Origin of the sequence: Microbacterium sp. LMI13-1-1.1 (genome assembly GCF_040815625.1) — a bacterium.
GTDB classification, from domain to species: Bacteria; Actinomycetota; Actinomycetes; order Actinomycetales; family Microbacteriaceae; genus Microbacterium; species Microbacterium forte.
The window spans coordinates 1,016,711-1,070,519 of the sequence record NZ_JBFPNL010000001.1 but is presented as its reverse complement, the minus strand read 5'-3'; the positions used below and the strand labels follow the sequence as shown (position 1 = coordinate 1,070,519).

Sequence of the window (53,809 nt, the reverse complement as noted above, 5' to 3'; positions counted from 1 at the left end):
AGACACATCCGTGCGCTGATCCACGCCGGCGAAGGCGAGGCCGCGATCGCCGAGGCTGATGAAGCCCTGACTCTTCTGGGGCCGGGCAGCAGCGAGGCGTTCATCTTCGAGAGGGTGCGTCGTGACGTGTCGGCCATCGGGACTCTGCGATCGCCGGGAACAGCCGTGGAGTCCGCATGACGGTCGGTTCGCGACACGCGATCACAGCCGGCCCGTCGATTCCCAGAGCCGGATGAGCTTGAGCGCCAGGTGCAGAGTGCTGCGCTTGACACCGTCGTCGAGCGCATCCTTCACGATCGGGGGCATGCGTTCGAGCCGGTAGTAGAGCGTCGTGCGATGCACGAAGAGAATCCGGCACGCGGCGACCACGTTGGCGCCGACGTCGAGGTACGTCTCGACTGTCAGTCGCTGGGTGTCGTCCGTCTGGGAGTAGAGCACGTCGGCCGCCGGAGAGATGATCCGAAGGGCGTCGGGGTTCGCGGATGCCGAGGCGAGCAGCCGCCAGACGCCGAGATCGCTCGCGTCGACGGACGGATGGAACTGGGGGAGGGCCGCGGCGAGAGAGGCGGCGATCGCCGCCTCGTCGGCTGCGCTCCGGAGGTCTGTCGCGCCTCGCTGCGGCGAGGCGGAGCCGATGCCGAGGATCCTCATCCCGCGTCGTGCGGCCTCTTGCAGGAGGACGTCGGCGAGGTCGATGTCCGACGGCTGACCGACCAGCATGACCACTCCGCCCTCGAGCGTGATGAAGTGCGCGGGGACCGGACGCAGATGGGCGAGGTGGCGCCCGAAGGCGATGCGGTCGACGTCGGTGACGGCGGAATCGATCAGGACAGCGCGCACGACCGTGCCCGCCTCACGTTGCACCCACCTCTGCCTGAGCGCGCGCGAATAGGCGTCTCGACGCACCGAGTCATCCACGTCCAGCAGATCGCGCAGGACCGACTCGCGATCGGCTCGCGATGATCCGGGGTCACGACCAAGGGTGATCCGGACGAGCGCGGACGCCGCATCGACGGCCTCGAATTCGCTCGCCGTGAGGGGCGACCCCGCGCCCAGGTCGATCACGATGAGCGCGACGGCATCACCGTCGTCCTGCACCGGCACGGACAACAGCGTCGGGGACTGCGGGCCGACGATCCCCGATGGGCCGAACCGGCGGATGACCACCCGGCGATTCAGGGACGCTTCGAGCTGGTCCGCGATCTCGTGCAGCGCCATCGAGGTGGCGTCGGTCGTCGTATCGCTGATCGTCATGGGTTCGCTCCTAGCGGGGGATGGGCTCACCGTGTCGCTCTGCGTCGATGGGAGGGGACTCCACCTCACCGAACTCGAGTACGTCTCATGGAACCCTCTCTCTCGCGCACACACCAGGAGGAAAGCAGGCAGAAGTGCAGACGCTCGTCTTCGACTCCTGTCGCATGGTCGCCGGCCTCTCGGTTCTTAGATTCGTCTCACACGCACGTACGACCACGAGGTGGCGAGATGATGAGAACCAGCACGGTGGTGCTCGTGCACGGCGCTTTTCTGGACGCATCGGGATGGTGGCCGATCGTGCTCCGTCTGCTCGACGGCGGACATCGGGTGCTCGTCCCGCCAGTGATCGGTCGCAGCTTCCTCGGCGACTGCGACTACATCCGTACGTTCGTCGAGCGCGTCGACGGAGAGGTGCTCCTCGTCGGGCATGGATACGGAGCAGCGGTCGTCACCGTGGCCGGTGAGGCGACCAACGTCACCGGACTGCTCTTCATCTCGGGATATGCGCTGGATCTGGGGGAGAGCATCGCCGAGATGAGGGATCGCTTCGCCCCGGATGAGGCATCCGGCCACCTCGTGCCCGCCCTGTTCCCAGGCGACGCCGGGGCACGTCGGACAGAGCTCACTGTCGCGCCCGATCAGTTCGCTCGTCTGCTCGCGCAGGGATTGCCCTCGGACGAGTCGGGTGTTCTGGCGGTCTCACAGCGCCCGGTCGCCGCCTCGGTGTTCACCGAGCGGGCGCCCGGCGCCGGGTGGAGGGCGAAGCCGAGTTGGGGCGTGGTGGCGACCGAAGACCGGTTGGTCAGCCCGCAGCTTCAGCGCTTCGGGTATCGGCGGGCGGGCTGTCGGGCTGTGATGGAACTCGACGCGCCGCATCTGGTCACTCAGAGCCACGCTGCGGAGATCGTGCAGCTCATCGGAGGCATCCTCGAGGAGATCGCGGCCCATGGCTGAGGCGCAGGTGAGTGCTGCGCCGGCGCGCATCGGATGGAAGGCAGGATTCGCTCCGCTCGCCGTCCCCATCTTCCGTCTGGTGTGGCTGGCGTCCATCGTCAGCAACATCGGAAGCTGGATGCAGACGGTCGGCGCCCAGTGGCTGCTGGTCCAGGACGACGGATCCCCGCTGCTCGTGGCGCTCGTCCAGACGGCATCGGCAGCTCCCGTGCTCCTTTTCGCGATTCCGGCCGGTGTCATCGGCGAGTTCCTCAACCGTCGGCTCGTCCTTCTCTGGTCGCAGATCGTGCAACTCGCGGTCGTGCTCGGGCTGACCTACCTGACGGCGACCGGTCAGACGACCACGACGGTCCTGCTCGCGTCGACGTTCGTGCTGGGGACGGTCTCGGCCATCCAGCTCCCTGCGTTCCAGGCACTGGTGCCCGACATCGTGCCGCCGAAGCTCCTCCTCGACGCGGCGAGTCTCTCCTCCATCGGCGTGAACATCGCGCGGGCGGTGGGACCGGCGATCGCCGGTCTCGTCGTCGCGCAGTTCGGAGTCGCGGCGGTCTTCCTGCTCAACGCGCTCTCGTTCCTCGTGTTCCTCGGGGTGCTCTTCTTCTGGAAGACATACAGCCCACCCGCGATTCGCCCGGAGCCCTTCGTCGACGCGACCAGGGCCGGCATCCGCTACGTCCGCCATTCGAGGGTCGTCCGGCTCATTCTGCTCCGGCTCGCCGTCTTCCTCATCCCCGCCAACGCCCTGTGGGCGCTGCTCCCGACGATCGCGAAGAACTCCCTCGGGCTCTCCGCGAGCGGATACGGTCTTCTCCTGGCGGCTCTCGGCGCCGGTTCCATCGTCGGCGCCTTCGTGCTTCCCTGGGCGCGTCGGGTCGCAGCCGTCAACGGCGTGGTGCTCGCCTCGTCGGTGGTCTTCGGCGCGGGCCTCGTGGCGCTCGTCGCCTCGCCCACGTTGTGGGTGACATTCCCGGCGCTCGTGGCGACGGGGCTCGCGTGGATCGGTGTGATCGCCACCATCAACGGAACCATCCAGGCTTTCCTGCCTGTCTGGGTGCGCACGCGCGGCCTGTCCTTCTACCAACTCGTGCTGTTCGGATGCACCGCCGCCGGCTCTGCGGGCGCAGGGGTGCTCGCGGCCATCTGGGATCCGGGTCTCGTGGTCGTCGGAGCGGGAATCCTGTGTGGCCTGGGTGGGCTCTCCCTCCTCGTGTGGCCGATGCCCGCGACGAGCGGCATCGGCCGGAGGATCGTCGAGGTGCCGGGGGTCGACGACCGGCCGCGCGCGGGCGGCGACGACGACTCTGCCGTTCTGGTGCTGATCCGATACCGGATCACGGAGGAGCGGAGACAGGAGTTCCTCGCCCTGATGCAGCGGGTCGAGCAGACGCGTCTGCGGACCGGCGCCAGGGAATGGCAGGTGTACGTGGACGCGGACGACCCGGACTCCGTCGTGGAGGCGTACGCGGTCGGCTCGTGGCGGGAGCACGTGAGCCAACACGAGGGGCGGACCACCGAATTCGATGCAGAGCTCATCGCTCGTGCCCGCGCCATGAGCGGCACCCCACCGGAGGTCGCGCACCTGCTGGAGATCGCGCGACCTCACCGCCACCGCATACCGACCACCCCCTCCCACGAGTAGAGAAGAGCCTTCACATGGAACGCGACCATCAGCCCGCCCCTCGCCCTGAGGTGCCCTCGCTGGGCAACCCCGATCTGCCGCAGGAGGGCGAGGTGAACATCGCCGACCGCCCGCAGAGCAACACGATGACCGGTCCGCAGAACGAGGTCATCGAGTCGCAGTTCCCGAATCAGATGCACGCGCCGGCGACGGACATCAGCACGCAGCCGTTCTTCTGGTCCTCGTTCAACATCTCACCCCGGCGGGTGCAGCGCGGCGGATGGGCGCGGGAGCTCACGAAACAGGACTTCCACATCTCCGACGAGATCGCCGGGGTGAACATGTACCTCGAGCCCGGCGGCATCCGCGAACTGCACTGGCACCAGACCGCCGAATGGGCGGTGATGACACGCGGCAAGGCCCGGGTCACGACGCTCAGCCGGTCGGGCCTCCCCGCGGTGGAGGACGTGGAGGAGGGCGACCTGTGGTTCTTCCCCGCCGGCACCCCGCACTCCCTGCAGGGCCTCGGCCCCGACGGTGCCGAGTTCGTGCTCGCGTTCGACGACGGCGACCAGTCCGAGTCGAACACGCTGCTGCTGACCGACTGGTTCGCGCACACCCCACCCGAGGTGCTCGCGAAGAACTTCGGCGTCGCTCAGGAGGTCTTCTCCGACATCCCTCTTCACAACCTCTGGATCTTCCCCGGCGAGGAGCCCCCGGCGCTCGACATCGACCAGGCCGCCGCGGGTGTCGAGTGGGGCATGGAGCCCGTCATCTTCCGACTGTCACGGTCCAAGCCGCTGTACGAGAACTCCGGCGGATCCATCCAGATCGCCGACTCGACGAACTACGCCTATTCGAGCACGGTCGCAGCCGCGCTCGTCACCGTCGAACCCGGATCCATGCGCGAACTGCACTGGCACCCCAACGCCGACGAGTGGCAGTACTACCTGCGCGGATCCGCCCGCATGACCGTGTTCAACACGGGTCCGCACGCCAACACGACCGACTTCCGCGCCGGAGACGTCGGTGTCGTGCGCAAGAACTTCGGCCACTACATCGAGAACACCGGTGACGACGTGCTGCAGTTCCTCGAGGTGTTCCGCACCGACAAGTATGAGGAGATCTCCCTCGCGAACTGGCTCTCCCACGTACCCCCGCAGCTCGTCTCCGCCCACCTCAACATCGACCCCGCGGTGCTGGCGACCTTCCCCCGCGGAGCACAGGGCATCACGCCACTGCGCTGATCAGAGCGGAGTGACCTCGGCCAGGTATCGGTGGATGAGGGTGACCGCCATGGCGCCTTCGCCCACCGCCGATGCGACGCGCTTCACGGAGTTCGCGCGGACGTCACCGGCGGCGAAGACCCCGGGAACGGAGGTCTCCAGATAGTAGGGGGCGCGTTTCAGGGGCCATCGATCCAGGTCGTCGGGCGAGAGGTCTACGCCGGTGAGCAGGAAACCGCGGCTGTCGAGGCGGACATCGGTGGTCTCCGCCCATTCGGTGTTGGGTGCGCCGCCGATGCAGACGAAGAGGTGCGTGGCCGGCAACCGCGTCGCCGTTCCCGCCTGGTCGAGGGTGATCTCCTGCAGGTGCTCGTCGCCGTCGACGGCGACGACTCGGGTGTTCACGAGGATGGTGACGTTGGGCTGCACGGCGAGTCGGTTGAGCAGATACGCCGACATGGTCGATGAGAGCGACGGTCCGCGCACGAGCACCGTGACATGTGCGGCGTGCGCGGCCAGGTTCATCGCGGCCTGTCCTGCGGAGTTCGCGCCGCCGACGACGTACACATGCTGTCCGATGCAGGCGGAGGCCTCGCTGGTGCCGGCGCCGTAGTAGATGCCCGCACCCTGGAGGTCGCGGGCTCGCGGAAGGTCGAGTCGACGCCACTGCACTCCTGTCGCGCACAGGGCAGCGCGGGCGTGTATCTCGGAGCCGTCGGCGAGCAGAGCCCGCACGTCGTGATCCGTGAACGTGCGATCGACCCCGTGACGCATGAGGACGAGATCCGCTCCGAACGAGACCGCCTGCCGGCGCGCACGCTCCGCGAGCTCTGCACCGGAGACTCCACCGGGAAAACCGAGGTAGTTCTCGATGAGGCTGCTGAAGCCGGCCTGACCGCCGACGGCGTCGCGTTCGACGACAGCGACACTGAGACCCTCCGACGCCGCGTAGACCGCAGCCGAGAGTCCCGCAGGACCCGCGCCGTGGATGATCAGGTCGTACGTCGATCGGGCAGGGGGATGGACCCAGCCGAGAGCCGACGCGACCTGCTCCGGGGTCGGATCTTCGAGGACGCCGCCACGCGGCAGGACCACAAGGGGGAGACGCCTGCCGGCGAGATCGACGCCCCCCGCAGACGAGGAGCCTGCCGGTACCGCGATCGAGAGGAAGGGGACTCCGCTGCGGGTCAGATAGTCGCGAATCGCGTACTCGTCCCGACCGTCGGCATCCGCGATGAGGCGGAGAGGCGGCTGGTCGCCCGAGACGTCGGTCATGCGTTCCCGGCGAGCTGCTCTTGCCAATCCGCCGGGACCCTCTCAGCAGGACCCGGGGTGGTCTGCGACAGCGGGTGGCTGTGCGGGGGCGCGAGGACGGGTCCGTCGAAGGCGGTCTCGGTGTCGAAATCCCAGAACCAGTCCTCGCCGGGCTCGAAACTCTGGATCACCCGATGACCGCTCGAGTGCGCATGCTTCGTCGCGTGCTTGTGCAAGGAGTCGTCGCAGCATCCGATGTGCCCGCAGAACGCGCATCGACGCAAGTGCAGCCACCACGAGCCGAGGCTCTCGCAGTCCACGCACCCGGGGCCGGATGGCGGGACGTCGGAACGGATGAAGTCGCTGACATCGCTCATGGGCGGGCCTCCTGTGGTCGGTGTGCTGTCCGGGTCATGATGTCGGGATTCTGGGCCGTACTCAAGGGTGCCCGCCGGAATGCCCCTGCTCGTTCGACACCCGTCGAAGCCTTGTTCGTCGACATCCTCTAGGTTCGACAGCGTGAGCAGCTCTCCCTCCCGCCGCGTCCCGATCGAATCACAGAAGATCGATGCGCCCCTGACTTCCAGCGCGACGTTCCTCGTGCTGCGGATCGCAGAGGGTGCGGATGCCGCGGCGTCCGTGCGTGACGCGATCAGCGGCATAGACGACATCGTGAAGAACGTGGGATTCCGTGACCTCGATGCGATGTTGTCGTGCACGGTCGGCATCGGCTCTGCAGCATGGCCGCGACTCACCGCGCGCCGCGCTCCCGCGGAGCTGCACCCCTTCGCGCCGGTCGTGGGTCCCGTGTACACCGCTCCCAGCACCCCCGGCGATCTGCTCTTCCACATCCGTGCGAACCGTCAGGATCTCGTCTTCGAGTTCGAGAGGCAGCTGCTCGATGCTCTCGGCGACTCCGTGACCGTGGTCGACGAGACCGCCGGCTTCCGCTACTTCGACGTCCGCGACCTGCTGGGCTTCGTCGACGGCACGGCGAATCCTGTCGGGAACAGCGTGGCCGATTCGACTCTCGTGGGTGCGGAAGACGGAGACAACGTCGGCGGCAGCTACGTCGTCGTCCAGAAGTACCTGCATGAGCTCGATCGGTGGCAGTCGCTGACGACCGAGCAGCAAGAGGCGATCATCGGTCGGAAGAAGGCAGACAACGTCGAGTTGGACGACGCCGTCGCGGGGCAGAAGTCCCACAAGACGCTCGCCACCATCGTCGTCGACGGGGTCGAGCACGACATCCTCCGTGACAACATGCCCTTCGGGAGCCCTGGTTCCTCGTCGTTCGGCACCTATTTCATCGGGTACTCGCGATATCTGTGGGTCATCGAGAAGATGCTCGAGAACATGTTCATCGGCGATCCGCCCGGCGCATACGACAGGCTGCTCGACTTCTCGAACGCGACGACCGGCTGCGTCTTCTTCGCTCCATCCGCAGACTTCCTCGGCAGGCTCGCGGACGAGCAGCTCCCTGCATAGCCACGGGGCGGGTATTTCTCACCCGGTGCGCGTGGATCGCCCGGGGTCAGCGCTCGACTCGACAGCGGGCTCGCGCACGACGTACAACCCCGACGGGGCGTTGGCGGTCGACGCGAGCGCCTCGACCCACTGACGGTTGAGGTCGGGCACCCGGCCGCCGGAGTAGCTGAAGACGAGGTTGCAACCGGGGTGCAACCACACCGTGCTGCGACCGCCGCCGATGCTGGTGTCATCCTTCCAGGTGAAGAGGAAGGGCTCACCTCGTCGGAGCTTCGTCGTCACGACCACCTGCAGATGGTGGAGCGTGCGATCGTCGATCTCGGCCTTCTGGCTTCCCTCGTACACGAACCTGCCCATGTGCCCAGACCTACAGTGGTGCGTGGCGTGTCGCAAGGCCCTTGCGAACCGCCGGCGCGAGACCGCACGAACAACAGGGGAGTGGACGAGGCGTAGGGTCGATGCCATGCGTCCGCAACCGCTGCTCGTCTACGACGGTGACTGTGCCTTCTGCACCACGTGGGTCCGCCGACTCGAGCGGTGGCTCGTCAGGTTCCCCGAGGCTCAGCCGTGGCAGTGGCTCGACATCGACGAGATCGGCCTGAGCTCCGCCGATGTCACCCGCTACGTGTGGCTTCTGGTCGGCGAGCGCCGGTTCCGCGGTCACGCCGCCTTCGCCGCGCTGCTGAGGATGCAGCGGTCGAGGTCTCTGCGCGTCGTGGGCCAGCTGCTCGTGACGCCGCCGTTCTCCTGGGCTGCGGCACTCGGCTACACGCTGATCGCCCGCTTCAGACACAGGCTGCCCGGGGGGACCGCTGCCTGCGCGCTGCCGCGCCCCGAGAGTCGCGCAGTCAACTGATCGCGACTCCGGTACTCTCGGCGCATGGCCACCGCAACGACGCAGACCCCTAAACGTGAGGCGTTCGGCTCGCGGAACGTCTTCATCCTCTCTGCGATCGGCTCCGCCGTCGGGCTGGGGAACATCTGGCGGTTCCCCTACGTGGCGTACGAGGGCGGAGGCGGCGCGTTCCTCATCCCGTATCTGTGCGCGCTGCTGACCGCCGGCATCCCTCTGCTGTTCTTCGACTACGCCATCGGTCACCGGTTCCGCGGTTCTGCGCCGTTGGCCTTCCGCCGGATGCACCGCCGGGCAGAGCCGCTCGGCTGGTGGCAGGTGCTCATCTGCGTGGTCATCGCGGTCTACTACGCGGTCATCATCGCGTGGGCCGCCATGTACACCTGGTTCTCCGCTCAGCTGACCTGGGGGCCGGGCAACGAGAACGACTTCTTCTTCGTCGACTTCCTCCGCTCGGCCGACGTCGCCGAGGTCGGCATCTCGACCGAGTTCGTGCCTCAGGTCGGGCTGCCGCTCGTCGCGGTCTGGCTGATCGTCATCGTGATCATGGCGCTGGGGGTCAAGCGGGGCATCGGCCGGGCCAACATGATCCTGATGCCGCTGCTGACGGTGATGTTCGCGATCCTCGTGGTGCAGTCCCTGTTCCTTCCCGGCGCGATGGACGGCCTGAACGCCTTCTTCACCCCGAACTGGGAAGCACTCGGAGACCCCGCCGTGTGGGCCTCTGCCTACGGGCACATCTTCTTCTCGCTCTCGGTCGCCTTCGGCATCATGGTGACGTACTCGTCATACCTGAAGCGCAAGACCGACCTCACCGGCTCCGGCCTGGTGGTCGCCTTCGCGAACTCGGGCTTCGAGATCCTCGCGGGCATCGGCGTGTTCGCCGCGCTCGGCTTCATGGCGCAGGCGCAGGGCACCGAGGTCGCCGGAGTCGCGTCGTCGGGGATCGGACTCGCGTTCATCGCGTTCCCGACGATCGTGTCGCAGGCGACGGGCGGCTCGATCATCGGCGTCCTGTTCTTCGGGGCGCTGGTCTTCGCAGGCGTGACCTCACTGATCTCCATCCTCGAGGTGATCGTCGCAGCCCTGCAGGACAAGCTCGGCTGGGCGCGTATCCGCACGACCCTGACGGTGTCGATTCCGCTCGCGATCGTCTCGATGGCGCTCTTCTCGACGACCACCGCTCTGTCGGTCCTCGATACGGCTGACGCGTTCGTCAACGCCTTCGGCATCATGGCGGTCGCGCTCGTCGCCGTGATCGTCGTGGCCTGGCTGCTGCACAAGCTGCCGGCGCTCGTCGAGCACCTGGATCGCCGTTCGAGTTTCCGGGTGGGTCGGGTCTGGATGCTGCTCGTCGGTGCGCTCGCGCCCCTGGTGCTCGGCTACCTGCTGGTCACCGAGCTGATCTCGAAGATCTCCGAGCCGTACGGCGGCTACCCCGGATGGTTCCTGGCCGTCTTCGGATGGGGTATGGTCATCGCACTCGTCGCGCTCGCGCTGCTGCTGTCGGCGTTGCCGTGGAGCGGTCGCTCGCACGCCAAGGACGACCCGGAGTACGACGAGTTCCTCGCCGAAGAAGACTACGAGCCGGATGCCGAGACCTCGTCGATCCCGATGGTGCCGACGACGGAACCCCGCTCGACGGAGAAGGGAGCCAGCGCATGACCATCACAGCCGTCGTCATGATGATCATCGCGATGGTCACGATCTGGGGCGGACTCATCGCCGCCATCGTGAACCTCGCGCGTCACCCCGAGGTCGCGGATTCGGAGCCCGCTCCGCCGGTCGAGCTCTGACCGACGCCGGGGGACGCGGCGTCGCCTCAGGACCTGCATCCCACAGGTCGGGCGCTATCCGTCGGCCGGCCAGCGCAGGAGACTCAGAGCACCGATCGCGAGGGTCGCGCTGCCGCCGTCGCGGAGACAGGTCAGCAGTGTGCGACCGCATCCGCGGCAGAGGAGGATGACGCCGGCCGGATCGAGCTCGGCGATCGCGTCGGCGAGCTCGGCCTCGCGGTCGCAGTGCGCGCATGCTGCTCGCGCGCTCGTCATGTCTCTGCCGAAGACCTCGAGCAGGATCCCGCCTGCGGCGTTGCCGTCGACTCGCGTGCGATGACCGGGGTGGGCAGCGTCCATCAGGCACCTCCGAAGCGCTCAGTGCGGATCCGTTCCGGCGGATGCCCCGCCGCCACGAGCAGGTCTGCGACCGCCTCGACGAAGCCCGTCGGCCCGCAGACGTAGACCGACGGGTGTTCGGTGGCGGGAATGGTGGAGGCCGCGATCGTCGCCGCGTCCACCCGGCCGGCCGGGCGTTCGGAGCCTGGAGGCGCCGAACGGCTGTACGCCCAGTCGACGAGGAAGGCGTCGTCGGCGAGCTGGGCGAGGTCGTCCGTGTAGAACGCATCGGCGGCGGAACGCACCGCGTACAGCAGGCGCATCGGCGCCGAGCTGCCCGTGCGCGCATGCTGCCTCGCCATCGCGATGAGCGGGACGATCCCCGACCCGCCTGCGATGAGCTGCACGGGCTCGGTCTGGGTGGGGGTCCACACGAAGTAGGCGCCGATCGGACCGCGAACCTCCAGTTCGTCTCCGGGGCGCACGTCCTCGACGAGATAGGGAGAGACCTCGCCCTCGGGCACTTCGTCGACCGCGAGTTCGATGATGTCCGAGTCACCGGACGATGCGAGGGAGTACGACCTGACCGCTTGATACCCGTCTTCTGCGGTCAGACGCACGTCGACGTGCTGACCGGCCAGATTCCCCGGCCACCCGTCGACCCGCAGCTCGAGCACGCGACCGTGGGGCGTGGGGTTTCGTGTCTCGACGACTCTGGCGACCAGCCACAGCGGTGCCGTGGTCACCAGTAACGCTCCTCTTTCCAGGGATCTCCGTACATGTTGTAGCCGTTCTGCTCCCAGAATCCGGGTTCGTCGTTCTCGAGCAGATCCAGACCGTGAACCCACTTGGCGGACTTCCAGAAGTAGAGGTGCGGAACCAGAAGGCGAGCAGGGCCGCCGTGCTCCGCAGCGAGCGGCTGGCCGTCGAACTCGAACGCCACCCACGCTTTGCCGCCCGTGAGGTCGGCGCGCGGAACGTTGGTGGTGTACCCGCCGTAGGAGAAGACCCGAGTGAAATCGCCCTCGCCGGCATCCTGCAGCAGATGATCGAGCGAGACGCCACGCCAGCGGGTGCCGAGCTTCGACCACCGGGTCACGCAGTGGATGTCTGTGGTGATGGTGTCGATCGGGAGTGCCTGCAGGTCGTCCCATGACCAGGTGCGACGGAGGCCGTCGAGACCGACGACCGCGAACTCCCACGTGTCGGTGGAGACTCGCGGTGTCGGCCCTGCGGAGAGCACAGGGAAGTCCTCGGTGAGGTACTGGCCCGGAGGGAGACGGTCGTCCGACTCGCGTCGCCGTGCGCCGAAGCCGCGGGAGATCACACCCATGATCGTCTTCTTTCGTTCGGTCGGAGCGGAGCCGCGAGTCGCTCGCGGGGGATGCCTGCCGTGTGGGACTGATTCTAGGGCGACTGAGTATCGGCGCGCCCCGATCATTTTTTACTCATAAACGTGTGCTGCATGCTAGTTTCACTCGTAAAACAGTCGTTCAAGCCACGGAGTCACATTGCTGAGTAGTTTCGCTGTTTCTGCTGATTCCACTCAGCCTGAAGTCGTCTCTGCCTCGCCCGAGAAGCTGGCGCGCGACAACATGCCGCTCGCGACCTTCCTGGCTGTGGAGAAGGCGAGATCGGCGACGCATGTCGACCTCGACGATCTGCTCTCGGCCGCACGCCTGGGCCTCGCCCGTGCCGCGATGTCGTATGACACGGCGCGCGGCATTCCCTTCGGCGCCTTCGCGAGCAGCCAGATCAACTGGGCGATGCTGTCGGAGATGCGCAGAGCGGATCCTGCCGGCGAACGCAGTCGCGACAAGATCGAACGCCTGCGGGTCGCCGCCGAGACTCTGCTCGCTCGCACCGGCCGGGTGGCGACCACGGCGGAGCTCGCGCGGGAGTCCGGCTTCACTGTCGACGTCGTGGCCGAGATGATGAAGCTCGACGAGATGGTGCGGACCGCGACCAGCTTCGAGGAGCACTTCGACGTCGAGACCGGGCGTCAGGCCGCCGATCTCACCGACAGCGTCATCCTGCCCGAGCACGCGGTCGAGCAGTCGGAGACGCGGGCGATGGTGAACCGCGTCATCGAGGCGCTGCCGGCGGCGATGCGACAGGTCGTCCGCGGGATCTACCTCGAAGACCGGATGGTGAAGGACATCGCCGAAGAGCTCGAGGTGAGCCACGCGTATGTGTCGAAGGTCCGCTCGCGGGGTCTCGCTCTGATGCGCGAGGCTATGGAGGCATGGGAGAACGGCACGACCGGCGACCGATCGACCAAGGCGCGGGCGGAGTTCTTCGAGACCCTGTTCGGCCCGATCCGCCCCGAGGCTCGCGACCGGTCGAGCGAGCTCCTCGCCGCCGTCTGAACCGACCCCCGGAATCTTCCGGCTCCGTGGTTACGACGGCGGCGCATGTCGCGAATATCGGTTGTGCAGGCCCACGGATGGGCCCGCGTCCAGCCCCATAACCACGGAGGAATTCTCATGGGTCTTCAGATCGCAACCAACGTCGGTGCACTCAACGCGTACCGCAACCTCTCTGTCAACCAGAACGACGTCTCGAAGTCGCTCGAGAAGCTCTCGAGCGGTCTGCGCATCAACCGCGCAGCCGATGACGCCGCCGGCCTCGCCATCTCCGAGGGCCTGCGTTCGCAGGTCAACGGCCTGAACGTCGCAGCACGCAACGCTCAGGACGGTATCTCGGTCATCCAGACCGCGGAAGGCGCGCTCACCGAGGTCCACTCGATCCTGCAGCGCGTTCGTGACCTCGCCGTGCAGGCGGGTTCCGACTCGAACAACGCCGATTCGCGCGACGCCATCAAGACCGAGATCGACTCGCTCGGCGAGGAGCTCACCCGCGTCGCCGCCAGCACCAACTTCAACGGGATCAAGCTGCTCGACAGCGCGAGCACGCTGACGTTCCAGGTCGGAGCAGGCTCGGTCGCCGCAGAGGACCAGATCGCGGTCACGCTGACCGACTTCTCGGGCCTCGGCGCGACCATCGGCGCGTTGACGGTCGACACCGCTGCGAACGCGCTCACCACGATCGCCGCGGTCGACGCGCAGATCACCAACGTCTCGACGGCTCGTGCCGGCCTCGGTGCCGTGCAGAACCGCTTCGAGTCGACGATCAACTCGCTGCAGGTCTCGGCCGAGAACCTGGCCGCAGCGAAGAGCCGCATCGCGGACACCGACATGGCGGCCGAGATGGTCAAGTACACCGCCTCGAACATCCTGCAGCAGGCCGGCACCGCCATGCTCGCTCAGGCGAACCAGTCGGGCCAGGGCGTCCTGCAGCTTCTCCGTTGAGTCGCTGCGCCTGAGGCGCAACAGGCGCCCGGGCGGAGTCACCTCCGCTCGGGCGCCTTCCTGTAGGACACCCCAGACCACCTCGCACGGAAGACGACCGGGATGAAACTCGACGGACTCGTATCAGGGCTCAAGACGCAAGAGCTCATCAAAGCGCTCATGGACGTCTCGGCGATTCCGAAGACGCTCATCACCAACAAGATCGCAGACCGCAACTCGATCATCACGAACCTCCAGTCGCTGAACACCACGCTGCAGGAACTCGTCGCCAAGGCCAAGACCGCGGCCGCACCCTCCTCGCTCGCCTCATTCACGGCGACATCGTCATCCGAGACCGTTGCGGTCACGGCCGGCGCGAAGGCATCGGCGTTCTCGACCGACATCGTCGTCGACGCCGTCGCCACGGCGCACTCCATCGTCACGGCATCCGGAGGATCCGCGGCGTGGGGCGGCGCATTCACTCTCGTCGGCTCGGACGGCGAATCGATCGAGGTGACCCCGCTCGGCACGGGTCCGCAGGACCTGGCCAAGGCCATCAACGCGTCGAAGGCCGGGGTGAGCGCGACGGTCGTCCCCGCCGGTGTGGATGCCGACGGCAAGCCGCTCTCTCGCATTCAGCTGACGTCGATCGAGACCGGCGCAGCCGGCGAGTTCGCCGTGCACCGAGGCACTGCCGCGGACGTCGCGGCCGGCACCTCGACGGATCTCGGCGCCGAGCCGGGCGCCGCCGTCATCACGCAGGGGGCTGACGCTCGAATCCGTCTGTTCGCCGGAACCGCGGCCGAGCAGACGCTGAACAGCGCCGGCAACACGATCGGCGTGGGCGAGGGCATCGAGGTCACGGTCACGAAGCCCAGCGCTGATCCGGTGACGGTGACCGTCGCCAGGGACGACAAGAAGCAGACCACGACCGCCGAGACGTTCGTCAAGGAGATCGCTGCGCTGCTGACGCGCATCGACAAGGGATCGAAGGCGACGATCGGAGACGTCGGCGAGACCACCACTCTCGGCGTGTTCACCGGAGACAGCACCGTTCGCAATCTCCGCGGCGCTCTCGCGAACGCGATGCAGCTTCCGGTCGACGGAGTATCGCCGTCGACGATCGGAATCTCGATCAGCGACAAGGGCGTGCTCTCCTTCGACGCGGAGAAGTTCGGAAAGGCCCTCGCCGAGGATCCGGAGAAGACCCAGGAGATCTTCTCGTCGATCGCCGGACGCGTCGAAGGCGTCACCGACCAGTACTCCGACAAGTACGACGGGCTGCTCACCCAGCGCATCACCGGTCAGGAGACCGAGGTCAAGACGCTCAAGACCCAGGTGGAGCGATGGGACGTCCGGCTGGAGCAGAGGCAGGCGACGCTCGAGCGCACGTATGCGCAGCTCGAGGTCCAGCTCTCGAAGCTCCAGTCGCAGTCGTCGTGGCTCACCTCGCAGCTCGCAGGCCTCAACGGCACGACGACGTCGTGACCTGAGCACCGCAACCACCATCTCATCGGAGACCAGAACCATGCCCATCACCTCTCTCGACCGCGCGAAGCAGCAGTACCTGGAGCAGCAGGTCGCCTCGGCCACGCCCGAACGCCTTCTCGTGCTGCTCTACGACCGCCTGCTGGTCGACATCGAGCGCGCAGACGCCTCGCAGGAGTCCGGAGACTGGGCGGCCGCGGGCAACCACCTCGTGCACGCGCAGCAGATCGTCGCCGAACTGAACGGCTCGCTCACCGATGAGTGGGACGGCTCCGCTGAACTGCATGGCGTGTACACGTACCTCACGGGCCGTCTGATCACCGCGAACATCGCTCGTGATCGGGCCGCCACCGCAGAGTGCCGCGATCTCGTCGTTCCGCTGCGCGAGGCCTGGCATGCGGCGGCCGCGGCGATCACGTCCGGCACGCAGACGCCCATCACGGCTCTGGCCTGAGCTCTCGTGCCTGACAACCTCTCGGCCTGGCTGACGGTGCTCGACCAGTTCGAGCGGGCTCTCGACGCTGCCGACGAGCAGCTCGATGACCAGCCCTTCGATGCGCCACCCGGCCCCGTGCCGGAGGAGCTTCGCGAACGCGCGGAGGCTGTTCTCGCGCGACAGCAGCTCATGATCGGCGGCCTGGTCACCTCCCGCGCCCATGTCGCACGCGAGATCGCCGCACTGCGACGGGTGCCGACCTCCAAGACCGACGTACCCGCGTATCTCGACGTCGAGGGTTGAGCATCGAGGTTACGTGAGCAGTCGAGTGTCGCGATAGTCGGCACCGAGCACGGATCGCTCGACGATTGGCCAGGGATCGGCCTCTCCACCAACGTCCGGAGTGCCCCCGTGCTCGAATCCGTCACCTCCTCTGCGCTGATCAGCGCCCTCGATGGGCTGGCCCTGCGCCAACGCTCGATCGCCGAGAACATCGCCAACGTCAACACGCCCGGCTACCAGGCCAAGCGCGTCCAGTTCGAGGACGAGCTGCGCTCCGCCGTCGAAGGCGGTTCGGGAACCGTCGGCGCCACGGTCGAGCGATCGCTCGAACCGACCAGGGTGAACGGCAACAACGTCAACCTCGACACCGAGACCCTGTCGAACATCGACACCGTGCTGCGGTTCCAGTTCGCGAGCCAGGCGATCGGCGGCCAGGCGGCGTCCATCACCAAGGCGATCGGGCAGGCCTCCGCATGACCTTCGACGCGATCGGCATCGCCGGCACCGGCCTGACCGCGCACCGCAAGTGGCTCGACGCGCTCAGCGACAACATCGCCAACGTGAACACGGCCACTCCCGCGGGCCAGGAGGCGTTCCGAGAGAAGTTCGTCACCGTGCAGGCGGGCACGGAGAGTCCGGGCGTCTATGTCGCAGGCGTGGTCGAATCCGATGCCGAGGCCAAGCTCGTCTACGACCCCGAGCACCCCTACGCGAACGAGGACGGCTATGTGCAGTACCCGAACGTCGAGCTCGGCGACCAGATGAGCATGCTGATCCTGGCGCAGCGCGGATATGAGGCGAACGCCGCCGTCGTCGACCGTGCGAAGACGACGTACGAGGCCGCACTGCAGATCGGGCGCAACTGATGTCCGGCGTCGAGGCCATCTCCGCGGCAGGCGTCACGCCGCTCTCTGCGCTCAGCTTCGAGACGGGTCCGGAGGCATCCGGTGCATCGGCATCGGGGAGCACCTTCGCGACATCGCTCTCGGGCGCCGTGGAGAACCTCCAGCAGCTGCAGTCGTCGTCGAACGAGCTGGCGGTGAAGGCCGTCACAGGTGACCTGCAGGACATCCATCAGGCGATGATCGCCTCGACACGCGCCTCAGTGACGCTCGATCTGGTGGTCGCCGTGCGTGACCGCAGCGTCTCGGCGTTCAACGAGATCATGAGGATGCAGGCCTGACGATGCCCAAGATGCTCACGAGCTACTACGACCGCGCGAAGCTGGTCGTCTCAGGATTCTCTCTCGCACAGCGCACGATCGCCATCATCGGCGTCGCGCTGCTCGTGATGGGGGCCATCGCGCTCGGCGCATGGCTCACCAAGCCGCAGATGAGTCCGCTGTTCACCGGCCTGAGCGCCGGCGATGCGTCGGCTGTCGTCGAGCAGCTGAAGTCGGCGGGCGTGGGCTACGAGCTCACCGAGGGCGGCGCGACCATCCTCGTGCCCGACGACCAGGTCTACGCGCAGCGCCTGGCAGCGGCATCGGCTGGTCTTCCCGGAGACACCAGCGAGGGGTACACGCTGCTCGACGACATGGGTGTGACCGCGAGCGAGTTCCAGCAGTCGGTCACCTACAAGCGCGCGATCGAGGGCGAGCTGGCCGGCACGATCGGTGCCATGGAGGGCATCTCCACCGCATCGGTGCAGCTCGCGATCCCCGAAGAGAGCGTGTTCGTCTCGGAGCGGCAGAGCCCGACCGCATCCGTGTTCGTGAAGACCCGCAACGGATCGACCCTCAGCGACGAGAAGATCGAGGCCATCGTGCACCTCACGAGCGCCGCCGTGCCCGGGATGACCCCCGAAGACGTCGCGGTGACGGATCAGGACGGCCGAGTGCTCTCGGCTGTCGGAACCGGCCTCACCGGCAACTCGTCGAAGCAGGCGACGGAGCACGAGGCGAAGGTCGCCGCATCCGTCAGCAAGATGCTCGAGACGATCGTCGGGCCCGGAAACGCCACCGTGACGGTGTCGGCCGACGTCGCGAACTCCACGTCCGAGCGCATGGACGAGACGTACTCCGCGCCCGAGGGGGAGCTGAGCGCGTCGGAGGAGACCAAGACGGAGACCTACAACGGCGGTCAAGCGGGCGGCACCGGCGTGCTCGGCCCCGACAACATCGCGGTCCCGAACAACGCCGACGGCACCGGCGCCTACGAGTTCGAGGAGACGTCTCGCAACAACGCCGTGAACAAGTCGACGGAGAAGACCATCACCCCGGCAGGAGAGGTGACGAGGCAGACGGTCAGCATCGCGCTGAATCGCGGAACCGTCACAGGCGTGACGGCGAACCAGATCGAATCGCTCGTGGCATCGGCCGCCGGCATCGACGTCGAGCGCGGCGACGAGATCGCCGTCGAGTTCGTCGAGTTCAACGAGGCGGGAGCGACGGCGGCTGCGACGGCGCTCGCGGCGGCGGAGGCCGAGCGTGAGGCGCAGATGCAGCAGGAGCTGCTGCGGTCGGCGATCATCGGCGGATCGATCCTGCTGGCCGTGATCATCCTGATCGTCTTCCTCGTCGTGCGCCGCAAGATGAAGCGCCGTGTGCTCTACACCGAAGACGGCCCGATCGAGTACTTCGCCACTGTCACCGAGAGCGAGGAGCAGAAGCTCCGTTCGCTCAGGGGCCTCAAGGAAGCCGAGGCGATCGTCGCCCCGGCGCCCACGACGCTGCTGCCGTCGGCATCGATCGACTTCGATGACGAACCGGAGCCCGACAAGGTGCTCGTCGAGCGCAGACGCCGTGAGATCGACGATCTGGCGAAGCGCGAACCCGACACCATCGCCAGCGCACTGGCCGACCTGATGGACGAGGCGACCGTATGAGCGCATTGACCGAGTTGCTGGATGCACAGGCCGACACGGTCGAGGTCTCGACCGCCGTGGCGCCCGCGGCGCTTGCGGTGCCGGAGATGAGCGGCCTTCGCAAGGCCGCGATCGTGCTGATGAACATGGACCGCGCGGCCAGCGCCGAAGTGCTGCGTCACCTCGGTGAGGAGCGCTCCGAGATGCTCGCCGCCGAGCTCACGCAGCTCGGGGGAGTGGACGTCGCCTCCACCGCCCGCGCCCTCGCGGAGTTCCGGCGCATCGCCACCGGCGGCTCTGTGCCGTCGCGCGGCGGCCAGGAACTCGCCACCGGACTGCTCGAGACGGCGTTCGGGCGCGAGAAGGCCGTCGGGATGGTCGGCAGGGTGATGTCGCAGGGCTCGGTGTCCTTCGACTTCCTCAACGCGGCAGACCCGGCCCAGCTCGCCACGATCATCGAGGGCGAGCTGCCGACCACGGTCGCCGTGGTGCTGGCGAACCTGCGAGCCGATCGTGCGGCGGCGGTGCTCGCCGCCCTGCAGGACCCGCTGCGCACCGATGTCGCTCAGGCGATCGCGACGATGGGCACCGCGACCCAGGAGGCGATCTCGATCGTCGCCGACTCGCTGCGCTCTCGCACCGGCGTCTTCGCGATGCGTGACAATCATGAGGCGATCGGCGGCGTGCAGCCTCTCGTCGAGATCATCAACAGGTCCGACACCGCTCTCGAGAAGTCGCTGCTCGCGAGCCTCGAGGGGCGCGACCTGGCGCTGGCCGAGGATATACGCAGCCGCATGGTCACGTTCGCCGACATCGCTCGTCTCGAGGACCGCGACGCCCAGCGTGTGCTGCGGGGGATCGACCTCCGCATGCTCGCGCTCGCGCTGAAGGGCGCAGACGAGCAGATCACCGACAAGGTCAAGAGCAACATGACCGAGCGCAACCAGGAGAACCTCGCTGAGGAGACCCGGGTGCTGGGTCCCGTGCGCATGCGTCAGGTCGACGAGGCCCGCGCCGAGATCGTGCGCATCATCCGTGATCTGGAGGCCGCAGAGGAGATCACGATCTCGCGCGAAGACGAGGACGAGCTCATCGAGTGATCCCTCTGACGGCAGGTGATTCGGCGGCGGCGGTTACGGCCGCAGATATGTGCCGCGATAGTGGGCAGGGAGCACGGATCGCTCGACCTACGGGCCACGGACAGGCCTCGCCCTTCGACTCCGAGGTGTCCGCTGTGCTCGATTCCGCCTTCACGCCGTTGGTCGTGCCGCGCGTCGGCGAGACTCCCATCGACCTCCGAGGCGAGGCCGACCGCGCTCGCACCCGGGGCTACGCCGACGGCTTCGCCGAAGGTCGCAGAGTCGCACTGGACGAGGGTGAGGCCCAGCGTGCCGCGCAGCAGCAGCGGATGCAGGAACTCCAGGAGCTGTACCTGCACGAGCGGGGCTCTGGTCTGCGCGCGCTGGAGACCGCGCAGGCGGCGCTCGACCAGCGCATCGACGAGCTGAGCACGCTCGCTGCCGACCGAGTCGAAGAACTCGCGGTCATGCTGGCCACGACGATCCTCGGAGCGGAATTGTCGGATCCTGCGCGATCCGCCGCTCACGCGCTTCGGCGCGCCCTGGCCGAGATGCCGGCGGACCGGTGGACTCGCGTCGCATTCAGCGTGCAGGACGCCCGTGTCCTGCAGGAGGAGGAGTCGACGATCGACGCGCTCCGCGGCATCCAGGTATCGGTCTCTCCCGCCGTAGACAACGGCGGCGCCATCGTGGAGATCGAGAACGGGGCGGTCGACACGCGCATCACCGCAGCGCTCGCGCGCGCGGCCGCAGCACTCGACGGCGACGACCAGGTTGCCGAGGTGATCGGGTGATCACCGGGACGCGGTCGTGGCAGCGCGCGCTCACGGCCGCGCGCCCCGAGCGCTCCGGCACGGTGAAGGCGGTGCGAGGACTCGGGGTGGAGGTGCTCGGCATCGACGGAGCGGTCGGCGACCGCATCCGCATCGACACGGCGGACGGCCGCCCGGTCGATGCCGAGATCGTCGCCGTCGACGGTGCCTCAGCCCGCTGCATGCCCCTGGGCAGGCTCGACGGGATCACCGCCCGTGCCCGGGTGCGGCATGGGGGAGCGCCGCTGCAGGTGCCGACGGGACGAGCGCTGCTCGGACGCGTGCTCGACGGACTCGGTCGGCCGATCGACGGCAAGGGGCCGCTCGACAGGAGCGTCGCCCACGTGTCGCTCGACCACGATGCCCCGAGCGTGATGGACCGCCAGCGCATCGACCGGCAGCTCGGACTCGGTGTGCGCGTGCTCGACACGATGACACCCGTGGGCTCGGGACAGCGTCTCGGTCTGTTCGCCGGGTCGGGTGTGGGCAAGTCGTCACTGATGTCGATGATCGCCCGTGGATCCACCGCCGATGTGAACGTCATCGCCCTCGTCGGCGAGCGCGGTCGCGAGGTGCGGGAGTTCCTCGAAGACGACCTCGGGCCTGAGGGTCTGTCGCGTTCGGTGGTGATCGTCGCGACCTCGGACCAGCCGGCGATGGCACGGCTGCGCTCGGCGTTCGTCGCCACGCGGATCGCCGAGGGCTTCCGCGATGACGGACTCGACGTGGTGCTGATGATGGACTCGTTGACGCGCGTCGCCATGGCGCAGCGCGAGATCGGGTTGAGCGCCGGCGAACCGCCCGCGACCCGGGGCTATCCGCCCTCGACGTTCTCGGTGCTGGCCCGGCTGCTCGAGCGGGCGGGAACAGGGCCCGTGGGGTCGATCACCGGTCTCTACACGGTGCTCGTCGACGGCGACGACCACAACGAGCCGATCGCCGATGCCGCCAGAGGAATCCTCGATGGGCATGTGGTGCTCGATCGGGCCCTCGCGATCCGCGGTCACTTTCCTGCCGTCGACGTGCTCGGGTCGGTGTCGCGCGTCGTGTCGAAGATCACCACGCCGGAGCAGCGGCAGAACGCCGTGACGCTGCGCAGCGTCCTGGCCGCTCGGCGCAGTGCTAACGACCTGATCGAGATCGGCGCCTATCGGCAGGGGGCCAACCCGATGGTCGACGCCGCGATCGCTCACGAGGGTGCGATCTCCCGATTCCTCACCCAGAGCATCGACGACCTCGCCGCGACAGACGACTCCTGGCAGCAGCTCGCCACCCTCACCACCGACTTCGGAGGACTCACCCCATGACCTTCCCACTGGCTGGTCTGCTGCGTGTGCGCGGCGCCCAGGAACGTGTCGCCGCCGAGCATCTCTCGCGTGCGAGCGCAGAACGGGCGCAGGCCGAGACCGCGGCGCAGACTGCGATCACGAGCCTCGCCGACATCAGCGCTCAGATCGATGATCCTCGGGCGCTGATGGCCATGGCCGCGGCCCGCGCCGCGGGGCGCAGCACTCTCAGCGACCTCCAGGCGCTCGTCGACATGAGACGCAGCGCGGAGTCGGAGGCCAGGTCTGCGCATGTCGAAGCGCGACGCGATCTGAAGGGGCTCGAGCGACTCGAGAGCACCCACCGGGTCGAGACCGCCAAGGCCGAGCTCGCCGCCGAGCAGACCGCGCTCGATGAGATCGCCGTCGTGCGCACCTCGCGACGTGAGGGGAGCGCGGCATGACCGGGCTCGCAGCGGTGATCGCCCGCGTCGACGCGATCGAGACCCAGATCGTGTCGCTGGATCCAGCGGGGCGTGCGGCCGCCGCAGCTGCGACCGAGGCGACCACCGGGACATCGGCGGCCAGCTCGACGACGTTCGCCGGAGTGCTGGAGGCGGCCAAGGCGGCCTCGGCCACCGAGACCACCGCCCCTGCCCCGGCCGAGGGGTCAGCGGCCGCCAGCACTGCGGCATCCGGCGGAGAGAACGCAGACGTCATCGCAGCACTGCAGACCTTGTTCTCGGCGAGCGCCTCGGGGACAGGCGGATCGACTCCGTCGATGCAGAAGATCATCGAGATGCTCGGATGACCGGGGTGGCACTGCTCGCGATGATCTCCGGCGCCGGCCCGGGTGAGGCGGACACCGGGGGACGAGCGTCGGGTGACTCCGGTTCGCTGTTCGGCGACGCGCTCACCGCGGCAGGTCAGGCGCTCGACGGCGCGGTGGACTCGGGCACGGCGATGCTCGCCGCAGATCGGCCGAGCGGGCCGACGGCGGAGGCATCATCGGCAGCAGATCGCACGATCGACCCGCAGGCGGCGATCGCGGCCATGACCCACCTGGTCGCGTGGTCGGCTCCGGAGACCGCAGTGCCCTCCGTGGCAGCCCCGCAGGTGACGACCCCGCAGGTGACGACGCCGCAGGTGACGACGTCCCAGGTGACGACGTCCCAGAGCACCGTTCCGGGTGAGACGGCTCCGGACGCGGTGGTGGAGACCGTACCCGGGACGACCGGGACGGAGGCGACACCTGTCGATCCCGTGAGCGGCGCCGCCACGACGGATGGAATGCACGTGGTTCCGGTTGCCGCGGCGTCGCCGACGACGTCGGCTTCGGCGTCGATCTCGGCACCCGCTTCGGTGAGCGCGGCAGTCGTCGCCGGTGGACGCGGCGACCCCCGATCGATGCAGGGCGGGACGCTGGGCGACGTCCGAGAAGTCGACGTCGACGCTCCGGCGACTCCGCTGGAGCCTGCCGGTGGCGGCGCCGATCCGTCGCTGTCCGAGCCGGTCGCCGTCGTGCCCCGGCCGGAGTCACTCCCGAGGCAATCGACGCCCGCGATCCCGTCCATGGTCGGTGCCCCTCTGGCCGCGACCGTGGCCGCTCCGAATCAGCAGGTGACGAGCGATGCGGGGGATCAGGCGCAGGGGTCGCAGCCCGCTCCCGCGACGGCCCCGACCGTGCCGGTCGCTGCCCCCCTGCCGACGGCGACACCCGTGTCGTCGCCCGATGCGGCCACAACCGCGAATCGTGCGGTGGCCGCCCAGGTCGCGCCGGTGGTCGTGAGCATCGCCCAGCGTCCGATGGGGACGCACCAGCTCACGATGACGGTGAACCCCGACAGCCTCGGCCCCGTCACGGTGCGCGCGCACATCTCCGCATCCGGAGACGTGCAGGTCGAACTCAGCGGTGCGACCGACGCCGGGCGCGACGCGCTGCGCACCATGCTCGTCGAGCTGCGCCGTGACCTCGCCGCAGTGATGCCGCACGCCTCGCTGAGCGTCACCCACGGCTCTTCCGCTGATGCCTCCGGCGACCGCGGCCAGCAGGCCGCGGGCGATGCGCCGACAGGGCAGGGGGCAGGCGATCGCGAGGCGAACCGCGGGCGCCCCGACCACCCCCGCGGGATCGAGCAGGCGCGGGATCTTCCCCGCACCATCCAGACAACGCCCTCTGCCACCTCCGGCGCGGGGCTCGACATCTTCGCCTGAGAGGACGACCGAATGACTGTCGACGCAGTGAGCGCCCCGAGTTCGATCCATACGGGAAGCACCACCGACCCCGCAGCCCGGAAGCAGGTGCTCGACGGAGAAGTGTTCCTCAAGCTCCTGGTCACCCAGCTGACGCACCAGGATCCCTCGAGTCCGATGGACACCAACGAGATGATCTCGCAGACCACCCAGCTCGCCATGATGGAGCAGCTGACGGCTCTCGCCGACAGCGGCGCCGAGGCCTTCGCCCTGAACATGCGTCAGGCCGCGAGCGCCCTCATCGGCCAGGAGGCGAGCTACAAGGATGCCGACGGCAAGACCGTCTCGGGCCTCGTGACCAAGGTCTCGTTCGACGGACCGATCCCGCAGGTGACGATCGGCGACAAGACCGTCGCGCTCGACGTCATCACGGGCGTCACCACCGCACCGACCACCCCCGCACCGACCACCCCCGCTGCGCCCACCCCCGCCGCAGTCTGACCTCCGTCTCACCCAGGAAGAGAGAACCCCATGCTCCGCTCGCTCTACTCCGGAATCTCCGGCCTCCGCTCGCACCAGACCATGCTCGATGTCACGGGCAACAACATCGCGAACGTCAACACGGCCGGGTTCAAGGGCTCGTCCGTGCTGTTCCAGGACTCCCTGTCGCAGCTGATCGGCAACCCGGGAATCCCCGACGACGAGGTCGGCGGTCGCAACCCCGCCCAGGTCGGTCTCGGAGTGCAGGTCGCCGGCGTGCGCACCAACTTCGCACAGGGCTCGGCCCAGGCGACCGGCCGAGGAGGCGACCTGATGATCTCGGGCGACGGGTTCTTCGCGGTCCGATCCGGCGGAGAGACCCTGTACACCCGAGCAGGTGGATTCTCGTTCGACCCCACCGGCAAGATGGTCACCGCCGACGGCTCGATCGTGCAGGGCTGGTCCGCACAGGACGGCGTCGTCAACACCGGCCAGGCGACGGGCAACATCGTGCTCCCGCTCGACGCCGTGTCTCCCGCGAAGGCGACGACGGAAGCCACCGTCACCGGCAACCTCCCGTCGACGGCTGCGACCGGCGACGAGCTGGTGCGCGACGTCACTGTCTACGACGCGCAGGGCACGCCCTCGACTCTCAGTCTCACCTTCACGAAGACGGCGACCGGATGGGACGTCACCGAGCCGACCAGCGGTGCGACCGGGTCGCTGGCGTTCACCGACGGCAAGCAGGCCGGGGCAGGCCTCACGCTCACCGCAGGGGCTGTGAGCGTCGACCTGGGAGCGGTCACCGGCTATGCGGAACTGTCGACGGTCGCCGTGTCCGAGCAGGACGGTGCGGCAGCCGGCACCCTGAAGTCGTACAGCATCACCGGCGACGGATCCATCGTCGGCACGTTCAGCAACGGTGCGACGCAGACTCTCGGCAAGATCGCCATGGCCACGTTCGCCAACCCCGAGGGACTCGAGAAAGCCGGCGGAACGGCATACCGCGCATCCGTCAACTCCGGTGCGGTGCGCATGGGCGAGCCGGGCCAGGCAGGCTTCGGCAGCCTCGTCTCGGGCGCTCTGGAGATGAGCAACGTCGACCTCTCGCAGGAGTTCACCAACCTGATCGTCGCGCAGCGCGGCTTCCAGGCCAACGCGCGCATCATCACGACCAGCGACGAGGTCCTCCAGGAGCTCACCCAGCTGAAGCGCTGATGCGAACGGACCCGGCGCCGTCTCACGGCGCCGGGTCTGCCTGCGGAGCGACCCGGCGACCCGGGGTGCCCGCTGCCGAGAAGCGGCCGGGGGCTCTGTCGAACACTGCCCCTGGCGCCAGGGGCAGCCGGGAGAGAGGCTGAGGGCATGCGCTTCGTCCGCCGGTACCCCGTGATCATCATCACGGTCGTGGTTCTCGCGGGGGTGCTCGCTCTGCACATGGTCGGCATACCCGTCGTCGGACGATGGATCGCCACTGCCTATGTCGGAGCGTTCGTCGTCTGGACGCTCGTCGGAATGGTGCGGGATGTGCTTCGCGGGCACGTCGGGCTCGACATCCTCGCAGTCGTCGCGATGGTCGCCACTCTCGCCGTCGGAGAGTACATCGCGGCACTCATCATCGTCCTGATGCTCGCGGGCGGCGAAGCCCTGGAGCAGTTCGCGGGCCGACGTGCGAAACGGGACCTCTCGGCACTGCTGGACAGGTCTCCGCGGATCGCACATGTCCTCGTGCATCCGCTGGCACCGGACTCGGAAGAGGTTCGGGATGTCGCAGTCGACGATGTCGTGATCGGCGACGCGCTGCTGGTGCGTCCGGCCGAGATCGTGCCGATCGACGGCGTGCTGCTTTCGGCGTCAGGTGAGTTCGACGAATCGTCGCTCACCGGCGAGAGCATGCCCGTCGCTCGCGAGGCCGGGGGCGAGGTGCTGTCCGGAGCGATCAACGGAGCACGGGCCGTCCGCATCCGCGCACTGCGATCGAGCGCAGACAGCCAATATCAGCAGATCGTCGCGCTCGTGCACGAGGCTGAGGAGTCGCACGCCCCGGTCGTGCGTCTCGCCGATCGATTCGCGATTCCGTTCACCGCCGTCGCTCTCGTGCTGGCCGGCGCCGCATGGACGATCTCCGGTGACTCGACACGGTTCGCCGAGGTGCTCGTGCTCGCGACTCCGTGTCCTCTCCTCATCGCGGCTCCCGTGGCATTTCTCGGCGGACTCTCCCGAGCGGCCAAGACCGGAGTGATCATGAAGGGCGGTGCGGTGATCGAGCAGCTGGCTCGGGTGCGGTCCGCGGCCTTCGACAAGACGGGCACCCTCACCCAGGGACGCCCCGACCTCGTCGATGTGCGACCCGCCACGGGGATCGATGCTGACGAACTGCTGCTGCTCGCGGCATCCGCCGAGCAGTACTCATCGCACGTGCTCGCCGAAGGAATCCGTCGCGCCGCCGCAGAGCGTCGCCTCGTACTCCGTCGATCCGATGACGCGAGTGAAGTCGCGACCAACGGGGTGGTGGCCGTTATCGACGGCCGCACCGTCGTCGTCGGCAAGCCCGCTTTCGTCGCATCGCTCGCCGCCGACACCGTGCGCGCAACTCTCGGGACAGGTGAGGCTGCGGCCTACGTGGCGATCGACGGGCGGTTCGGAGGCGTCCTCATCCTCGCGGATGCGCCGCGACCTGAAGCGACCTCGGTCGTGTCGTGGCTCCGCTCGCACGGCATCGAGCGCATCATGATGCTCACGGGAGATGCTCGATCGACCGCGGAATCCGTCGCTCGCGAGGTCGGGATCGACGATGTCCACGCAGAACTCCTCCCGCCGGAGAAGGTCGGGCTCGCCGCCGACCTCCGTCCGAGACCGATGATGATGGTGGGCGACGGTGTCAACGACGCGCCTGTACTGGCGGCCGCCGACATCGGTGTCGCGATGGGCGCGCGTGGGGCGACGGCCGCGGGCGACGCTGCCGACGTCGTGATCCTGGTCGATTCATTGACGAAGGTCGTCGATGCGGTCGCCATCGGACGGCACACACTGCGTGTTGCGCTCACCGCGATCTGGATCGGCATCGGGCTGAGCGTGGGGCTCATGCTCGTCGCGATGACGGGGATCATCCCGGCGGTCGCGGGTGCTCTCATCCAGGAAGCGGTCGACCTCGCGACGATCCTCTATGCCCTCCGCGCACTGGGCGGTCCAGCCACCGGACTCGTCGCCCCTCGCGGGTCGTGATGTCGAGACCCGCCGGTGCGCCGACTGGTTACCGGGGGAGAGCCGCGTCGCGATAGTCGGGGCAGACTTCCCCCTCTCATCCGAAGCCCGGAGACCCCCTCGATGATCATCGTCACCCGCCTCGACCGCACCCGGTTCGCGGTGAACCCCGACCTGATCGAACGAATCCATGCGTCGCCGGACACGACTCTGCACATGGTCGACGGGCATGTGTACGTGGTCGAGGAGGACCTCGACGCCCTGATCGACCTGATCGTCGCCTACCGTGCGCGCGTCCTCGGCGCAGCCCAGGCTCTGACCTCGCAGACGGGCGCGTGATCATGGATCCCGCATTCATCATCGGAGTGGTCCTGGCGTTCGGCGCGCTCGTCGCGATGATCACCATGGAGGGGGCGAGCTTCGAGGCTCTGCTCATCCCCGCGCCGATGATCCTGGTGCTCGGCTCGACGATCGGCGTCGGCATCGCGAGCCACACGCTCCGCGACACGATCCTCGCGGTGAAGAGCCTCGGGCGCATGGTCCGTGGCCCCAAGATGACACCGGAGGCGGTGATCCCGTTCCTCGTCGGGTATGCCGAGAAGGCTCGGGGTGAAGGGCTCCTCGCCCTCGAACAGGAACTCGACTCCGCGCCTGACGAGTTCACCAGGCAGGCGCTTCAGGCGCTCGCGGACGGCACGGATGCCGAGGATCTGCGGACCCTCATGGATGACGAGATCGCGGCGACATCGTCGCGCAACCGCGTCGCCTCGAAGTTCTTCGGCTCTCTGGGCGGATATGCGCCCACGATCGGCATCGTCGGCACCGTCGTCTCCCTGACGCACGTGCTCGAGAAGCTCGACGAACCCGATCACCTCGGTCCGATGATCGCCGCAGCCTTCGTCGCCACCCTCTGGGGCCTCCTCTCTGCCAACTTCATCTGGAACCCGATCGCCGGCCGTCTGGGTCGGATCGGGGCCGTCGAACTCGAGAGGATGACCCTCGTCTCCGAGGGGATGCTCGCCATCCAGGCTGGCAGCGCGCCCCACCTCCTGCAGGAGCGACTCGAGGCGCTGTCGACCGTGAAGCCCAAGGCCGGCAAGCAGAAGCGGGAGCCTGAGTCGGTCGAGGGCGTCCAGTGAGCACAGCCCGCCGAGCTCGCGGTCGCCAGCATGAGGACGACTCGCATGACGAGCCGGACGAGCGCTGGGCCGTCTCGTATGCCGATATGGTCACCGTTCTCATGTGCCTGTTCATCGTGCTGTTCGCCGTGTCGAACGTCGACAAGACGAAGTTCGAGATGCTCGCGAACAGCCTGGCGACGGGTTTCGGGCAGGAGAGCACCGAGGGTGGCGCCGACACCGCAGAGGGCGTGATCGTGCCGCCCGAGCTGCAGGACGACGACGGCGTGGTCGACCTCGCCGCCCGCGCGGAGACCGAGTTCGAGTCGCTCGTGGGCCTGCGTGACCGCATGAGCACGTCCCTGGCGGCTCAGGGACTGCAGGACACCGTGCAGTTCGTGATCGACGATCGGGGGCTCCAGGTCGGGCTGGTCGGCGCCGAGACCTTCTTCGCCGACAACAGCACCGACCTCTCGGCGAAGGCCGATGCGGTGCTCGACACCATCGGAGACGTCCTGGCCACGGTCGACAATCAGGTGAGCGTCGAGGGGCACGCCGATCACCGGGTCTCGGCCGCTCCCTTCCCGACCAACTGGGAGCTCTCGGGAGGGCGCGCGACCCAGGTGGCTCGATTCCTCGTCGAGCACGAAGGCTTGGGAGGTCCACGCGTGAAGGCCACCGCGTTCTCCGACACCCGCCCCATCGTGCCGGGCGACAGCCCACAGGCGCTGGCCAGCAACAGACGCGTCGACATCGTCGTCGAGTCGAACGAAGAAGAGCAGGTGAGAGCGCTGATACCCGCTCTCGCGGCTGCTGCGAACAAGTGAGCACTCACGTGAACACCACCGTGGAGGAGACCGTCATGACCGCATCCGCCGTGCTCGATGACCCGGCCGTGCGCTACCCGGCGTACGATTTCGGACGCCCGGCCCAGCTCGGGCGCGAGAGCACCCGGCATCTCGAGGCGGCGTTCGAGTCGTTCGCCCGACTGTGGTCGTCGCAGCTGACCGACAAGATCCGCGTGCGGGCGCATCTGGCGCTCGAGAGCGTCGACCTGGTCTCGTACGAGGAGTACTCCGACACGCTCCCCGGCACGACGGCGATGGTCGCCGGCTCCTTCGCCGACCGTGACGAGCCGTGCGTCGTGCAGTTCGGACTCGACAGCGCCCTGCTGTGGGTCGTGCAGATGATGGGGGGAAGGAGCACATCGCTTCCCGCAGCCCGTACGTTCACTCCGATCGAACTGGCTCTCGTCCGCAACCTGATGGAGGGCACGTTCGAGCACCTCCACGCCAGCCTCGATGCTCTGCTCCCGGGCGCACCGAGGTTCAGTGCCGTGCACTACAACCCCCAGTACATGCAGGTCATCTCCGCCACCGCCGCGGTGATCGTCGCCCGCTACACGATGCGGCTGGGCGACTCGGAGTCGACGGCGACCGTCATGCTGCCCGCGTCGGCCGTCGTCGACCGCCTTGCGGCCTCGGGATCCGATGCTGCATCGGCTCACACGACCGAGCAGACCCTCGAACAGGTGCGCAGCACCCCGTTGGAGCTGACGCTGCGTCTCGCCCCCATCACGATCGGCACCGGTGAGATCCTCGACCTCGCGCCGGGAGACCTGTTGCGCCTGCCGCACCCGGAGACTCGACCTTACGAGCTGATGGCCGGACAGACGCGGATCGCCCTCGCGACACCCGGCAGCAGGGGCTCGCGCCTCACATGCAAGATCACGACCACCCATGAGGAGACCCACTGATGAGCACCTTCCACGAGACCGCCATCGCCGCGGCGATCGCCGGCAAGCTGCCGTTCGGATACCCCGTCATCCCGGCGCCCTCGACCGACCCGGGAGCGTCGGGCGACGCGGTCGTCGTCACCTTCACGGGCAGCCCCGGCGCTCGCATCGCGATCCAGGTCGTCGATCCGTCGCAACTGGAGGACGGTTCGAAGACCGCACCGCTGACCGATCGACTGCATCCGATCTTCGAGGCGGCCACCGCCGTGCTCGGCAGCGGTTCGCTCGGCGACGGAGCCGTGATCGCGGCCACTGATGTCTTCACAGACTCGGGCACGCAGGTGTTCGACATGGTCGACGCCGACGGCAGCGTCGTGGCTCGCGCATCCGTGCGCATCGACGGGGCGAGGTCCGCAGCCGCGGCCGGTCCTCAGCGACTGAATCGCATCGCGGGCGTCGAGATGGAGCTCGTGGTCGAGATCGGGCGCACACGGATGCCGGTGCGCGACGTGCTCTCGCTCGAACCGGGGCGTGTGGTCGAGCTCGACCGCGCGGCCGGGTCTCCCGCGGACATCAAGCTGAACGGCCGCCTGATCGGGCACGGCACCGTCGTGGTCGCGGAGGGCGACTTCGCGATCCGCGTCGAGCGCATCCTCGACGGCGCCGAGACGGTCTGACGATGGACGACATCCTCGTCGCGCTCCGTGCGATCGTGGCACTGGGAGCGGTGCTCGGTCTGCTCCTCTTCCTGAGCCGTCGCCTGCAGAAGTCGCAGGCGAAGGGAGTGAGTCCGCTGGCCGGGCTGATGCCGAAGAAGCTCGCCAAGCTGACCGAGCTCGTGCCGTCGCGTCCGGCGGCAGTCCCGCGCCCACGCCCGGAGAAGATCACCGTGGTGGCGCGGTCGGGCATCGGGGGCAAGGCACAGCTCGTGGTCGCCGAGTTCGGCGGCATCCGCTACGTGCTCGGCGTGACCGAGCACGGGATCAACGTCGTCGACACCCAGGAGGCGCCTCCGCTCGCCGAGGAGGTCCTCGCGGAGGACGAGCGCCCCGCTGTCTCCGAGATGCCCGACGACATCGTCGACCGCGCACTTCGCTCCGTCGCCTGACGGCAGTCAGCTCATCGGTCGACGCGGTTACGTGCACCTCGTGGTGTCGCGATAGTCGACTGCGAGCACGGATCGCTCGACCCTCTGGCTACGGATCGGCCACGTCACCCATCTTCGGAGTGCCGCCGTGCCCGTATCCGCCGCAGTCGCCGCGTCGCCGTCTGCGCGCGCACCGCGACTGCCGCGGCGTGCCTGGCTGCTCCTCGGCGCCGCTTTCGGCATCGCGGCGGTTCTGGTGCTCCTGCAGACCACAGGTGCGCACGCCGCCGCGTCGCTGCTCCCGACGGAGACCGGTGATGGCGACGGCGTGACGATCAACGGCATCAACGGGACCCCGTCCGACAGCATCATGACGCTGCTCGGAATCACCGTTCTCAGCGTCGCTCCGGCCCTGCTGCTGATGATGTCCAGCTTCACCAAGATCTTCGTGGTGCTCGCCCTCACCCGCAATGCGCTCTCGCTGCCGTCGATCCCGCCGAACCAGGTGCTCGCGGGGCTCAGCCTCTTTCTGACGCTGTTCATCATGTGGCCGGTGCTCACCGACATCAATGCCGTCGCGGTCGCACCGTTCACCGATGGTCAGATCGACTTCGGCAGGGCGTTCGAGCTCGCCCAGGAGCCGCTGCGCGAGTGGATGCTCACCTACACCCGCGAAGAGGACATCGCGCTGATGCACCGTGCGGCGCAGATGGAGAACCCCACGGACGCTGCCAGCATCCCGCTGCAGACGCTCGTGCCGGCGTTCATGATCAGCGAGCTGCGCGCTGCCTTCCTGATCGGGTTCATCATCTTCGTCCCCTTCCTCGTGATCGATCTCGTCGTCGCCAGCGCTCTGATGTCGATGGGCATGATGATGCTGCCTCCCGTCATGATCTCGCTGCCGTTCAAGATCCTCCTGTTCCTGCTCATCGACGGCTGGGGCATGGTCATCACGGCGCTCGTCCAGTCGTACAACGGGGGTGGCTGATGAACCCGGAGGCCGTCATCGACATCGGGCAGGCGGCGCTCATCGTGGGCGCGAAGCTCTGCGCGCCGCTGCTCATCACCGCGCTCGTGGTGGGATTCGCCATCTCGCTGCTGCAGTCCATCACTCAGGTGCAGGAGATGACGATCTCGTTCGTGCCGAAGCTCGTCGCCGTCGGCATCGCCCTGCTCGTGACGGGGCATTGGATGATCGCCGAGATGATCGCCTTCACGAACGAGATGTTCGCGCGGATCCCGTCGCTGCTGAACGGCGGCTGATGAACATCCCCATCGACTTCACGTGGCTCGAGGCGACCTCCCTCGCCTGCGTGCGGATCACGGCCTTCCTGGTGCTGGCTCCGCCGTTCAGCCACGGCACGATCCCGATGCGGATCCGCGCGATGCTCGGCGTGGGTCTCGCTCTCGCCGTTTCGCCGGTGGTGACAGCAGGCTACGAACGTCTCGACACCGGAGCCTTCATGCTCGCCCTGGCCGGTCAGGCGCTGACGGGCGCGCTCCTCGGCTTTCTGGTGATGGTGCTCTTCAGCGCGATCCAGGGGGCGGGCCATCTCGTCGACACGTTCGGCGGGTTCCAGCTGGCGCAGGCGTTCGACCCAGGGATGGCGATCAACGGTGCGCAGTTCACGCGCCTGTTCCAGATGACCGCGATCATGCTGCTGTTCGCCTCGGACGGATACCAGCTCGTGCTCGGCGGCCTGTTCCGCTCGTTCGACGCCGTGCCCGTCACCGGCATGATCGATCTCGCCAAGCCGGCGGAGGCACTCGTGGGGGCTGCGGGGCAGATGATGCTCAGCGCCGTGCAGATCGCGGGCCCGCTGCTCATCGTGCTCTTCCTCGCAGACGTCGGTCTCGGACTGGTCAGTCGCGTCGCGCCGGCACTGAACGCGTTCGCCATGGGCTTCCCGATCAAGATCGGCCTCACGCTGCTGCTGGTCGGATTCGTCTACGCGGCGCTGCCCAGTGTCGTCGCAGTCATCGCCGAGGAGGCCGCGAGGCTGCTGCTGGGGGTGACGCGATGAGTGAGTCCGACAGCGGCGAACGCACCGAGAAGGCGACCGAGCGTCGCCTGAAGGAAGCGCGGAAGAAGGGGCAGATCGGCCGCAGCCAGGACTTCACCGCCTGGGTCTGCATAGCGGCCGCCGTCGTGATGATGGTGCCGACGATCGCCTCCGGCACGCAGGTCGTCACCGAGCTCTTCCTCGCCGTGACACCCGTCGCGATGAACCCCACCGACGGCGCGGCCCTCGACGTGCTCGGCTCGGCGATCGCATCGCTCGGCGGCATCCTGCTCCCGATGCTGGTGGTGGTGCTGCTCGCGACGACGGCCACCGCAGTCGCTCAGGGCGGCATCCATCTGCGAGGGGTGACGATGCGCACCGAGCAGTTCAACATCGTGTCCGGCATGAAGCGGGTCTTCGGGCAGCAGGCGCTCTGGGAGGGTGCCAAGGCGCTGCTGAAGACGCTGGCGATCGGGCTCGCGCTCTGGATCGTCGTCTCAGGTCTCGTGCCTGTGCTCATGGCCAGCGGCAGCCACAACATCACCTGGCTGCTCGAGCAGGCGGCCGGGGGAGCGATCGCGCTCCTGCAGGTCGCCGTCGCGGTGGGCATCCTGCTAGCGGCGATCGACGTGGCGGTCGTGATGCGACGCAACCGCAAGCACACCCATATGACGAAGAACGAGGCCAAGGACGAGCACAAGAAGAGCGAGGGCGATCCGCTCGTGCGCTCGCAGCGCCGTTCGCGGCAGCTCGCCATGAGCCGCAATCGGATGATCGCGGCGGTCGGCGACAGCGATGTCGTTCTGGTGAACCCCACCCATGTCGCGGTCGCGCTGAGGTACGAGCCGGGCAAGTCGGCCCCTCGGGTCGTGGCGAAGGGGGCGGGGATCGTGGCGCAGAAGATCCGCGAGAGGGCGGAGGAAGCCGGCGTGCCGATGATCAAGGACGTCCCGCTCGCGCGTGCGCTGCACTCGGCCTGCGAGATCGGGCGGGAGATCCCGGAAGAGCTCTACACCGCCGTCGCCCAGGTGCTCGCCTTCATCGAGCATCTCAAGCGCCGAGGGTCGGCCAGGGGGACGCACACGATGCCCTTCGCGAGCACCAGGGACCGCGGCCTCTGAGCCGGGTCACGAACAGATTTCGAACGACGAGAGAGAACGAAGGCGAGACGCATGATCGGTCAGCTGTTGTCCAAGGCGACGGTGCCCGTAGGAGTGGTGGGCATCATCCTCCTGCTCATCGTGCCCATCCCGACCGGGCTCCTCGACGTCCTCATCGTCCTGAACATCTCGTTCGCGCTCCTGATCCTCCTCACCGCGATGTTCATCAAGAAGCCGCTCGACTTCTCGGTCTTTCCCAGCCTGCTGCTCGTCGCGACGCTCTTCCGGCTCGGTCTGAACGTCGCGTCGACGCGTCTCGTGCTCAGCGAGGCGCACGCAGGCGAGGTGATCCAGGCGTTCGGGGAGATCACGATCAGCGGGTCGCTCGTGATCGGTGCGGTGATCTTCCTCATCCTCACCGTCATCCAGTTCGTCGTCGTCACCAAGGGTGCAGAGCGCGTCGCCGAGGTCGGAGCACGATTCACCCTCGATGCCATGCCCGGCAAGCAGATGGCGATCGACGCGGATCTGAACGCCGGGCTGATCACCGACACCGAGGCGCGCAGGCGTCGAGCCGAGGTCGCGGCGGAGGCCGACTTCTACGGCGCGATGGACGGCGCGTCGAAGTTCGTCAAGGGTGACGCGATCGCGGGCATCGTGATCGTCGTCATCAACTTCGTCGGTGGCATCATCATCGGCATGGTGCAGCACGGCATGGAGGTCGGCGACGCCCTCGAGACCTACAGCATCCTCACCATCGGCGACGGACTGGTCACCCAGATCCCCGCGCTGCTGATGGCCGTGTCGACCGGCATGATCGTGACTCGCGAGAACGCCGAGTCCGAGATGGGACAGGCGGCCGGTCGTCAGCTCATGCAGTCGCGCAACGCCCTCGTGATCACGGGCCTCGCAGCCATCGCCATGGGCTTCATCCCCGGGATGCCCCTCGTGATCTTCCTGGCGATCGGAGCGGTGCTGCTATTCGCGGCATCCCGCGTCAAGGCCAACGAAGACCGCGATGCCGCACTCGAGGCCGATGCGCTGCAGCAGGAGGCCGTCGAGGCCGGGGCCGAGGGACCGGAAGAGCTCATGGACAGGATGCGCGTGCACGCGCTGGAGATCTCGCTGTCACCTGACATCGTCGATCTGGCATCCGGGGGAGCGGGGGATCTGCTCACCCGGGTGAAATCCCTTCGTCGCAAGCTCGCTCTGGACATCGGCATCCTGATGCCGCCGGTGCGCACCCGTGACAACATCGACCTGCCGGCGCAGACCTACTCGATCCTGATCGCCGGGGTCGAGGCCGGGCGCGGATCCGTGCCGCGCGGACACGTGCTCGCGATCGGCACGGGTCTCGAGCAGCTTCCCGGCACGGCCGTGGTCGACCCCGTGTTCGGCCTCGAGGGCAAATGGGTGCCCGCCGAGATGTCGCACGCCGCTGACATGGCGGGTGCGACGGTGATCGATCGGGCGAGCGTGATCATCACCCACCTCTCCGACATCGTGCAGAGCCAGGCCCATCGGCTGCTCTCGCTCGAAGACGTACGCCAGCTGACCGAGCACCTGAAGCAGTCCAGCCCCGCGACGGTCGAGGAGCTCACTCCGGCCGTGCTGTCGCTCGCCGCGATCCAGCGCGTCCTGGCGGGGCTTCTCGCCGAGCGGGTGCCGATCAACGACCTCGCCCGCATCTACGAGGCGCTCGCACTGCGAGGCAAGACCTCGACCGAGACCGCGGGGCTGATCGACGCGGCCAGGGCGGCGCTCGGGCCGGCGATCGCCTCGCGCTTCGCCGAAGACGGACGCATCCGGGTCGTCATGTTCGAGCCGATGCTCGAACAGCAGATGCTCGAGGGGATGCGGGTCGTCGACGGTCATCCGCAGATCGTGCTGACGCCGGAGTCGACCATGCAGGTGCTCGAGAACGTGCGTCGCACCGTCGCCGAGCTCGAGCAGATGGGTCCGGAACCCGTGCTCGTGTGCGCTCCGTCTCTGCGTCAGGCCGTGCGTCGGATGGTCTCGTCGCAGGTCAGCGGCCTCCCCGTGCTGTCGTACGACGAGGCGGCGGCAGGCGGCCTCGCGACCGACGTCGTCGGAGTGGTGCGCATGACGCAGTCGGCTCTTCCGAGCGCGGCCGTGTAGGGCCTGGATCTGCTCATTTACGAGCTGAGTGCGATACGTTTGTGGGCAGAGGGCGCAACAGCGCTCACGCCATGGAAGGCAGACGACGCATGCTGGTACTCACGAGACGCGCCAACGAGAGCATCGTGATCGGCGACGACATCACCGTCACCATTCTCGCGGTGACGCCCAGCGGCGTCCGCGTCGGCATCGATGCGCCTCGCGACAAGCGCATCAACCGCGCCGAGATCGTCCTCGCGGTGAGCGACGCGAACCAGGAAGCCGTCCAGACATCCTCCGATGAGTCCGCCGAATCGGTTCTCCTCGGCATCCTGGGAAGAACGACCCCGGCACCCTGATCCGGTCGCAGGAGCGTCATCTCGACGCGCGCCGAGTTACTGGCCCGCTCCTTGTCGCGATAGTCGTGGATGTGACGGGCGATCCCGTCATGGAAACCGTGACATGACGAGGTGACGAACCGTGGCCGCTCACGACCTGAGCATGCAACTGATGCGAGAGCGCGACCTTCTCGAGGTGCTGCTCTTCAAGCTCGACGAGCAGCAGATGCTGCTCGCGACCGGACGCAACCGTTGGATCCACCATGCGGCGAACGAGATCGAGCGGGTCATCGCGGCTATGCCGACAGTCGCCCTCTCGCGTGACACGCTGGTCATCGCTGTGGCTGACGAGTGGGGCGTGCCGGAGGCGACGACGCTCCGCGATCTGATCGAGGCCGCACCGACCGACGCGTGGCGCGAGATCCTGACGGGGCACCTCGACGCGATGACGACCCTGGCCGACGAGATCGGCGACATGAAGAAGGTCAACGAGCAGCGCCTGCGCACGGCCATCCGGGTCACGCAGGAGACCATCGCAGGTCTCGGCGTTCCGACCGGCGAGTACGACACGCACGGCGATGTCGTCCGCGGCGCGGACGCCCGACTTCTCGACACAAGGGTGTGAGGTAAAGATGTCGTCATTCGCAGGGCTCCGCCTCGCAGAATCCGCGCTCTCCGCGGCACGAGCGGGGATGACCGTGACCGGTCAGAACATCGCCAATCAGGCCACCCCCGGCTACACGCGCCAGCGGGTGGAGCAGACCTCGTTCTCAGCGCCGGGGCAGACGGGACTCTGGCCGTCGGGACTCGGCATCGGCGGCGGTGTCGGCGTGACCGGGATCGCGCGGCTGGGCGACGACATCCTCGACGCTCGCGTCCGTGATGCCCTGTCGACGTCGGGATTCTGGAGCGCCCGCGCGACGGCCGCCAGCAGCGCAGAGGGCGTGATGGCCGAACCGACGAAGGACGGTCTCGCGGCGAATCTCGACCGCTTCTGGGCGGGCTGGTCCGACCTCGCCAACACGCCGGATCCGGCTGCGGCCCAGGTCGTGCTCACGAATGCCAACGTGCTCATCGGACAGATCGCCGCGGGATACCAGACGATCGCCGGGCAGTGGAGCGACCTGCGTGGACAGGTCGACAGTCAGCTCGCTGACGTCAATGCCGTCGCAGGCCAGGTGGCCTCGCTCAACGGTCAGATCAGGGATGCACTGCAGTCCGGGCGCAACGCCAACGAGCTGATCGACCAGCGCAACGTCCTCGCCCAGCAGCTCTCGACCGCAGTCGGAGCCAAGGGCAATGTGGAGGCAGACGGAACCCTCACCCTTCGCGTCGACGGCAACGCGCTCGTGTCGGGCGACAGCAGTCGAGCGCTCGTGGCGAGCGGGCCGCGTGACATCGCCGATGCCGGTCGCATCACCGTCGCGTGGGCCGATCGGCCGGGCCTGGCAGTGCCGATCACGGGCGGCATCGTCGGCGGCACCATCAGTGCGCTCGCCCCCGCATCCGACGGCGGCACGCTGGCGGGAGTCGCTGCGGCCTACAACGAGACGGCGACAGCGCTCGCGACCGCCGTGAACGACGTGCACCGCACGGGCGTCACATCGTCCGGTGCAGCCGGGGGCGACTTCTTCACGCTCAACGGCGCGGGCCCTGCTGCTCTCGGGCTCAGCGTGGTTCCCACCGGTCTCGACGAGCTGGCTCTGGCAGTGCCGGGAGCCGGAGCGAAGGACACCACGATCGCCGACCGCATCAGCGCGCTCAGTGCATCGGCGACTGGGCCCACCAAGACCTGGTCGACCTTCGTCACCGGGTTCGCGGTCACCGTCGCAGGCGACCTGCAGCGCGCCGACATCGCCGATATGGGAGCTGTCGCGGCGGTCACCGCGCAGCAGTCGAACTCTTCGGTCGACGGCGACGAGGAGACGATCAACCTCCTGACCTACCAGACCGCCTATCAGGCAGCGGCCCGCGTGCTGACCGCTGTCGACGAGGCCCTGGATCTGTTGATCAACCGCACCGGCCTCGTCGGCCGCTGACTCTGGGGAGAGAGAACATGATCGGCCGTATCACGAGCAACACCATGACGCAGCAGTCGCTGCGGACGTTGCAGACCAACCTCGCGGACCGCGAGCGCCTGCAGAATCAGGCTGCCTCGCAGCGTGCCTTCCGCTCGCCGAGCGAAGACCCTGCCGCAGCGGCCACAGCGCTCGGCGTGCACGGCGACCAGTCGCGCGTCGCCCAGTTCGCCCGCAACCTCAGCGACGGGATGGCGTGGGTGACGACCGTCGACACTGCGCTCGGGGCCAGCGCAGACCTGCTCAATCGTGCGCGGGATCTCACCGCGCAGGGAGCCAACTCTGGGGCGCTCAGCGCGACAGCGCGCGAGTCGATCGCGCAGGAGCTCGAGTCGATCAGCGCGGAGCTGCTCGCCAAGGCGAACACGAGGGTGCTCGGTCGCAGCGTCTTCGCCGGCACGAGCGATGCGGGAGGCGCCTTCGACGCCACCACGTTCGCGTTCAACGGCGGCACGGGTGACGGAGTGCATCGCCGCATCAGCGACAACGAGACGGTGCGCGTCGACTTCGACGGCTCACAGGCGTTCGGCGAGGGTGCTGACAGCGCGTTCGCCCTGCTGAACGACATCGCGGCGGACCTGCGCAGTGGCGTGGAGGTGGGCGCGCGTCTCGGCGACATCGATGCACGACTGAAGGATGTCAACGCCGCGCGAGGAACGACGGGTGCGCGTCAGGTGCAGATCGAGCGCGCCTCGGCCCAGAACCTCTCGGCGTCGATCGACCTCGAGGCCCGTCGCACCGAGGTCGAGAACGTCGACAGCCTCGAGGTGCTCGTTCGACTGCAGTCTGCCGAGCTCGTCTTCCAGTCCGCCCTGCAGGTGACGGCGCGATCGCTGCAGACCAATCTGATGGAGTTCCTGCGATGAATGCGTCGACCGACCAGAGGCCCGCGACGCTGGACGTCGAGTTCGCATCGCCCATGCCGGGCCTGAGCCCGCACACGGGGTTCACTCTCGAGCAGATCGACGGCGCGGACGGGTTGCACGCGCTGCGAGCCACGGACGCCGATGTGCGGTTGTTCCTCCTCGATCCGCTCTCCGGGGACTACGGCTACGAGCCGACCATCCCCGCCGAGGTGCGAGCGCAGGTCGGCGCCGCCGATGACTCCGAGATCCGTGTGTTCGTCGTGGCCAACCCTTCTGCAGACGGTGTCTACATCAATCTCCGAGCTCCGATCCTCATCCATGCCGCCTCCGGCCGTGCGGTGCAGGCGATCCTCGAGGATCAGCGGTACCCGATCCGCGCGCTTCTGGGCGGGTGAGCGGGCGTCCTGATCGACGGCTCTTCCGGCGGCGCGGGCTCGGCATGCAGAGGATTCTGAGATTCACCGCATATACCAAGGAAGAGGAACTATCCTCTGAAGAGCACAGGCTGGGGTACTGGCGGGATCCCGGCGTCGTCGCAGGAGATCGGGGCCTGGGGCACGTCACGGATGCGGTTGGTAGGGGTACAGCGCACGGCGCTCGGCGACGAGCGACATTCCATGGGACGGAAGACAACATGAGCACTTCAAGGACGCTCGAGACGAATCGGGTCAGCAAGCGGGAGTTCGTGCAGAGGTTCGCACGACGCGGCGGCATCTCGGTTCAGACGGCACAGACCGCGTACACGGCGATGATCGACGAGCTTCTCGACCTCGTCGGCCGGGGCAACACGGTGACGCTCACCAATTTCGGCAAGTTCTATCCGCAGACACACAAGGGGCATCGTGTGCAGTTCGCGAAGGACGATGGAGACGCCGAGGTCAACGACTACACGGTGCTGAAGTTCTCTGCGACTCGAGAGGTGAACCGTCGAGTCAAGGTGAACGATTAGTCATCGTTATCTGAACGTAAACGAGAATCCCCGGAGGTTTTGGCCTCCGGGGATCTTTCGTGCCCGTCTCACCTCTAGCATGTAGGTGAAAGCAGTTCCGGTCGCTGGGGAGAGACCACACTGTGAGTCGCTGGGGAGGGCTTGCACTTACAGTGAAAGAGGCGAATTCGATGCCTATGCGCCCGCGCGACCAGCTCGTGGTCGATCATCTGCACATCGTCGGCGCGGCAACGGCGTATGTGGCCTCGCGCATCACCCATGTCTCCCGCGACGATCTCGCCTCTGCCGGTGCGTTCGCGCTGGTCCGTGCGGCCGAGAAGTTCGATGCGAGCCTCGGCGTGCCGTTCGGGGCGTTCGCCCGGGCACGCGTCAACTGGGCCTTGAAAGACGAGCTGCGGTCGATGGACTGGGCGCCTCGAGACGTACGAGTGCGGGCGAAGCAGACGATCAAGGTCAGGCAGACCCTGTCGGCGGCGCTCGGCCGCACGCCCACAGTGACGGAGATCGCCGCGGCCATGGGCGTCGACATCGCAGTCGCGCGAGAGGGCCTGGATGACGCCGAACGTCTGCTCACCAGTCTTGACGCGCCGGATGCGCCGGAGATCGTGTGGACCGGGTATCTGCCGGAAGAACTCGCGATCGCATCCGAGCGCGATGAGTTCCTGCGACGGGCCGTCGCTGCGCTGCCGGAACGCAAGCGGTGGATCATCACGGCGATCTACTTCGATGACCGCACGGTGACCGAGCTCGCGGACGAGCTGGGAGTATCGCACGCCGCCGTCTCACAGCAGCGAGCCGCGGCGGTGCGCATGCTCCGGGATGCGCTGGACCGCCATTACGCCGACGCCCCGACGACCGAGTCCGCGCCGGCCGCGCGCTCATCCGCGTCCGGGCTGGACGCATATCTCGAGCGCCTTGCAGCCAGCGGCCAGCGGTTCACACGCGCGATACTCTCGCACGCCGTCGGCGTCTGATCAGGAGCCCGCCGTCCGACGCGTCGGCGAGGTTGCTCAGAGACTGAAGCCGTAGTTCGCCTGACCTACCAGGATGAGGTTGACCGTCGTCGGGTAGACCTCGGGCTCCTCGTCCTCGTCGTCGAGAAGCTCGAGCTTGTGGATCGGCACGAAGATGCTGCCGTCCGGTTCGAAGATGAGATCCTTGGGCACGAACGACGCGAAGATCGACCGCGTCGCGTTGCGCAGTTCGAAGGTGCGCCCGACGTCGCCCCGCTCGAAGAGGTTCATCTCCACCTCGTCCGACCAGACCTTGCCGTCGGGGAAGCGGGCCTCGATGCGATACGTGCTCGGCTCGACAGACTTGATGTTGAGGTCCTCCACGACGTCTGCGAACAGCGCGTCCGGCTGCTCGAGCTCGAACGCGATGGCACGCAGGTGGTCGTAATTGAGGCGGGCCCGGCGCGAGAACAGGGCGACGTTCTCGATCTCGTCAGGATCGGCGTGCGGCGCCTGGTCGATCAGATACTGCCGCACCTCGTCAGGGCCCGGGTACTCGAATCGCATGTGGTAGTGGAACCGCCCAGGGCGGTTGACGATGTAGGTGCTGACATCGCTGATGTCGTTCACCGTCAGGCAGTAGATGCGCTTCACGGACGAGAGGCCGTCGAACAGCGACAGGAACTGGTTCTGCCGGTTGTCTCCCTCTCCGCCGCGGCGCCCCGCAGGGAAGACCTTCTCGAACTCGTCGAAGATGATCAGGCACTCGTCGAGGGTGTCGAGGAACTCCACGATGCCGTCGTTGTCCTCTGAGACGATCACCACGGGCAGGCACTGCTCGCGGGCCTCCTCGGCGACCATGCGCAGGAACAGCGTCTTGCCGATTCCCTTGTCGCCGGACAGCATCACACCGAGACTGCGATCCGTGAGGGCATAGGAGCGGAAGATCTTGTCGACCTTCCTGTCGCGGCCGCCGTAGACGCGTTCGGTGCCCACTGTCAGGTCGTCGATCTTGATCAGGCTGAAGCCCTCTTTCGAGGTGAAATGCACCCGATAAGTACCGAGAGGGAACTCGTGATGCGTGCGGACGGCCGCGTCGTACACGCGGACATGTCCGCCCGTCTCGATGTAGGTGCTGGTCAAGATCCTTCTCCTTTGCTCCCCGTACTGATATATCGGTTGAGATCCGATCGCCGTAAGGCGTTCGGAAAGAAACTTTTCGCAGTACCCTGAGCGGACAGTGGGCGTGGGGACGCCCGGGTCAGGGGATCCATCATGGGCGAGTATGCAGGGGACGAGCAGCCGGTCGCAGGTGCGATCGTCATCGTGGTCGAGGCCGCGCCGCAGGGGCTGATGCAGTACACACTGGATCCCGACGACCGACAGCCCGCATGGCAAGCGGTGCTCGTCGCTCACGACGACGCCGTGATGGGAGCCGTGACCACGCCCGAGCAGACGGCGGAGCTGCTGGTGCGCGGAAGCGTCGAGTGCATCAGGCAGCGCATCCCGAGCCTCGAGGTCGGCGGCCTGACCATGCGCCCCGAGCTGGGCCCGAACGACAATGCACAGATCGTCGCCGCCGGAGAAGCCACCTTCCTGAGGTCCGAATGGGATGCGGTCGTCAGGCGGGCCGACGACCGACCCGAGAGCTGAGCTCGAACCCTGTCACCCGAGCACGCCACATCGCCGTCAGCCGGGAATCAGGTACGCGTCGACGATGAGCGGGCCGCGGATCTGACGGAGCTCGTCGATGATGCGATCGACGCCGCGGGTAGAGACCGACGGCATCTGCAGGTCGTGGGGGCCCAGCGGCTCGAGCCGCCCTGTGCGGATGCGGATGACCTCCCAGCCGGCGGCGCGCAGGGCACGATCCTTGCGCAGGTCCGTCTCCTGTCGCTTGCCGACATGCTCGAGTCCGTGGCGCCCGACGGCGTCGTACTCGATCGCGACGCGAAGCTCCGGAAGCAGGATGTCGGGCCAGACCTCGGTGTGACGGAAGAACGGTCGCGCCACCTTGACCGCGTTGACACCCGACGTGAAGGTGATGCGAGACGCGAGCGCTGCGCGGAGCCGGGCTTCGGCGGCGGATGCCGGCGCAGGAGCGCACACGCTCGAAAATGCCTCGCCGATCGGCAGATCGGGAGTCTTGTCGCACAGCGCGAGCTGCGGTCTCGGACGCCGCGGAATCGCGCGGGCCTCTCCCAGCACCACGGGCTGGGGCCTGGCGAGCGTCGAGCACTCGGGGCACCATGCCGATTGGCGACGCACCCGTCCCGGCCGCTCACGCTGTTCCGACGGCGTCGCGGCGAAACGATGGCCGACCCGGCATTCCCAGCACAGCAGCACGTCTGCCGCCAGCGGCACCTGCGAGAGCGCGATGCCGTGATTGAGCTCGGGATGGTACTGACGGATCAACTCGGGGTAGGCGGCCCATTGCGAGCGATAGGTGCCGACCTCGTATGGCACGTCTCGGCCTCGCGAGAACTGGCGTCTCGCCCACCACGACTGCACTGGTTCGGCCACGCCGGGCAACCTACCGGTCGCCGCCGACATCGCCAGAGGGCGTCGGACGTGACAGACTCGCGAGGGAGAACGAGTCCGGTGGACGGACAGAGGGAGTCATCATGCCGCAGCGGATCGTGATCAGTGGCGCATCGGGTCTGATCGGCACGGCCCTCGCGTCGTCCTTGCGCTCGGACGGCGTGGAGGTGACGACCCTCGTGCGTCGTCCTCCGCGCGACGCCTCCGAGGTGCAGTGGACACCGGGGGAGCGTGAACTCGACCCCGACGTGCTGGCAGGTGCTGACGCCGTGGTGGCTCTGGGCGGGGCGAGCGTCGGCCGCCTGCCGTGGACCCCGCGCTACCGTCGTGAGCTGGTCGAGTCTCGGCTGACGACCACTCGCACGCTGGCCACTGCGGTGCGCACCCTGCGTGACGATGCTCCGTCGCTCGTCTCGGCGTCCGCCGTCGGCTACTACGGCTCGGCACCCGGCGAGATCCTGACCGAGGCGTCTCTTGCAGGCGACACGTTCCTCGCGCAGCTCTGCGTCCGCTGGGAGCAGGAGGCGCTGCGTGCGGGGGAGCAGACGAGAGTGGCGCTGCTGCGCACGGCCCCGATCATCCACCGCCAGGGTGTGCTCAAACCGCTCATCCAGCTGACGCGATTCGGCGTCGCGGGTCCCATCGGGCCCGGCACCCAGATCTGGCCGTGGATCTCTCTCGAAGACGAGGTCCGCGGCATCCGACACGTGATCGATCAGCGTCTCGAGGGTCCCGTGAACTTCACCGGCCCGACGCGCGCCTCGGCGAACGACATCGGTCGTGCACTCGCGAAGAAGATGCGGCGACCGTTCTGGATTCCGGCTCCGACCTGGGCGCTGAGACTCGCGCTGAGCCGTGACGCCGCCGACTCGCTGCTCGTCTCGGATGCCGATGTGAGGCCGGCGGCGCTGGAGGACTCCGGGTTCGAGTTCACCCACAAGACCGCTGCGCAGGCCGTCGACGCATCGATCTGATCGCGGTGGTCGACGGCCGCACGCTCAGCGGGCGTGGGGATCGCGCCGGTTGAGGGTCTCGACCACCTGCGCGTAGTCACCCCGCGCCTCGCCGTAGCGCAGGAACTTCACGTTCTCGACCTGGATCTCGGTCGCGTCCGGCTGGGCCTCGATGAGTTCGACGACCTCGGTGACGAACTCATCGAGCGGCATCGCGAAGTCGCTGGTCTCCTGACCGGGCATCAGGGACGTGCGCACAGCGGGCGGTTCGAGCTCGAGCACGCTCACGCTGGTGTCGGCGAGCTGCAGGCGCAGCGATTCGCTGAGCATGTGGATGGCCGCCTTCGTGGCGTTGTACGAGGGGGTGACGCGCAGCGGGGCGAAGGCCAGCCCGGACGACACGGTCATGATCGTGGCATCCGGCATGGTGCGCAGGTGCTCGATGAACGCGGCGATCAGTCGGATCGGGCCGAGCAGGTTCGTGGTGACCGTCGCCTCGGCCGTCTCGAGGAACCCTTCGGGCGACGTCCAGTCCTCGGGGCGCATGATGCCGGCCATCGCGATGACGACGTTGAGCGAAGGATGCGTGGCCAGGACCGTCTGCGCCGCACTGTGGATGCTGCCGGCATCCGTCGTGTCGATCTGGACGGTGTCGATGCCCGGGTTCGCCGCCGCGATCTCGTCGAGCAGTTCGACACGACGCCCGCCCACGATCACGGTGTTGCCTCGTTCGCTGAGTCGCCGGGCGAGCGCGAGGCCGATGCCGCTCGTGGCGCCGGGGATGAAGATGGTGTTTCCGGTGATGTTCATGCATCCACTCTTCGGAGTGTCGCAGCGGCGCACCAGAGACCACGCATCCAGGGATCCCCGATCCCTGGATGCACGACGCCGAGCGCGAGATACTTCACGGGTGGACAGAGAAGCACTGGCCGAGTTCCTCGTGCGACGCAGGGAGCAGCTGAAGCCGTCAGACGTCGGGCTCGGCGCGGGAGCGCGCCGCCGCACTCCCGGTCTCCGTCGCGAGGAGGTCGCGCAGCTCGCAGCCATGTCGACCGACTACTACGCGCGCCTCGAACAGCAGCGCGGTCCGCAGCCCAGCGTGCAGATCCTCGCCTCGCTCGCACGGGCGCTGCGGTTGACTCCCGACGAGCGCGACTACCTTCATCGCATCTGCGGGCACAGCGCCCCGGACCGCACGACCTTCACCGACTACGTGCATCCGGGCATGCTCCGTGTTCTCGACCGCCTCGACGACACGCCCGCCTTCGTCGTCTCGGTGCTCGACGAGGTCCTGATCCAGAATGACGCCGCACGGGCGCTGCTCGGCGACGTCAGTGGTCTGGAGGGCATCGAGCGCAGCGGGATCTACCGCTGGTTCGCGCACCCGCACGACGAGCGCGGGCGCTACCCGGAGCAGGATCACCTGCGGCACAGTCGTGTGCTCGTGGCGTCGCTCCGGTCCGCCTACGGCGCGCTCGGCGAGCGCTCACGAGCCGGCGAGATCGTGCGCGAGCTCATCGTCCGCAGCCCGGAGTTCGCCGAGCTGTGGGACGTGCACGAGGTGCGGCGGCGTTTCGAAGACCACAAGGTCCTCATCCATCCGGAGATCGGTCCGATCGAGGTCGACTGCCAGGCGCTGTTCACCGAGGACGAATCCCAGGCGCTCATCGTGCTGACAGCAGCGCCGGGAAGCGACGCGGCGAGCAAGCTCGAACTGCTCAGAGTGCTCGGGACACAGCGGGTCTGACCGGCAGCCAGCACGACACCCGACTGCTGTACTCCACGAATTCCGACCCGAATCTCGCTTCGAGATCCGCCTCCTCGAGCGGTCGCACGACCGAGTTCCACAACAGCGATCCGAAGAGCGAATACGCGACGACGAGCCAGGAGCCCATGATGAGGCCCACGCTGATGCCCTGCGCGATGCCGGCGACCGCCATCGGGTTGCGCACGTATCGATAGGGGCCGGAGATCACGAGTCGCCGCGCCATCTGCGACGGGAGCGGGGTGCCCTCGCCCTCGACCGACATCGACACGGCCGACCAGATTCCGAGGGCGGTCGCGGCGACGAGAAGCACACCGCCGGCCAGGTGGACGACGAACGGAACCTCGATGCGCAGCGACCACCGGGCCTCGACGAGCGACACCGCGATGGGGATGACCACCAGGAAGGTGCCCCAGAAGAACAGCGTCTGCAGTCCGGTGCGGGCGAGCAGCGCTCGCGTGCCGACGCTCGCAGCCGACCGGAAAGCGAGCGGACCGGTGACCAGCCATTCCACGGGTGCTCGCCCGCAGAGCAGAACGATTCCCGCCGCTGCGCTCGCCCCGGCAGCGATCACCATGATCAGGGCGCCCCATCCGGCGAGGCCCGTCGCCGTGGCGTAGACGGCCATACCGGCGGCGACGAGGGCCGTCCACGGAACAGCGACCCAGAGAGCCCACCGGGAACCCGCTGCGATGACTGCCGAACCGATGACGAAGAGCGGGATGTCCAACACCGCCACGAGTCCCGCCGGCAGGTCTCCGAGGGTGAGACGACGCACGTCGTCCGACAGCGCCACCGCGATCCACCAGGCCACTCCCGCCAGAGCCTGCACAGCGAAATACAGCCGAGCGGTCACCGGTGTGATCGGGATCCCTGCGATGACCGGCATGCCGCCAGTCTATGAGCGCCCTCTGCCGACGCCCGCGCAGGACGCCGCCTCAGGACTCCTCGTGCGACGCGGGATCTGCGTCGAACAGCCGTCCGTCTGCGCGTCCGAGCGCGGTGATCGCCTCGACCTCGGCGGTGGTCAGCACGATCTCTGCTGCGGCGAGGTTCGAGACCTGGTGTTCGAGAGAGGATGCCTTCGGAATCGCCACCGTCTCCCGTGCGATGTGCCAGGCGAGCACGGTCTGGGCGGGGGAGATGTCGTGCGCCGCGGCGACCTCACCGATCACCTGTTCCTCGATCAGCTGCTTCGCGCGTCCCAGTGGACTCCACGCCTCGGTGAGGATGCCGTTCTCACGGTGATAGGCGAGCTGCTCGTCCTGCGGGAAGTACGGGTGCACCTCGATCTGGTTGACGACGGGGCGGACGCCGGTCTCGCGCTCGATGCGTTCGAGGTGCTCGGGGAGGAAGTTCGAGACGCCGATCTGTCTCACGACTCCGCGCTGCTGAGCCTCCACCAGCGCCTCCCATGCCTGCACGTACTCGTCCTGGTGCGGGTTCGGCCAGTGGATGAGGTGCAGGTCGATCGCGTCGACGCCCAGCCGTGACCGGCTCTCCTCGATGCTCGTCCGCGCCTTCGCGCGCGGGTGATGACGGCCGGGCAGCTTGGTCGTGACGATGAGTTCAGACGCGTCCACGTCGGATGCGCGCACCCCGCGGCCGACCGACCCCTCGTTCTCGTAGTTGAATGCCGAGTCGATCAGCCGGTACCCGGCGCCGATCGCCGAGGCCACGGCATCCGCGCCTGCATCCCCGTTGAGGGCGTAGGTGCCGAGTCCGAGAGCGGGGAGGGCGAAGCCGTTGTGGGCCGTGAAGTGAGGGAGAGCCGTCATGGCGCCAGCGTACGCTGGAGCGATGAGCGGACTGCAGAGGATGGCGCCAGATGACGGCGTCCCGGATAATGCGGCGCGTTGTCCGTGTGGCTCCGGAGATGTCTTCGGCGGATGCTGCGGGCCTCTGCTCGACGGGGCACTCGCCCCCACCGCCGAGCGCCTGATGCGCTCGCGCTTCACGGCGTTCTCGATCAAGAATGCCGCGTACCTCCTGGAGACCTGGCATCCGTCGACCCGCCCCGCCGAGATCGACCTCGACGACGACGTGGTCTGGCGGCGCCTCGTGATCATCGATCGCGCCGGAGGCGGCCCTTTCGATCGCGACGGCGAGGTCGAGTTCGAGGCCTTCTGGCAGCAGGGCGCCGAGCGGGGTTCGCTCCGCGAGCGGAGCCGCTTCGTGCGCGAGGACCGCAGGTGGCTCTACCTCGACGGACAGGTCGGGTGATGGACGTGACCGCGCAGCGACTAGATTTGAGAGCGTGAACGCCAGCCCAGAACACCAGCGCATCCTGCTCGACGTCGCCGACCTGGACCGGCGCATCGCGCAGGCGGAGCGCGCGCGCACCAAGCCCCCGCAGGCCGCCCGCATCACCGAGCTCGTCGCGATCCGTCAGGATCAGCTCCGCGAGCTGACCGCGCTGACCGGCACACGTGACGACGTGCGCACCGAGCTCAAGCGGCTCGAGTCCGATGTGAAGCTCGTCGAGCAGCGCCGGGCCCGCGATGCCGATCGGCTCGCCACGGCCACGAACTCGAAGGAGGCCCAGGCGCTCGAGCACGAGATCGCCAGCCTCGCCAAGCGTCAGAGCGACCTCGAGGACATCGAGCTCGATGTCATGGGTCGTGTCGAAGATGCCGACGCGGCGGTCGCCGCGCAGCAGGCTCTGCTCGGCACCACGACCGCAGAAGGAACCGCGCTCACCGCTCAGGCCAAGGCCGACGTCGCGGCCGCGACCGACCTCATCGCCCAGTTGACGCGCGATCGCGAGGCGGTGACGGCATCCCTTCCGGCGCCGCTCCTGGCCGAGTACGCACGCCGCGCCGCGAACAGCGCCGGCGCCGCGGTGCTGAGCCGTGGCACCTGCGAAGGCTGCCGGATGCTGCTCCCGGGCACCGACCTCAACGACATCCGCAACGCGCCGGACGACCTCGTGGTCTTCTGCCCCGAGTGCGGCTGCCTCCTGGTGCGCACCGAGGAATCCGGGCTGTGATCTCTGCGCCGCGAGCACGCCAGCGGTGAACTCGCGGCAGCAGACCGAACGTCGCGTCGTCCTGGTGGCGGCTCGCTCGGGCGGCTACACGGCGGTGGAACTCGATGCGGATGATGCCGAGGCACATCGGTTCGACCTCTCCGCGTCTGAGATGCCTGCGTGGGTCGCGGCTCAGGAGCGCGAGAATTCGCCGCGCTGGGTGATCCGCAGCGCCCGCGAGATCTACCCCGTCCTGCTCGACGCGGGGGTCATGCTCGCCCGCTCTCACGATCTGCTGCTCTGCCACGCGATTCTTCGCGACACGGACAAGATCCCGCGCCCGCTCGCTCCGTCGTCGTCCTGGGTGCGACGTGAGCCCGTCGACGAAGCCCCGGCGCTGTTCGACGTCGTCGCGCATGACGCGCCGGATGACCCTGTCGGCGACGCCCTCGACCAGTACCGCGAGCAACGTCGCGTTCTCAGGGACAGCAAGGACGGTCGCCTGACGCTGCTCACCTCGGCCGAATCGGCCGGAGGACTGATCGCCGAAGAGATGCGCGCGGCCGGCCTGCCCTGGAACGAGTCGGTGCACGATGGCATCCTCACCGAGATCCTCGGCACCCGACCGATCGCGGGAGGCCTCCCCAGTCGCATGGTGGCGCAGGCCGAGCGGGTGCGTTCGATCCTCGGAGACCCCCATCTCAACCTCGAGAGCCAGCCGAAGCTGCTCCGCGCTCTGCACCGTGTCGGCGTGCAGGTCGAGTCGACGGGCCGGTGGGAGCTCGCCCAGCACAGCCATGCCGTGGTCGAGCCGCTGCTGGCGTACAAGAAGCTGTCGCGTCTGCTGAGCGCCAACGGATGGGCGTGGCTCGCCGAGTGGGTGCATGACGGGCGATTCCGGCCGATCTACATCACGGGCGGGGTCGTGACGGGGCGGTGGGCGTCGGCGGGAGGCGGCGCTCTGCAGCTGCCGCGCAACCTGCGCGCCGCGGTGCGCGCGGACGAAGGGTGGACGCTGGTCGTCGCCGACGTCGCTCAGCTGGAGCCGCGGATGCTCGCAGGCATGGCGGGCGACCGTGCGATGGCCCGGGCCGCGCAAGGAAAGGACCTCTACGCCGGGGTGGTGGAATCGGGTGCCGTGGCGACGCGCGAAGAGGCGAAGTATGCCGTCCTCGGGGCGATGTACGGAGCGACGACCGGTGACAGCGGTCGTCTGGTTCCTCGACTGCGCAAGGTGTATCCGCGGGCTATGGCGCTCGTCGACAAGGCTGCACGGTTCGGCGAGGACGGGGGAGTCGTGTCGACGTGGCTGGGTCGGTCGTCTCCGCGTCCGTCGATCGAGTGGGAGACGATGCAGGCCGCCGCCACCGATGCCGACGCCGACCCCGCCGAGGTGGCACTCGCGCGCCGCCGCGCGCGCGACTGGGGACGCTTCACGCGCAACTTCGTGGTGCAGGGCACCGCGGCAGAGTGGTCGTTGATCTGGCTCGCTGAGATCAGGCACCGCCTGCAGCAGTTTCCCGAGGCAGAGCGAGAGGCTCCGGCATCCGGGATCTTCGGCGCGCGTGCCCACCTCGCCTTCTTCCTGCACGATGAGGTGATCCTGCATGTTCCTCAGGAGCAGGCGGATGCCGCCGCGGATGCCGTACGCGAAGCGGCGGCGGTGGCCACGCGCCGACTCTTCGGGGGGTTCCCGATCGAGGTCCCGCTCGATCTGCGGATCGCGGAGTCGGCTGAGAAGTAGGACGCTCTGGTCGTAGACTGGACGTGCGAATGGGTCGACTGGACGGTCGCGTGGCGGGCAACCGCACCGAGGAACGTCCGGGCTCCTCAGGGCAGGACGGTGGGTAACACCCACCCGGAGCAATCCGCGAGAAAGTGCCACAGAGAGCAGACCGCCCCGCAAGGGGTAAGGGTGAAAGGGTGGTGTAAGAGACCACCGGGGGCCATGGTGACATGGCCCGCCAGGTAAACCTCGTCCGGAGCAAGGTCAGACAGAGGATGTTGACGCGGCTCGCCGAGTCCTCGGGTAGACCGCTAGAGTGCCACGGCAACGTGTCGCCGAGAGAGATGGCCGTCGAAGGGGCGAAGAACCCCGGAACAGAACCCGGCGTACAGGTCGGCCCATTCGCATCATCACCGTTGGCTTCGGGGCAGGATGCCACGGTAGCGTTCGTTCATGTCGAACCGCACAGCCGCCGCCACCGTGGCGTTCCTCGCCGCCTTGGTTGCCGCAGCGCTCACCGGCTGCACCGCGCCGGCTCCGGAGGTCACCGAGACTCCCGCGGCAGTTCAGCCCGTGGTGAAGCCGACGCCGAGCGGTACGCCCGTGCCGACACCGACCGCGACGGCTGAGGTGAGCCGCTGCGACGTGCTGTCCAAGATCTCGTTGACCGGCTACAGCGAGGGCGATGAAGAGCCGACCTACTACGCGACGTGGAACGGCGTACTGCCGGTGGACAACGGAATGACCGATTTCGCGCGCGGCACGGTCACGAAGACAGCGGACGGCAGCATCGCGACGTACACGGTCGCCGCTGGCGACGCGCCGTCCGCCATCAGGGAGCGGCTGTGCAGCGATGTCTACGCGGCGATGAGCTATAGCCGTCTGGGGTCGATGCTGTACCCGGGCGATGTGCTGACGCTGGGACCGGGAGCCATGGAGCCGCTCGCGACGGAAACGTTCATCTTGGAGCCTCAGCGCCGCTGACAGTATCCGGGGCGCTGCTCCCCGCATCCGACGCCTTCCGTCGCTTGAGGTTGCGTCGCACGAGCGGCCAGAACAGAATGAGCACCCCGGTGGCGATGAGGCTCGTCCAGACCTGGGTTCGTCCGCCCTCGCTGAACATCATCACGGCGATCACCGCCGCGATGCATGCGATCAGCAGGATGTTGAGCCAGGGGTGCAGCCACATCTTGAGCTTGAGGTTCGCGACCTCCTCGGGAGTCATCTTCTGACGGAGCCGCCACTGCGTGAGGGCGATGAAGACGTAGACGAACAGGGCGACGAGTCCGGCTGAGTTCATGATGAAGTCGAAGATCCCCGATCCCGGCGTCAGGAAGTTCACCAGGGTGGCGATGAGTCCTCCGCTGGTCGAGGCCAGCAACGCCATCACCGGCACGCCGCTCTTCGACTTCTTCG

General features: G+C 67.9%; 64 protein-coding genes and 1 other RNA gene (2 of these 65 cut by a window edge). 52 read left to right on the top strand and 13 right to left on the bottom strand.

The window, feature by feature from the left end; all coding sequences use genetic code 11:
- Window positions 1-180, top strand: the 3' portion of a protein-coding gene (locus MRBLMI13_RS05215) for a helix-turn-helix domain-containing protein (protein WP_367819956.1). 2,109 nt of this gene lie to the left of the window's left edge; 180 of the gene's 2,289 nt are visible here — the last part of the coding sequence; the start codon falls outside the window, past its left edge; the stop codon is at window positions 178-180.
- Between the two features lie 21 nt (window positions 181-201).
- Here the strand turns inward: MRBLMI13_RS05215 and MRBLMI13_RS05210 are convergent, their stop codons facing one another.
- The gene (locus MRBLMI13_RS05210) at window positions 202-1,254 is read right to left on the bottom strand and encodes a PucR family transcriptional regulator (RefSeq protein ID WP_367819958.1); all 1,053 of its coding nucleotides are present in this window, start codon (window positions 1,252-1,254) and stop codon (window positions 202-204) included.
- 228 nt (window positions 1,255-1,482) lie between these two features.
- Here MRBLMI13_RS05210 and MRBLMI13_RS05205 point away from each other — a divergent pair, with 228 nt between their 5' ends.
- From MRBLMI13_RS05205 to MRBLMI13_RS05195, 3 genes are read left to right on the top strand one after another with little or no spacing between them, the layout of a single operon-like run.
- A complete protein-coding gene (locus MRBLMI13_RS05205) occupies window positions 1,483-2,208 on the top strand; it encodes an alpha/beta hydrolase (protein ID WP_367819960.1) in 726 nt (241 codons plus the stop codon).
- The gene (locus MRBLMI13_RS05200; RefSeq protein WP_367819962.1) at window positions 2,201-3,847 is read left to right on the top strand and encodes an MFS transporter; all 1,647 of its coding nucleotides are present in this window, start codon (window positions 2,201-2,203) and stop codon (window positions 3,845-3,847) included. The genes MRBLMI13_RS05205 and MRBLMI13_RS05200 overlap by 8 nt, the downstream gene beginning before the upstream one ends.
- A gap of 14 nt (window positions 3,848-3,861) precedes the next feature.
- Window positions 3,862-5,073: a cupin domain-containing protein gene (locus MRBLMI13_RS05195; RefSeq protein WP_367819964.1), complete on the top strand. Its 1,212-nt coding sequence runs from the start codon at window positions 3,862-3,864 to the stop codon at window positions 5,071-5,073.
- Here the strand turns inward: MRBLMI13_RS05195 and MRBLMI13_RS05190 are convergent, their stop codons facing one another.
- Complete coding sequence (locus tag MRBLMI13_RS05190; RefSeq protein ID WP_367819966.1) at window positions 5,074-6,327, bottom strand: NAD(P)/FAD-dependent oxidoreductase; 1,254 nt, start codon at window positions 6,325-6,327, stop codon at window positions 5,074-5,076.
- The gene (locus tag MRBLMI13_RS05185; protein WP_042537498.1) at window positions 6,324-6,683 is read right to left on the bottom strand and encodes a UBP-type zinc finger domain-containing protein; all 360 of its coding nucleotides are present in this window, start codon (window positions 6,681-6,683) and stop codon (window positions 6,324-6,326) included. The genes MRBLMI13_RS05190 and MRBLMI13_RS05185 overlap by 4 nt, the downstream gene beginning before the upstream one ends.
- Window positions 6,684-6,825: 142 nt before the next feature.
- Here MRBLMI13_RS05185 and MRBLMI13_RS05180 point away from each other — a divergent pair, with 142 nt between their 5' ends.
- A complete protein-coding gene (locus MRBLMI13_RS05180; protein ID WP_367819968.1) occupies window positions 6,826-7,794 on the top strand; it encodes a Dyp-type peroxidase in 969 nt (322 codons plus the stop codon).
- A gap of 18 nt (window positions 7,795-7,812) precedes the next feature.
- Here the strand turns inward: MRBLMI13_RS05180 and MRBLMI13_RS05175 are convergent, their stop codons facing one another.
- Window positions 7,813-8,151 (bottom strand): hypothetical protein, encoded by a 339-nt coding sequence (locus MRBLMI13_RS05175; RefSeq protein WP_042537496.1) that lies wholly within the window; start codon window positions 8,149-8,151, stop codon window positions 7,813-7,815.
- A 106-nt stretch (window positions 8,152-8,257) separates the two neighbouring features.
- Between MRBLMI13_RS05175 and MRBLMI13_RS05170 the strand changes: the two genes are divergently transcribed.
- Genes MRBLMI13_RS05170 through MRBLMI13_RS05160 form a run of 3 tightly spaced genes read left to right on the top strand, consistent with a single transcriptional unit; the run spans window position 8,258 to window position 10,443 of the window.
- Window positions 8,258-8,650, top strand: coding sequence for a thiol-disulfide oxidoreductase DCC family protein (locus MRBLMI13_RS05170; protein WP_367819970.1), 393 nt, complete (start codon window positions 8,258-8,260; stop codon window positions 8,648-8,650).
- Between the two features lie 24 nt (window positions 8,651-8,674).
- Entirely contained in the window at window positions 8,675-10,312 is a 1,638-nt protein-coding gene (locus MRBLMI13_RS05165; RefSeq protein ID WP_367819972.1) for a sodium-dependent transporter, read from the top strand.
- Window positions 10,309-10,443: a methionine/alanine import family NSS transporter small subunit gene (locus tag MRBLMI13_RS05160; protein WP_309688996.1), complete on the top strand. Its 135-nt coding sequence runs from the start codon at window positions 10,309-10,311 to the stop codon at window positions 10,441-10,443. Before MRBLMI13_RS05165 ends, MRBLMI13_RS05160 begins: the two co-directional genes overlap by 4 nt.
- Before the next feature lie 54 nt (window positions 10,444-10,497).
- On the opposite strand, the gene MRBLMI13_RS05155 is transcribed toward MRBLMI13_RS05160, so the two are convergent.
- From MRBLMI13_RS05155 to MRBLMI13_RS05145, 3 genes are read right to left on the bottom strand one after another with little or no spacing between them, the layout of a single operon-like run.
- Window positions 10,498-10,782: a DUF6510 family protein gene (locus MRBLMI13_RS05155; protein ID WP_367819975.1), complete on the bottom strand. Its 285-nt coding sequence runs from the start codon at window positions 10,780-10,782 to the stop codon at window positions 10,498-10,500.
- Entirely contained in the window at window positions 10,782-11,507 is a 726-nt protein-coding gene (locus tag MRBLMI13_RS05150) for a ferredoxin reductase (protein ID WP_042537486.1), read from the bottom strand. Before MRBLMI13_RS05150 ends, MRBLMI13_RS05155 begins: the two co-directional genes overlap by 1 nt.
- Complete coding sequence (locus tag MRBLMI13_RS05145; protein ID WP_367819977.1) at window positions 11,504-12,094, bottom strand: sulfite oxidase-like oxidoreductase; 591 nt, start codon at window positions 12,092-12,094, stop codon at window positions 11,504-11,506. The genes MRBLMI13_RS05150 and MRBLMI13_RS05145 overlap by 4 nt, the downstream gene beginning before the upstream one ends.
- 178 nt (window positions 12,095-12,272) lie before the next feature.
- Between MRBLMI13_RS05145 and MRBLMI13_RS05140 the strand changes: the two genes are divergently transcribed.
- The 36 genes from MRBLMI13_RS05140 (at window position 12,273) to MRBLMI13_RS04965 (ending at window position 42,461) form a co-directional block, all read left to right on the top strand.
- Window positions 12,273-13,130: a sigma-70 family RNA polymerase sigma factor gene (locus MRBLMI13_RS05140; RefSeq protein ID WP_367819979.1), complete on the top strand. Its 858-nt coding sequence runs from the start codon at window positions 12,273-12,275 to the stop codon at window positions 13,128-13,130.
- A 117-nt stretch (window positions 13,131-13,247) separates the two neighbouring features.
- Entirely contained in the window at window positions 13,248-14,072 is an 825-nt protein-coding gene (locus MRBLMI13_RS05135) for a flagellin (RefSeq protein ID WP_309688985.1), read from the top strand.
- Window positions 14,073-14,174: 102 nt separating this feature from the next.
- Entirely contained in the window at window positions 14,175-15,539 is a 1,365-nt protein-coding gene (gene fliD, locus MRBLMI13_RS05130) for a flagellar filament capping protein FliD (protein ID WP_367819982.1), read from the top strand.
- 40 nt (window positions 15,540-15,579) lie between these two features.
- Window positions 15,580-15,993, top strand: a complete 414-nt coding sequence (gene fliS / locus MRBLMI13_RS05125) for a flagellar export chaperone FliS (RefSeq protein WP_309688981.1) — start codon at window positions 15,580-15,582, stop codon at window positions 15,991-15,993.
- A 6-nt stretch (window positions 15,994-15,999) separates the two neighbouring features.
- Window positions 16,000-16,278: a hypothetical protein gene (locus MRBLMI13_RS05120; protein ID WP_042537478.1), complete on the top strand. Its 279-nt coding sequence runs from the start codon at window positions 16,000-16,002 to the stop codon at window positions 16,276-16,278.
- 108 nt (window positions 16,279-16,386) lie between these two features.
- A complete protein-coding gene (locus MRBLMI13_RS05115) occupies window positions 16,387-16,734 on the top strand; it encodes a flagellar basal body rod protein FlgB (protein ID WP_042537477.1) in 348 nt (115 codons plus the stop codon).
- Entirely contained in the window at window positions 16,731-17,123 is a 393-nt protein-coding gene (gene flgC, locus MRBLMI13_RS05110; RefSeq protein WP_042537476.1) for a flagellar basal body rod protein FlgC, read from the top strand. Before MRBLMI13_RS05115 ends, flgC begins: the two co-directional genes overlap by 4 nt.
- On the top strand, window positions 17,123-17,440 hold the full coding sequence (gene fliE / locus MRBLMI13_RS05105) for a flagellar hook-basal body complex protein FliE (protein WP_367819986.1): 318 nt from the start codon (window positions 17,123-17,125) through the stop codon (window positions 17,438-17,440). Before flgC ends, fliE begins: the two co-directional genes overlap by 1 nt.
- A gap of 2 nt (window positions 17,441-17,442) precedes the next feature.
- Entirely contained in the window at window positions 17,443-19,083 is a 1,641-nt protein-coding gene (fliF, locus tag MRBLMI13_RS05100) for a flagellar basal-body MS-ring/collar protein FliF (protein ID WP_367819988.1), read from the top strand.
- Window positions 19,080-20,162 (top strand): flagellar motor switch protein FliG, encoded by a 1,083-nt coding sequence (gene fliG, locus MRBLMI13_RS05095; RefSeq protein ID WP_309688975.1) that lies wholly within the window; start codon window positions 19,080-19,082, stop codon window positions 20,160-20,162. Before fliF ends, fliG begins: the two co-directional genes overlap by 4 nt.
- 134 nt (window positions 20,163-20,296) lie before the next feature.
- A complete protein-coding gene (locus MRBLMI13_RS05090; RefSeq protein ID WP_042537470.1) occupies window positions 20,297-20,935 on the top strand; it encodes a FliH/SctL family protein in 639 nt (212 codons plus the stop codon).
- Window positions 20,935-22,260 (top strand): FliI/YscN family ATPase, encoded by a 1,326-nt coding sequence (locus tag MRBLMI13_RS05085; RefSeq protein ID WP_414685948.1) that lies wholly within the window; start codon window positions 20,935-20,937, stop codon window positions 22,258-22,260. Before MRBLMI13_RS05090 ends, MRBLMI13_RS05085 begins: the two co-directional genes overlap by 1 nt.
- Entirely contained in the window at window positions 22,257-22,682 is a 426-nt protein-coding gene (locus MRBLMI13_RS05080; RefSeq protein WP_042537465.1) for a flagellar FliJ family protein, read from the top strand. Before MRBLMI13_RS05085 ends, MRBLMI13_RS05080 begins: the two co-directional genes overlap by 4 nt.
- A complete protein-coding gene (locus MRBLMI13_RS05075; protein WP_367819994.1) occupies window positions 22,679-23,029 on the top strand; it encodes a hypothetical protein in 351 nt (116 codons plus the stop codon). The genes MRBLMI13_RS05080 and MRBLMI13_RS05075 overlap by 4 nt, the downstream gene beginning before the upstream one ends.
- On the top strand, window positions 23,026-24,432 hold the full coding sequence (locus tag MRBLMI13_RS05070) for a hypothetical protein (protein ID WP_367819996.1): 1,407 nt from the start codon (window positions 23,026-23,028) through the stop codon (window positions 24,430-24,432). The genes MRBLMI13_RS05075 and MRBLMI13_RS05070 overlap by 4 nt, the downstream gene beginning before the upstream one ends.
- 12 nt (window positions 24,433-24,444) lie before the next feature.
- Window positions 24,445-24,912 (top strand): flagellar hook capping FlgD N-terminal domain-containing protein, encoded by a 468-nt coding sequence (locus MRBLMI13_RS05065; RefSeq protein ID WP_311878753.1) that lies wholly within the window; start codon window positions 24,445-24,447, stop codon window positions 24,910-24,912.
- 30 nt (window positions 24,913-24,942) lie between these two features.
- Complete coding sequence (locus MRBLMI13_RS05060; RefSeq protein WP_367819999.1) at window positions 24,943-26,109, top strand: flagellar hook protein FlgE; 1,167 nt, start codon at window positions 24,943-24,945, stop codon at window positions 26,107-26,109.
- Window positions 26,110-26,256: 147 nt separating this feature from the next.
- Window positions 26,257-28,116, top strand: coding sequence for a heavy metal translocating P-type ATPase (locus MRBLMI13_RS05055; RefSeq protein WP_367820001.1), 1,860 nt, complete (start codon window positions 26,257-26,259; stop codon window positions 28,114-28,116).
- Between the two features lie 102 nt (window positions 28,117-28,218).
- Complete coding sequence (locus tag MRBLMI13_RS05050; protein WP_042541095.1) at window positions 28,219-28,434, top strand: flagellar FlbD family protein; 216 nt, start codon at window positions 28,219-28,221, stop codon at window positions 28,432-28,434.
- Between the two features lie 2 nt (window positions 28,435-28,436).
- On the top strand, window positions 28,437-29,234 hold the full coding sequence (locus MRBLMI13_RS05045; RefSeq protein WP_042541097.1) for a motility protein A: 798 nt from the start codon (window positions 28,437-28,439) through the stop codon (window positions 29,232-29,234).
- Entirely contained in the window at window positions 29,231-30,040 is an 810-nt protein-coding gene (locus MRBLMI13_RS05040; RefSeq protein ID WP_367820004.1) for an OmpA/MotB family protein, read from the top strand. The genes MRBLMI13_RS05045 and MRBLMI13_RS05040 overlap by 4 nt, the downstream gene beginning before the upstream one ends.
- A 35-nt stretch (window positions 30,041-30,075) precedes the next feature.
- Window positions 30,076-30,969: a flagellar motor switch protein FliM gene (locus tag MRBLMI13_RS05035; RefSeq protein WP_153302191.1), complete on the top strand. Its 894-nt coding sequence runs from the start codon at window positions 30,076-30,078 to the stop codon at window positions 30,967-30,969.
- Entirely contained in the window at window positions 30,969-31,625 is a 657-nt protein-coding gene (locus MRBLMI13_RS05030) for a FliM/FliN family flagellar motor switch protein (RefSeq protein WP_079112898.1), read from the top strand. Before MRBLMI13_RS05035 ends, MRBLMI13_RS05030 begins: the two co-directional genes overlap by 1 nt.
- A gap of 2 nt (window positions 31,626-31,627) precedes the next feature.
- Window positions 31,628-32,056: a flagellar biosynthetic protein FliO gene (locus MRBLMI13_RS05025; RefSeq protein WP_367820008.1), complete on the top strand. Its 429-nt coding sequence runs from the start codon at window positions 31,628-31,630 to the stop codon at window positions 32,054-32,056.
- 127 nt (window positions 32,057-32,183) lie between these two features.
- The gene (gene fliP / locus MRBLMI13_RS05020; RefSeq protein WP_414685943.1) at window positions 32,184-33,023 is read left to right on the top strand and encodes a flagellar type III secretion system pore protein FliP; all 840 of its coding nucleotides are present in this window, start codon (window positions 32,184-32,186) and stop codon (window positions 33,021-33,023) included.
- A complete protein-coding gene (fliQ, locus tag MRBLMI13_RS05015) occupies window positions 33,023-33,298 on the top strand; it encodes a flagellar biosynthesis protein FliQ (protein WP_042541106.1) in 276 nt (91 codons plus the stop codon). Before fliP ends, fliQ begins: the two co-directional genes overlap by 1 nt.
- Window positions 33,298-34,059, top strand: a complete 762-nt coding sequence (locus tag MRBLMI13_RS05010) for a flagellar biosynthetic protein FliR (RefSeq protein ID WP_042541108.1) — start codon at window positions 33,298-33,300, stop codon at window positions 34,057-34,059. The genes fliQ and MRBLMI13_RS05010 overlap by 1 nt, the downstream gene beginning before the upstream one ends.
- The gene (locus tag MRBLMI13_RS05005) at window positions 34,056-35,159 is read left to right on the top strand and encodes an EscU/YscU/HrcU family type III secretion system export apparatus switch protein (protein WP_367820011.1); all 1,104 of its coding nucleotides are present in this window, start codon (window positions 34,056-34,058) and stop codon (window positions 35,157-35,159) included. Before MRBLMI13_RS05010 ends, MRBLMI13_RS05005 begins: the two co-directional genes overlap by 4 nt.
- 51 nt (window positions 35,160-35,210) lie before the next feature.
- The gene (locus tag MRBLMI13_RS05000; protein WP_367820013.1) at window positions 35,211-37,277 is read left to right on the top strand and encodes a flagellar biosynthesis protein FlhA; all 2,067 of its coding nucleotides are present in this window, start codon (window positions 35,211-35,213) and stop codon (window positions 37,275-37,277) included.
- A gap of 89 nt (window positions 37,278-37,366) precedes the next feature.
- Complete coding sequence (gene csrA / locus MRBLMI13_RS04995) at window positions 37,367-37,615, top strand: carbon storage regulator CsrA (protein WP_056377568.1); 249 nt, start codon at window positions 37,367-37,369, stop codon at window positions 37,613-37,615.
- Between the two features lie 121 nt (window positions 37,616-37,736).
- The gene (flgN, locus tag MRBLMI13_RS04990) at window positions 37,737-38,219 is read left to right on the top strand and encodes a flagellar export chaperone FlgN (protein ID WP_042541118.1); all 483 of its coding nucleotides are present in this window, start codon (window positions 37,737-37,739) and stop codon (window positions 38,217-38,219) included.
- 7 nt (window positions 38,220-38,226) lie between these two features.
- Window positions 38,227-39,633, top strand: coding sequence for a flagellar hook-associated protein FlgK (gene flgK, locus MRBLMI13_RS04985; RefSeq protein WP_367820016.1), 1,407 nt, complete (start codon window positions 38,227-38,229; stop codon window positions 39,631-39,633).
- Between the two features lie 17 nt (window positions 39,634-39,650).
- Window positions 39,651-40,538, top strand: a complete 888-nt coding sequence (gene flgL / locus MRBLMI13_RS04980) for a flagellar hook-associated protein FlgL (protein WP_309688923.1) — start codon at window positions 39,651-39,653, stop codon at window positions 40,536-40,538.
- Window positions 40,535-40,933, top strand: coding sequence for a flagellar assembly protein FliW (locus MRBLMI13_RS04975; RefSeq protein WP_367820018.1), 399 nt, complete (start codon window positions 40,535-40,537; stop codon window positions 40,931-40,933). Before flgL ends, MRBLMI13_RS04975 begins: the two co-directional genes overlap by 4 nt.
- Window positions 40,934-41,172: 239 nt before the next feature.
- Window positions 41,173-41,487: an HU family DNA-binding protein gene (locus MRBLMI13_RS04970; protein WP_367820020.1), complete on the top strand. Its 315-nt coding sequence runs from the start codon at window positions 41,173-41,175 to the stop codon at window positions 41,485-41,487.
- Between the two features lie 170 nt (window positions 41,488-41,657).
- Window positions 41,658-42,461, top strand: coding sequence for a sigma-70 family RNA polymerase sigma factor (locus MRBLMI13_RS04965; protein ID WP_367820022.1), 804 nt, complete (start codon window positions 41,658-41,660; stop codon window positions 42,459-42,461).
- Between the two features lie 36 nt (window positions 42,462-42,497).
- On the opposite strand, the gene MRBLMI13_RS04960 is transcribed toward MRBLMI13_RS04965, so the two are convergent.
- A complete protein-coding gene (locus tag MRBLMI13_RS04960) occupies window positions 42,498-43,583 on the bottom strand; it encodes an AAA family ATPase (RefSeq protein WP_052492967.1) in 1,086 nt (361 codons plus the stop codon).
- Between the two features lie 132 nt (window positions 43,584-43,715).
- Here MRBLMI13_RS04960 and MRBLMI13_RS04955 point away from each other — a divergent pair, with 132 nt between their 5' ends.
- A complete protein-coding gene (locus MRBLMI13_RS04955) occupies window positions 43,716-44,093 on the top strand; it encodes a hypothetical protein (protein ID WP_367820025.1) in 378 nt (125 codons plus the stop codon).
- 36 nt (window positions 44,094-44,129) lie between these two features.
- On the opposite strand, the gene MRBLMI13_RS04950 is transcribed toward MRBLMI13_RS04955, so the two are convergent.
- Window positions 44,130-44,963 (bottom strand): zinc-ribbon domain-containing protein, encoded by an 834-nt coding sequence (locus tag MRBLMI13_RS04950; protein WP_367820027.1) that lies wholly within the window; start codon window positions 44,961-44,963, stop codon window positions 44,130-44,132.
- Window positions 44,964-45,064: 101 nt separating this feature from the next.
- Between MRBLMI13_RS04950 and MRBLMI13_RS04945 the strand changes: the two genes are divergently transcribed.
- The gene (locus tag MRBLMI13_RS04945) at window positions 45,065-45,955 is read left to right on the top strand and encodes a TIGR01777 family oxidoreductase (RefSeq protein WP_367820029.1); all 891 of its coding nucleotides are present in this window, start codon (window positions 45,065-45,067) and stop codon (window positions 45,953-45,955) included.
- Between the two features lie 24 nt (window positions 45,956-45,979).
- Here the strand turns inward: MRBLMI13_RS04945 and MRBLMI13_RS04940 are convergent, their stop codons facing one another.
- Window positions 45,980-46,744 (bottom strand): SDR family oxidoreductase, encoded by a 765-nt coding sequence (locus MRBLMI13_RS04940; protein WP_367820031.1) that lies wholly within the window; start codon window positions 46,742-46,744, stop codon window positions 45,980-45,982.
- Between the two features lie 100 nt (window positions 46,745-46,844).
- On the opposite strand from MRBLMI13_RS04940, the gene MRBLMI13_RS04935 reads away from it, so the two are divergent.
- Window positions 46,845-47,681 carry a helix-turn-helix transcriptional regulator gene (locus MRBLMI13_RS04935; RefSeq protein WP_056377589.1) on the top strand — a complete coding sequence of 279 codons (837 nt, stop codon included), beginning with the start codon at window positions 46,845-46,847 and terminating at the stop codon, window positions 47,679-47,681.
- On the opposite strand, the gene MRBLMI13_RS04930 is transcribed toward MRBLMI13_RS04935, so the two are convergent.
- A complete protein-coding gene (locus MRBLMI13_RS04930; RefSeq protein WP_367820033.1) occupies window positions 47,653-48,588 on the bottom strand; it encodes a methyltransferase family protein in 936 nt (311 codons plus the stop codon). The two genes, MRBLMI13_RS04935 and MRBLMI13_RS04930, sit on opposite strands and share 29 nt — an antisense overlap.
- A 49-nt stretch (window positions 48,589-48,637) precedes the next feature.
- A complete protein-coding gene (locus MRBLMI13_RS04925) occupies window positions 48,638-49,477 on the bottom strand; it encodes an aldo/keto reductase (RefSeq protein WP_367820035.1) in 840 nt (279 codons plus the stop codon).
- A 22-nt stretch (window positions 49,478-49,499) separates the two neighbouring features.
- On the opposite strand from MRBLMI13_RS04925, the gene MRBLMI13_RS04920 reads away from it, so the two are divergent.
- The 5 genes from MRBLMI13_RS04920 (at window position 49,500) to MRBLMI13_RS04900 (ending at window position 53,377) form a co-directional block, all read left to right on the top strand.
- Window positions 49,500-49,922, top strand: coding sequence for a YchJ family protein (locus MRBLMI13_RS04920; protein WP_367820037.1), 423 nt, complete (start codon window positions 49,500-49,502; stop codon window positions 49,920-49,922).
- Window positions 49,923-49,956: 34 nt separating this feature from the next.
- On the top strand, window positions 49,957-50,688 hold the full coding sequence (locus MRBLMI13_RS04915) for a zinc ribbon domain-containing protein (RefSeq protein WP_367820039.1): 732 nt from the start codon (window positions 49,957-49,959) through the stop codon (window positions 50,686-50,688).
- 25 nt (window positions 50,689-50,713) lie between these two features.
- Window positions 50,714-52,411, top strand: a complete 1,698-nt coding sequence (locus MRBLMI13_RS04910; protein ID WP_367820041.1) for a bifunctional 3'-5' exonuclease/DNA polymerase — start codon at window positions 50,714-50,716, stop codon at window positions 52,409-52,411.
- A 30-nt stretch (window positions 52,412-52,441) separates the two neighbouring features.
- Window positions 52,442-52,798, top strand: an RNA gene (gene rnpB, locus MRBLMI13_RS04905) — RNase P RNA component class A.
- A gap of 48 nt (window positions 52,799-52,846) precedes the next feature.
- Window positions 52,847-53,377 carry a hypothetical protein gene (locus MRBLMI13_RS04900; protein ID WP_367820043.1) on the top strand — a complete coding sequence of 177 codons (531 nt, stop codon included), beginning with the start codon at window positions 52,847-52,849 and terminating at the stop codon, window positions 53,375-53,377.
- On the opposite strand, the gene MRBLMI13_RS04895 is transcribed toward MRBLMI13_RS04900, so the two are convergent.
- Window positions 53,352-53,809, bottom strand: the 3' portion of a protein-coding gene (locus MRBLMI13_RS04895; protein WP_367820045.1) for an amino acid permease. It continues 922 nt past the right edge of the window; 458 of the gene's 1,380 nt are visible here — the last part of the coding sequence; its start codon lies off the right edge, out of view — the gene reads right to left on this strand; it ends in the stop codon at window positions 53,352-53,354. The genes MRBLMI13_RS04900 and MRBLMI13_RS04895 overlap by 26 nt on opposite strands.

Excerpts from the sequence above, each read along its gene's own strand:
- MRBLMI13_RS05210 (WP_367819958.1), bottom strand. The coding sequence starts at position 1,254 with ATGACGATCAGCGATACGACGACCGACGCCACCTCGATGGCGCTGCAC.
- MRBLMI13_RS05205 (WP_367819960.1), top strand. The coding sequence starts at position 1,483 with ATGATGAGAACCAGCACGGTGGTGCTCGTGCACGGCGCTTTTCTGGAC.
- MRBLMI13_RS05200 (WP_367819962.1), top strand. The coding sequence starts at position 2,201 with ATGGCTGAGGCGCAGGTGAGTGCTGCGCCGGCGCGCATCGGATGGAAG.
- MRBLMI13_RS05195 (WP_367819964.1), top strand. The coding sequence starts at position 3,862 with ATGGAACGCGACCATCAGCCCGCCCCTCGCCCTGAGGTGCCCTCGCTG.
- MRBLMI13_RS05190 (WP_367819966.1), bottom strand. The coding sequence starts at position 6,327 with ATGACCGACGTCTCGGGCGACCAGCCGCCTCTCCGCCTCATCGCGGAT.
- MRBLMI13_RS05185 (WP_042537498.1), bottom strand. The coding sequence starts at position 6,683 with ATGAGCGATGTCAGCGACTTCATCCGTTCCGACGTCCCGCCATCCGGC.
- MRBLMI13_RS05175 (WP_042537496.1), bottom strand. The coding sequence starts at position 8,151 with ATGGGCAGGTTCGTGTACGAGGGAAGCCAGAAGGCCGAGATCGACGAT.
- MRBLMI13_RS05170 (WP_367819970.1), top strand. The coding sequence starts at position 8,258 with ATGCGTCCGCAACCGCTGCTCGTCTACGACGGTGACTGTGCCTTCTGC.
- MRBLMI13_RS05165 (WP_367819972.1), top strand. The coding sequence starts at position 8,675 with ATGGCCACCGCAACGACGCAGACCCCTAAACGTGAGGCGTTCGGCTCG.
- MRBLMI13_RS05160 (WP_309688996.1), top strand. The coding sequence starts at position 10,309 with ATGACCATCACAGCCGTCGTCATGATGATCATCGCGATGGTCACGATC.
- MRBLMI13_RS05155 (WP_367819975.1), bottom strand. The coding sequence starts at position 10,782 with ATGGACGCTGCCCACCCCGGTCATCGCACGCGAGTCGACGGCAACGCC.
- MRBLMI13_RS05145 (WP_367819977.1), bottom strand. The coding sequence starts at position 12,094 with ATGGGTGTGATCTCCCGCGGCTTCGGCGCACGGCGACGCGAGTCGGAC.
- MRBLMI13_RS05135 (WP_309688985.1), top strand. The coding sequence starts at position 13,248 with ATGGGTCTTCAGATCGCAACCAACGTCGGTGCACTCAACGCGTACCGC.
- fliD (WP_367819982.1), top strand. The coding sequence starts at position 14,175 with ATGAAACTCGACGGACTCGTATCAGGGCTCAAGACGCAAGAGCTCATC.
- fliS (WP_309688981.1), top strand. The coding sequence starts at position 15,580 with ATGCCCATCACCTCTCTCGACCGCGCGAAGCAGCAGTACCTGGAGCAG.
- flgC (WP_042537476.1), top strand. The coding sequence starts at position 16,731 with ATGACCTTCGACGCGATCGGCATCGCCGGCACCGGCCTGACCGCGCAC.
- fliE (WP_367819986.1), top strand. The coding sequence starts at position 17,123 with ATGTCCGGCGTCGAGGCCATCTCCGCGGCAGGCGTCACGCCGCTCTCT.
- fliF (WP_367819988.1), top strand. The coding sequence starts at position 17,443 with ATGCCCAAGATGCTCACGAGCTACTACGACCGCGCGAAGCTGGTCGTC.
- fliG (WP_309688975.1), top strand. The coding sequence starts at position 19,080 with ATGAGCGCATTGACCGAGTTGCTGGATGCACAGGCCGACACGGTCGAG.
- MRBLMI13_RS05080 (WP_042537465.1), top strand. The coding sequence starts at position 22,257 with ATGACCTTCCCACTGGCTGGTCTGCTGCGTGTGCGCGGCGCCCAGGAA.
- MRBLMI13_RS05075 (WP_367819994.1), top strand. The coding sequence starts at position 22,679 with ATGACCGGGCTCGCAGCGGTGATCGCCCGCGTCGACGCGATCGAGACC.
- MRBLMI13_RS05070 (WP_367819996.1), top strand. The coding sequence starts at position 23,026 with ATGACCGGGGTGGCACTGCTCGCGATGATCTCCGGCGCCGGCCCGGGT.
- MRBLMI13_RS05065 (WP_311878753.1), top strand. The coding sequence starts at position 24,445 with ATGACTGTCGACGCAGTGAGCGCCCCGAGTTCGATCCATACGGGAAGC.
- MRBLMI13_RS05060 (WP_367819999.1), top strand. The coding sequence starts at position 24,943 with ATGCTCCGCTCGCTCTACTCCGGAATCTCCGGCCTCCGCTCGCACCAG.
- MRBLMI13_RS05055 (WP_367820001.1), top strand. The coding sequence starts at position 26,257 with ATGCGCTTCGTCCGCCGGTACCCCGTGATCATCATCACGGTCGTGGTT.
- MRBLMI13_RS05050 (WP_042541095.1), top strand. The coding sequence starts at position 28,219 with ATGATCATCGTCACCCGCCTCGACCGCACCCGGTTCGCGGTGAACCCC.
- MRBLMI13_RS05045 (WP_042541097.1), top strand. The coding sequence starts at position 28,437 with ATGGATCCCGCATTCATCATCGGAGTGGTCCTGGCGTTCGGCGCGCTC.
- MRBLMI13_RS05035 (WP_153302191.1), top strand. The coding sequence starts at position 30,076 with ATGACCGCATCCGCCGTGCTCGATGACCCGGCCGTGCGCTACCCGGCG.
- MRBLMI13_RS05030 (WP_079112898.1), top strand. The coding sequence starts at position 30,969 with ATGAGCACCTTCCACGAGACCGCCATCGCCGCGGCGATCGCCGGCAAG.
- MRBLMI13_RS05025 (WP_367820008.1), top strand. The coding sequence starts at position 31,628 with ATGGACGACATCCTCGTCGCGCTCCGTGCGATCGTGGCACTGGGAGCG.
- fliQ (WP_042541106.1), top strand. The coding sequence starts at position 33,023 with ATGAACCCGGAGGCCGTCATCGACATCGGGCAGGCGGCGCTCATCGTG.
- MRBLMI13_RS05010 (WP_042541108.1), top strand. The coding sequence starts at position 33,298 with ATGAACATCCCCATCGACTTCACGTGGCTCGAGGCGACCTCCCTCGCC.
- MRBLMI13_RS05005 (WP_367820011.1), top strand. The coding sequence starts at position 34,056 with ATGAGTGAGTCCGACAGCGGCGAACGCACCGAGAAGGCGACCGAGCGT.
- MRBLMI13_RS05000 (WP_367820013.1), top strand. The coding sequence starts at position 35,211 with ATGATCGGTCAGCTGTTGTCCAAGGCGACGGTGCCCGTAGGAGTGGTG.
- csrA (WP_056377568.1), top strand. The coding sequence starts at position 37,367 with ATGCTGGTACTCACGAGACGCGCCAACGAGAGCATCGTGATCGGCGAC.
- flgK (WP_367820016.1), top strand. The coding sequence starts at position 38,227 with ATGTCGTCATTCGCAGGGCTCCGCCTCGCAGAATCCGCGCTCTCCGCG.
- flgL (WP_309688923.1), top strand. The coding sequence starts at position 39,651 with ATGATCGGCCGTATCACGAGCAACACCATGACGCAGCAGTCGCTGCGG.
- MRBLMI13_RS04975 (WP_367820018.1), top strand. The coding sequence starts at position 40,535 with ATGAATGCGTCGACCGACCAGAGGCCCGCGACGCTGGACGTCGAGTTC.
- MRBLMI13_RS04970 (WP_367820020.1), top strand. The coding sequence starts at position 41,173 with ATGAGCACTTCAAGGACGCTCGAGACGAATCGGGTCAGCAAGCGGGAG.
- MRBLMI13_RS04965 (WP_367820022.1), top strand. The coding sequence starts at position 41,658 with ATGCCTATGCGCCCGCGCGACCAGCTCGTGGTCGATCATCTGCACATC.
- MRBLMI13_RS04955 (WP_367820025.1), top strand. The coding sequence starts at position 43,716 with ATGGGCGAGTATGCAGGGGACGAGCAGCCGGTCGCAGGTGCGATCGTC.
- MRBLMI13_RS04945 (WP_367820029.1), top strand. The coding sequence starts at position 45,065 with ATGCCGCAGCGGATCGTGATCAGTGGCGCATCGGGTCTGATCGGCACG.
- MRBLMI13_RS04940 (WP_367820031.1), bottom strand. The coding sequence starts at position 46,744 with ATGAACATCACCGGAAACACCATCTTCATCCCCGGCGCCACGAGCGGC.
- MRBLMI13_RS04930 (WP_367820033.1), bottom strand. The coding sequence starts at position 48,588 with ATGCCGGTCATCGCAGGGATCCCGATCACACCGGTGACCGCTCGGCTG.
- MRBLMI13_RS04925 (WP_367820035.1), bottom strand. The coding sequence starts at position 49,477 with ATGACGGCTCTCCCTCACTTCACGGCCCACAACGGCTTCGCCCTCCCC.
- MRBLMI13_RS04920 (WP_367820037.1), top strand. The coding sequence starts at position 49,500 with ATGAGCGGACTGCAGAGGATGGCGCCAGATGACGGCGTCCCGGATAAT.
- MRBLMI13_RS04900 (WP_367820043.1), top strand. The coding sequence starts at position 52,847 with ATGTCGAACCGCACAGCCGCCGCCACCGTGGCGTTCCTCGCCGCCTTG.